Origin of the sequence: Sorangium sp. So ce836 (assembly GCF_028553905.1) — a bacterium.
In the GTDB taxonomy this organism is placed as follows: domain Bacteria; phylum Myxococcota_A; class Polyangia; order Polyangiales; family Polyangiaceae; genus Sorangium; species Sorangium cellulosum_D.
In genome coordinates this window covers 5771786-5829456 of record NZ_CP102233.1, presented here as the reverse complement: position 1 = coordinate 5829456, position 57671 = coordinate 5771786, and the positions used below count along the sequence as shown (strand labels likewise).

Here is a 57671-nt window from a genome sequence, read left to right as displayed (position 1 = left end):
CGCACGAGGACGGCCTTCCCGGCGAGGTCGAGCCCCTCGAAGGCGCCTTCGTCGATCGCGCGCCCGGACCGACCCCGCGCCTCGACGACCACGCTCTCCAGATCGGCCAGCGATTCGAGCGGCAGGGCGGCGAGGTCCTTGCCGTCCGCATAGCGATGGAACGGGCTGTCCACGTAGGTGCCCGTGTTCGCGACCATGTCGATGCGGCCAATGTGGAATTCGACACCTTCCGCGTAGACGGCGCGGGACTGCTCGCGCGAGAGGAAATCGCAGAGGACGGGCGCCGGCACGCCCTTGTACGTCACCATGCCGTGCTCGACGGCGTGGCTCAGATCGACGAGGATTCGTGAGGCGGGGGTGGTCACGGTCCGCTCCTTGGGAGGGTCTCCGCGGCGACGCCTCTCGCGAGCGCGGTCGGGTCGCCGAGCCGCCGCCAGTCTCGCGAAGACGCGCGAAGAGATCCAGAAATCGGGCAATCCGGGCGAGTTGACACCCGCCCACATGCGCCGATAGAGTGTGACCACGGGGATGTCGCGCTCGACCCGAGGGGCCTCGGGGCGAGCCTCGTGGACGGGTGCCGCAGCGGGCGCGGGGTCGGGTGCTGTCATTGAAATGGATCATCGCGGGGAGATCGAGCGTGCCCGCGTGGAGAGCTGGATGCCTGGGATGAGTCGAGCCGTGCCGCGCCGAGCCCTCCTCCTGTCGGCGCTGATGCTGTCGACCGGCGCGGGGTCGGGCTGTCGCTCCAAGGGCGGAGGCGCGGAGAGCAGCTCCGTCGCGCCGGAGCGGGCGGCGACGCCGGAGCCGGCGGCGTCCGCGTCGAAGCCTGCGCCGAAGGGCGCCGCGATGGTCACGATCGCGCGGGAGCAGCAGGCCACCTGGGTGCGCAATTTCAACCCGCTGCTCGCCGAGGGGAGCGTGCGCTTCCCGACGGTCGCCGGCATCTACGAGCCGATGCTCATCTACAACACGATGAGGAACGAGTACACGCCGTGGCTCGCGACGAGCTACGCGTGGAGCGACGGGAACCGGAAGCTCACGTTCACGATCCGCTCGGGCGTGAAGTGGTCGGACGGACAGCCGTTCTCGGCGAGGGACGTCTCGTTCACGTTCGCGCTGCTCAAGAAGCACCCGGCGCTCGATCTCTCGGGGGTGTGGAGGTTCCTCGGCGCCGTGACCGCGGAGAGCGAGACGACCGTCGAGTTCGTCCTGAGGCGGCCCTATGTCCCCGGGCTCAGCTACATCGGCCATCAGCCGATCGTGCCGGAGCACATCTGGAAGGACGTCGCCGATCCGGTCACGTTCGCGAACGAGAACCCGGTGGCGACAGGGCCCTTCACCGAGGTGAAGGTCTTTCAGAACCAGGTGTACGAGCTCGGCAAGAACCCGCATTACTGGCAGGAGGGCAAGCCCGCGGTCGACGGGCTGCGCTTCCCGGCGTACCCGAGCAACGATCAGGTGACGATGGCGCTCGTCAACGGCGAGATCGACTGGGCGGGCGCGTTCGTGCCGGACATCGAGCAAGTCTTCGTCGCCAAGGATCCGGCGCACCACCATTACTGGTTCCCGCTCGTCGGCGGCACGGCCACGCTGTACCCGAACGCGACGAGGAAGCCGTTCGACGACGTCCGCGTGCGCAAGGCCATCAGCATGGCCATCGACCGGGACCAGATCGTCAAGCTCGCGGCCGACAACTACACGCACGGCGCGGACGCGACCGGGCTGGACGACTCGTACGAGCGGTTTCGCAACGAGAAGGCGGTGGCGGCGGGCGACTGGGTGCATTTCGACCCGCAGCGGGCGAACCAGATCCTCGACGACGCGGGCTATCCGAGGGGCGCCGACGGGATCCGAACGAGGAACGGCAAGCCGATGCGCTTCGAGATCAACGTGGTCAGCGGCTGGTCGGACTGGGTCCGCGCGGTGCAGATCATCGCGCAGAACCTCGAGACCGTGGGCATCGACGCGAAGATGAGGACGTACGACTTCAGCGCGTTCTTCGCGGCGCTCCAGAAGGGCGCGTTCGACCTGTCGATGGGGTGGACCACGGTCGAGCCGACGCCGTACAACTTCTATCGAGATCTCATGAGCACGGAGCTCCTGAAGCCCGTGGGCGAGGTGAGCGCGCGCAACTGGCACCGCTTCGGGGCGAAGCACGCCGACCCGCTGTTCCAGCAGTTCGAGGCCGCGACGGATCCGGGCGACCAGAAGCGCATCCTCGACGCGATCCAGATGATCTTCGTGGAGGCGGCGCCGGTGATCCCGCTCTTCAAGAACCCGTCCTGGGGCGAGTACAGCACGAAGCGGTTCACCGGCTTCCCCACCACCGAGAACCCGTACGCCAAGCTGACGCCGAACAACCCGCCGGAGTACCTGCTCGTCCTGACCGAGCTCCGGCCGAGGTGAAGGCCCCGGGCGGGTGGCCAGCGGCGGCGTCCCGAACGGCGCGACGGGCCGCCGCCTGCGGTGAACCTCCGCTGGATGCGCCGCTGGCGCTACAGCCGCGTGACCACGAGCCCGTCGTTCTGCACCGAGATGCGGGCGGGCTTGCCGCGGTGCTCGTCGGGGATCTCGTCGGCCATGAGATAGCGGCCGGCGATCGAGACGAACTCCGCCTCTAGGCTCATGCAGAAGATGCTCGCGTCCGCGTTGTTGTGGGCGCCGGCCATGGCGCGACCGCGGAGCGGCGCGTAGACGTGGATGTTGTCGTTGGCGATGAGCTCCGCGCCCGAGCTGACCGGCGAGAGGACCACGAGGTCGCCGTGGGGGACGTAGATGACCTGCCCGCTGCGCACCGGCTGCCGCACGGTGAGGCCGGCGGGCGGCGGCTCGGCCGCGTCGGGCGTCGGCGCGGCGTCCCTCGGGCGCCGGGCGGGCCCAGCCGCGCCGCGGTCGGCGGCGACCCCCGCCGCCCCGCGGTCGGCCGTCGCAGGCCCCACCGCGACGGGCCCCGGCGTGGGGGTCGCCCCCTCGGCCGGCCCGTCCTTTCGCGGCGAGCGCGTGAGCGGCGTCCGCAGCACGCCGAGGCCGGCGGCGACGGCCCGCTCGCGCTGGGCGTCGGTCGGGTTGCGCACGGCGATGGGCACGAGGTTGTGCTTCCGCAGGAGGCCGGCGAGGGCGCCGAGGTCGACGGGCTCGTCGCCGAGGGCGTCGAGGTCGAGCAGGATCGGCAGGTGCAGGAAGAAGTGCGGCATCTGCGATATGTGGTCGGCGAGCTGACGCTCGATGGCCGAGACATCCGCCGTCCGCAGGCACAGCATCGTGATGGCGGGCATGGTGCCCTTGAGCGCAAACGCCTGCTGCTCCTGCCGCTTCTCCCCTCGCCTGCCCGACACCATCGCTGTCCTCGCTCGCCAAAAGGTGCTTCCGCCGCGGCACTGTAACCCGGATCCGGCGGCGCGCGCCGGAAAAACCGGCGGGCGCTCTCCGGCTGTCGCCGCCGTCGGGCCGGCGCGTCGCCGGTCGGCTGGTCGCCGCGGGCGATGCCAACGGTGGTTTGGCCATGCCCATCGCGCGCCGGGGCATGGGCGCCCTCGAGGCGGCGACCTACCTCGCGACCTCGATCTCGCCATCGCGCGCCTCAAGAGCGATGATGGCGCCGAGGGAGAAGAGGTGATCCTCGGGCGCCACACGTCCGACGACGTCTGGCGCGCTTCCCTGGCCGAGGCGCGCGAGGGCCGGTGGATCGCGCAGCGTTACTTCGCGGCCCTGGAGAACGAGCGGCGGGAGTCGGTCAATTACGGCATCTACCTCATCGCGGGCGAGGCGTGCGGCATCTACGCGCGCGTCCAGGCCGGGATGACGGACGCTGCCGCGCTGAGCGCGCCGGCGCTGGTGCGGTAGCCGGCGCCAGCGCCGCTCAGAAGATCGCGCTCTTCCGCGCGCCCGAATCGGTCGCGCGCTGTCGGGGGAGCGCCCCGCCCGTGCTCCGCGGCGCCTCGGACGCGCGGGCGGGGCGCGGTGCGGCGGGGCGCGGTGCGGCGGGGCGCGGTGCGGGCTCCGGCGCCGCCGCTGCGGCGGGGCGCGGCGCCGGCTCCAGCGCCACGGCGGCGGCGGGGCGCGGCGCTGCGTGGGGCCCCGCCGTCGCGAGCGGCGCTGCCACGAAGGCGGCCGTCGGGACGGTCGAGCACGTGCCCGCCTGGGGGGCCCTGGACGTCTGCACCGCGGGAGCGCGGCGGGCGACGGCGCGCACCTCGCCGCCGACCGCGCGCAGCGCGTCGGACGAGCCCTGCAGCTGCGCCCGAGGCAGCGCGGTGGCGAGCGCCATCCCCATCCCGAGCGCCGCGATCAGGCCAGCGGCCGCGAGATGCCCCCGGGCCCGCCGCTGCGGCGCAGCGCGCCCGACCGAGGCCGGCGCTACCGAGGCCGGCGCCACCGAAGCGGGCGCCGCCGAAGCGGGCGCCGCCGAGACCGGCCCCACCGAGATCGGCGCCGCGTCCAAGGCGCCGACCGCGGCCACGAAGGCGGAGACCATCGGCTTGATGGAAGGAAATCGCTCTTCAGGATTCAGGGTGAAAGCGCGCGCGAACCACCCCTCCAGCTCGGGCGGCGCCTCCGGGGCCAGCGTCGACAGCGAGGGTCGCTCGCCGGCGAGGATGGAGGCGAGCACATCGGCGATGGTGCCGCCGGCGAAGGGCTGATGGCCGGTGAGCGCCACGTGAGCGACCACCGCGAGGGCCCACATGTCGAGCTGCGGATCCGCGTGCCCGTCGCAGGTGTGCTCCGGGCTCAGGTAGGCCGGCGTGCCCAGCACCACGCCCTCCGCCGTCTGGCGGGGAAAGTCTGCCGGTAGATCCTGGCGTATCCACTTGGCAATCCCGAAGTCGGCGACCTTGGCCCGCAGGCGGCCGTCGCGTCCCTCGCGGAGCAGGATGTTCGACGGCTTGATGTCGCGATGCACGATCCCGAGGCCGTGCGCCACCGAGAGAGCCTCTCCTATCTGGGCGAGAAGCGCAGCGAGCTCGGCCGCCGGCACCGGCCCCCGCTCCTGAATCAGCTGCCGGAGGGACCGGCCGCGCACGTACTCCATGACGAGGTACGGGCCTACCTCGGGATCTTCACCGGCGTCGTGCACGGTGACGATGAGATCGGTCTTCCGCCCGAGCTGCGCCGCGACCTGCGCCTCGAAACGGAAGCGCTCCATGGCGTCGATGGGCAGGCTCTGCCGCGGGAGAACGAGGAACTTGAGCGCCACATCGAAGCGCCGGACGCCGTCGTGCGCGCGCCACACCTCGCCCATCGCGCCGTGGCCGAGCGGATGCACGAGCTTGTACCGTCCAGCGACGAGGCGGCCGGTCTGGAGCTTCGCTCGGGTCCCGTCCCGCCCGGCGTCGCGCGGCCCCGCAGGAGACGGCTGCGCTGGCCGAGGCTGCTGCGCGCTGAGCGTGGCGGCGTCGCGCGAAACGTCTCTCGCCGCGGGATCGGGCCGTCGATCCGGAGCGGGCGGCTGGAGCGTGCCCGTGACCTCCGTGCCGCCCCCGTGTCCCAGACCGGCAAGCGTGCCCATGCGCGAACGACCTGGGTTGAGAGGCCGGGACATGTCCGCAGCGTATCGCGAACGCGGGGACCTTTGAATCGCGAACGCCATGACCCCTCGCGCACGCAACCCCGCAAGCCCACACGACAGCGTCGCGATGCGCACCTCTACGGCATGTTTCGCTCGCCAGCGCTCACGACGCGGCGCGGGACCACGCGCCGCGAGCGCGCGCCCGGCCGGGCCGGGGGCTCCTGGCCGCCGCGCGGCGGCCTCGCGCCTCCCGCACGCGGCCGAGGCGTCCGCGCTCCGGTCCCCGGCGCCTCCGGTCCGCGACGCGAGAAGCGCGGAGATCCGACCCGAGTTGAGGTAGGACTGCCGAAGCGGCCGTCTCTTCGCGGGCGCACGGTATCGAGGAGGGATGATGGCAAAAATTGCACTCGTCACGGGCGCGAACCAGGGCCTCGGCTACGCGATGGTCGCCCGGCTGTGCCAGGAGCTGCCGGCAGGGAGCACCGTGTACCTGGCGGCGCGGGATCCTGCGCGCGGCGAGGCGGCCGTGGCTCGCCTGCGCGAGGAAGGTCTGCAGCCGTCGCTGGCCCTGCTGGACGTGACCGACGACGCCAGCGTCCAGGCCCTGGCGGAGACGGTGGCGCGCCGCCACGGCGGGATCGACATCGTGCTCTCGAACGCGGCCGCGCGCATCGTGAAGGTCCTGCCGCAGGCGGCCCAGGTCCGCTCCCTCATCGACACGAACAACCACGGGACCTACCGGATGATCCGCGCCTTCGTGCCGCTGTTGCGCGACGGCGGGCGGTTCCTCGTGGTGGCGAGCTCCTTCGGCTCGCTGCGCAAGCTGGACTCGCGGCTTCACCACCACTTCGACCCTGACACGCGATCTCTCGAAGACATCGAGCGCGTCATGGACGAGTACGTGGAGCTGGTCGAGCGCGGCGAGGCGGAGGCCCACCACTGGCCGGCGTGGATCAACATCCCGTCCAAGATCGCGCAGGTCGCCTCGATGAAGGTCGTTGCGCGCCAGCAAAAGGACGAGGCGGCGCGCCGCGGGCTCCTCATCGCCGCGGTCTGCCCTGGGTTGGTGGACACCGAGGCGTCGCGTCCGTGGTTCGACGACATGTCGTCGGCGCAGTCGCCGATGGATGCCGCGAACGACGTCCTCTGGCTCTGCATGCAATCCGCAGGATCGTCAGCTCCCTATGGCGAGCTCGTGCAGCACCGTCGGATGATCCCGTGGATATGATGTGCCGAGGCGCCCCGGCGCCTCGACCCAGGTCGAGGCAGTCTCAGCCCGACCCAGGTTGGGACAACCCCTGTCTGGGAGAGCAACCCGAACCTGGGTCGGCTCGCCGCGCTGAATCGTTCAGCCTGGGTCGGGTCGCTGAGCTCGGCGGTGCTGGGCGCGCCAGGCAGCGGGGGTGACGCCGTGATGGCGCCGGAACAACCGCACGAAATGGCTCGGATCGGCGTAGCCGACGCGCTCGGCGATCACGTCGACATACTCGTCGGTCGCGAGGAGCCTGCGCCGCGCCTCGGCCAGACGCCCCTCCACGATCCACGCGACCACCGTGCGCCCCGTGGCCTGCTTGACCGCGGTGGTCACGTGGGCAGGCGTCCGGCGCACCGCCTCCGCGACCTCCTTCAAGGACAGGGGCCCGAGGCACCGGGCCTCGATCACGGCCAGCGCCTCCGCCACCATCGAAGGACGCTGCGCGGGCGCGGCCCCGACGCTGCCGCTCGCGCGCACGACCTCCGCGAGCACCAGCGCGAGCAGGCTCTCGGAGACCACCGGCAGCGCGCTCGCGGCCTGCTGCTCGCGCTCGATCTCCCGGAGCAGATCGAGCACGTACGCCTGCCGCGCCGCAGGCAGATCGACCACGGGCGACGCCCCGCGCCGGACGCGATCGAGCGGGGCGAGCAGGTCGCCGTAGCGCGCCGGATCGAGGCACGTCCGGCAGAAGCCGATCCCCCACACCTCCGCGTGGCTCGCGGACAGGACGCGGTGCGCGTCGCCAGCCGGGATGAGGTGGAGGTGCCCGGCCCGCAGCTCGAACTCGCCGCGATGCTCGACCCGCATGCGGCCTCCGACATGCAAGGCCAGGGCGACATACGTGTGGACCGCCGGGCTCTGCATCGGTCGCGCCGGATGACCGTGGCACACGTGCCGCATGAACCGGATCGGCGCGGGGTCGAGATCGTCGTGGCTCACCCGCGAAGCGTACCACCTTCATCGCGGCGTGCTCGCGGGGAGAGAGCGGCAACCGAAACGACGCCAAGTCCACCGAAAAGACGGCCAGGCACGCGCCCCGCTGACGGCGGCGGGAAGACGCTGCGCATCCCGTGCTCCCGGAGCCGGCCGCAGGCTCGCGTCACGCGCCTTCCGGGAGGGGAATGAACTCGACGTCATCGCCGGGGATCGTGGGGAAGCGGCCCTCGCGCCAGTCGGCCTTCGCTCGCTCGATGCGCTCCTTGGAGCTCGCCACGAAGTTCCAGTAGATGTGGCGAGGCCCGTCGAGCGGCGCGCCGCCGATGAGCATGAGGTTCGTCGCGCCGATCGCCTCCGCGGCGACGGCCGCGCGCGGACGGAGCACGATCATCGCGCCCGCGCCGAAGCGCTTGCCGTCGCACGCGATCGCCCCGTCGACCACGTAGACGGCGCGCTCCTCGTGCTCGTCGTCGATCGGCAGCGTCGCCCCGGCCTCGAGCCGAGCATGCACGTAGAGCGTCGGCGACAGGACCCCTGTGGGCGCCTTCGCGCCGTAGGCGGTCCCGGCGATGACGTGAAGCTCCGCGCCGTGGCGGCGCACGACGGGCATCGTCTGGCGCGGGTGATGCTCGAAGCGCGGCTCGATCTCCTCGTCTTGCTGCGGGAGCGCGACCCACGTCTGGATCCCGTGCATCCTGGCGCCGCGCGCCCGCACCTCCGGCGCGGTTCGCTCCGAGTGGACCACGCCGCGCCCCGCGACCATCCAGTTCACATCGCCCGGCCGGATCGGCTGCTCCGAGCCGATGCTGTCGCGATGCACGAACTCCCCTTCGAGGAGATACGTGATGGTCGCGAGCGCGATGTGCGGATGCGGCCGGACGTCGAGCCCCTGGCCCGGCGCGAAGTCGACGGGGCCCATGTGATCGAAGAAGAGAAAGGGCCCGACGTGACGTCGCTGCGCCGCCGGGAGCGACCTGCGCACCGTGAAGCCGCCCAGATCCCGCGGGCGCGGCTCGATCACGAGGTCGATGTTCGCGCTGTCGGCGCCCAGGCACTCCGGTTCCTTGTCGGGATATCGGCTCATCGAAAGCTCCTTGGTTCTCACGGCTCGTTCGAGGCGACGATCGCCCAGAGGAGCCCTCGATCGGTACCGTCTCGATCACCCACCGCGTCGCCCGAGCTCGCCCGCTCGCGGCTCGGGCAGCCCGCGGCCGCGGCCCGGAGCCGCGAGCGCCCGGCCTCCGCCGGCGGGCGGTGAAACGCGAGGTGGACCTTGAGCACATTCCTTCCATGGCGCCTGTGATCGTAGCGCTCAAGCTAGCGCCCCGGCACGCGGGGCCGCAATCCCGTTCTTCCTCGCGCGCGAGGTCACGGCCGACCTCGCCGGGCGAAGGGCGACGACGACTGTCGATCGATTGTCAATAGATCGTCGCATTCGCACGAGGGCGGATCGCTGATCCTTTATCCTCAGCGCCGCGCGTGCAGCCTGGATGGACGACAGAGACCTTGCGCGCTCGCCGCATTGCGCCGTGATGGTCGCAGTGCGACGCAACCACTTTTCAGACCGTATCCCGCGCAAAGATCAGCATCATCGATTATACTCCCCATCGATCCCGGGGCTCCGGCGAGGCGTGATCTTGCAAAATTCCGCCTCCGGAGGCCTCTCGTTTTCATGTGCGTCGTGCCGGCGTATCGCGCCTGGCACGCGCTCGAAGAGGAGTGGATTTATGAGATTGCCTACGATGGCCATAGCTTTGTCGATGGTGAGTTTGGCCAGCGCCGCATGCAGCGGGGTCCAGGGCAGCGGCGAGGGTGACGGAGGCTCCCCGAACAGCACCGGCAACGGTAACGACACCGGAACCGGCACCGGCACCGGCACCGGCTACGACGACACCTTTGGCAGCGGGAACGATCTGGGATCGAGCGGAAATTCCGGTGCAAGCAGCGCCAGCAGCGGCGGCTCGACGGCTGCGGGACAGGCGTGCGCCACCGAGACCTCCCAGGCCGGGTTCCAGCAGGTGTACCTCGCGTTCGCGTTCGACGTGTCGGGCAGCATGGGCGCGAACGACGTGGCCTGGCGCGATCGGTCGCTCAAGTGGGATCCCGTCGTCGCCGCGACGAAGCAATTCTTCGTGGATCCCGCCTCGGCCGGGTTCCGGGCGTCGCTCACGTTCTTCCCTGGCGCGCGGCAGATGTGCGACGCGAATACGTACTTGGCGCCGGACGTCGCGATGACGCCGCTGCCGTCTCCGGCGTTCGGCGAGGCGATCGATGCCGTCACGCCTCAGGACAACCGGAGCTGGCGCATCGGCACGCCGACGGCGTTCGTGATCGAGGGCACGACCGCGTACATCGAGGAGCAACGCCAGCAGAACCCCGGGAAATACGCGATCGTCCTCGTGACCGACGGCTATCCGGAGCAATGCCGCCAGTCGAACTCGATCGAGGCCGTCGTCGAGCGCGTCGACGCTGCGCGCACCGCCGGCATCTCGACGTTCGTGATCGGGGTCAACAGTCCGCCGGTGGAAGGCGCCCCGCCGAGCCTCGATGAGAACCTGCGCGTGATCGCGGCGGCGGGCGATACGGGAGAGGAGTTCATCATCGACACCGGCAACGCGGCGGACACCACGGCCGCGTTCAAGGCGGCCGTCGAGGAGATCCGCGGCGCTGCGGTCTCGTGCACGATCCCGATCCCGCCGCCCCCCGACGGGAGGACATTCGACAAGCAGAAGGTGGACGTGAAATACACGAGCGCCGCGACCAGCACCCCGACGTCGCTCGTGTACGATCAGGCCTGCGCGGCCGCGGGCACATGGCGCTACGACGATCCCGCGAACCCGACCGCGATCGTGCTCTGCGACGACACGTGCGCCGTGGTGCAAGCCCAGGTCGAGGTGTCTCTGGGCGTCGACTTCACCTGCGAAGACGTGATCGAAGTACCGCTGTGATCGGCAGCGCTCCCCGGCCGGCGCGGCCCCTTCCCCGGGGATTTCGCCGGCCGGGCGAGCCGGTCAGGGTGGACGCGCGACGGGTGAATCGAACTTCGACGAGCTCCCTCCGCGGAGGGAGCTCGCGCGGATCATCGCGTCAGCGTGACGTCAGGTCCCACCGCGACCCAGGAACTCCATGAGCCAGGCCATGGCCGGCCGCATGGTGCCGTTCGAATGCTGAATGCCGGTGTTGTCGCGCCATGTGGTGCCGACGATGTAGCCCCACAGGGTGATGCCCGGGACGGCGGGGTGATTCCAGAACATCGTGAACTGCTCCTCCATCACCCTCTTCTGCTGGTTGTCGTCCGCGATGCCGATATCGTACTCGGTGATGTACACGGGCTTGCCCAGCGCGGCGAGCTTGTCGATGTAGCCCTTGACGGTGCTGGTGTTGATCTTGTAAGCGTCGTGGGCCTGAGCGCCCAGCGCGTCGACCGGGGCGCCCGCGTCGATGACCGCCCTCGCGATCCGCACGAAGTTGTTGTGGTCGTTCTCGTATTCGATGTTGTTGTAGTCGTTGAGGATCAAGACCGCGCGCGGGCAGAACTCGCGAGCCCACTTGAACGAGTTGACGATCCAGTCCCAGCCGCTGGCGCCGTCGCCGCCGATGCCGTTCTTGTACGAGGGCGTGGTGTGGGGCGGCGGCTCGTTGACGACGTCGATGTACTTCGTATCGGGGTAGCGCTCGCAGAACGACTTCATCCAGTCCCGCACCGCCGCCTGCTGCTCCGACCCGGAGAGGCCCCCGACCCAGTTCGGTTGCTGGCTGCCCCACACGAAGACGTGGTGCTTGAAGATGATGTTGTTGTCCTTCGCGTACTTGTAGATCGCGTCGAGCTTGCTCCAGTCGCGACGGCCGCGGGAGCTCTCGACGGAGCCCCACTTGCCCTCGTTCTCGGGCGTGATCTGGTTCCAGTAGGTCGCGAAGCCGTTGCGCACGGCGCCGCTCGTCGTGATGTTGCCGACGAACTTCGCGGCAGGGGCCCCGCCGCCTCCGCCGGCCCCGTTGTCCTCACCGCCCGCCCCACCGCCGCCCGCGCTCGAACCGCCGGTCGTCGAAGAGCTGGTCGTCCCCGCCCCCCCGGTGCCGCTGGCGGCCGAGCTGCTGCTGCTGCTGCTCGTCGTCGGGCCAGCGCTGGTGCTGGTGCTGGTCGTGGTGCCCGCTCCCCCCTCGCCGTCCGCGCCCCCCTCGCCGCCGTCGCCCCCGCCGGAGCATCCAGAGAGAGTCGCGAGCCCGAGCGCGACCCACGTCGCGCCGCACAGCCATCGAGAAGAACGGTTCTTGGTCATGTTGGACTTCCGAGAGTTGAGCGATTGGGTTGGAGATTCCAGGAGCGAGAGAGCCGACCGACAGCGACGCGAGCCGGAGCGCACACGCTCAGCGATGCCCACGCCAGGAGCCCGGCGCCTACAATTCCCGCTACCGATGAAAGTGATCTGCGACATTCGCCTGAAAACGCCTACGCTTGGCGTTTTTCTCGAGAAGAAACATGCAGTGCTATTGGCTCCTTGCGCCAACACAGCAACTTTGCACCTGAAGGCGAACGTGACGGCGAGCCGGAACCTGGTTGGGGTGCGCGGACGCAGCCGACTGGGCGGGGGGCGGCTGTCCTGACCCAGGTTGAGGTACCGGGAGGTCGTGGCGCAGGTTGAGGCCGCTGGCGCTGGAGGGCGCTGGTCGCTGGCCTCGACGGACCCTTCCGACTTGCGCCGCCGAGACGGTCCGTACAAGGTGGTCCGCGCCATGGCCGAGTTGAACCGTTCGCAGATCGAGCACTTCATCACCCAGGGCTTCGTCCGCATCGACGCGGCGTTCCCCCGGACCCTCGCCGATGAGGCCCGCGCCATCCTGTGGCGCGACACGGGCATGACCCCGGACGACCCCAAGACCTGGACGAAGCCGGTGGTTCGACTCGGGCACTACGGCCAGCGACCCTTCGCCGAGGCCGCGAACACCCCGGTGCTCCGCGCCGCGCTCGATCAACTGGTCGGCAGCGGGCGCTGGCAGCCGCCCGCCGTCCTCGGCACGTTCCCCATCCGCTTCCCGTCGCCCCTCGACCCGGGGGACGCGGGCTGGCACATCGACGTGAGCTTCGGCACCGAGGCCCCCGACTTCATGGAGTGGCGCGCGAACGTCAGGTCGCGCGGCCGCGCGCTGCTCATGCTTTTTCTCTTCTCGGATGTCGGGGACGACGACGCGCCCACGCGCATCCGAGCGGGGTCGCACCTCGACATCGCGCGGCAGCTGGCGCCGGCCGGCGAGCCGGGGTTGACCTTGCGTGAGCTGGCCGCGAACGGCTTCGCGGAGACGGCGCATCGGCCGCAGGTGCTCGCGACGGGCGACGCGGGGACGGTCTACCTGTGCCACCCGTTCCTCGTCCACACCGCGCAGCCCCACCGCGGCGCGCGCCCCCGCTTCATGGCTCAGCCCCCCTTGCTCCCGACCGAGCCGCTCCAGCTCGAACGCGAGCGCGGCGACTACTCACCCGTCGAGCAAGCCATCCGCCTGGCGCTGAGCGGCGCGGCGACCATCGATCCGACCCAGGTCAAGCCCGCCGGATAGGCTGGCTCGCCCTCTAACCGCGCGGCCTTCGTGCGTAGAGGAAGCGCGCGTAGCCGAGCTCCGCGGCGTTCTTCGTGAGCTCGACGTTGGCCCACGCGACGACGTCGCCGAACGGCCGGTCCTGGAAGGGCCACCGCGTCCGCCGCGTCGAGCGCAGGTCGTCGTCGGTGGCCCGCTCGATCGCCGCCCGCCACTGCTCCTGAAGCCCCCCGAGCCACGCGCGCACGCCGTCGGCATCGCCAGGCCAGGTCACGTCCTCGCGCGCGAGGGCTCCGCCGCCGAACGAGTGGTCGAGCACCATGGACCACCAGAACCCGAGATGCCACGTCACCCAGGCGATGCTCGGCGGGCCGAGGTCGTATCCCTCGTGCTCCGGCCAGTCGGCGCGCCACGTTCCATCGTCGGTCCGACGAACGTGCAATCCCTCGTCAGCCGGGCGCCACAAGCACTCTTCGGTCGTGAGCCCGTCGAGGTGGAAGCTGGTGAGCTGCCACGCTATCTCGAGCTGCCGGATCAAGTAGCCCCGAGCCTCGCCGGCCACGGGCGGAGGCGGGACCTCGGGGCTGTCGCGTCTCATGGCCCCAGCCTAGCACGGCCGCCCGCCGAGGACCGAGGGGGCTCACGGCCCGAGATAGGCCCTCCGCACTTCCTCCTTCTTTGCCAGCTCGCTCGGATGGTTCCGGCCCCCCCTGCCACAGCTCACGCGACGGTCCGCTCGGGAAAGTCGATCTGCTCCCACCGGTTTCCGGTCATGGTCGCGCGCTGCTCGGCGTGGCCATTGAGCTCGTGGGGATAACCGAGCGAGACCGCGCTGACCTGGTCCAGGCGACGGAGGCTCGCGTCGTCGAGCGCGAGCGCCGCGGCGCCGAGGTTCTCGTCGAGCTGAGCGCGGGTCCGCGGCCCAAGGACGGGGATCACGCCCCTCGCGGCCGCCCAGGCGATCGCGACCTGACCCGGGCTCGCGCCCAGGTCGTCCGCGACGGCGACGAGCGCGTCGAGCACGGGGCCGTGGCGCGCGGGCTCGTCGTGCAGCACGCTCGCCTTCAGATCGGTCGCGCGGCCGCGCTCTCCCTTCCGGTACTTGCCGGTCAGGAGGCCGCCGGCCATCGGTGACCACCCCATCACGCCGAGGCCCAGCGCGTCCGCCATCGGCAGGAGCTCGCGCTCCGTGGTGCGCTGGAGCAGGCTGTATTCGACCTGGATCGCGGCGAGCGGGGACGAGCCGCGGAGATCGCCGGCCTTCACGCCCATGGCGACGCGCCAGGCCGGGAAGTTCGAGAGCCCGCCGTAGACGATCTTGCCGGCCCGCACGAGGTCGTCGAGCCCGCGCACGATCTCGTCGATGGGGGTCACGCCGTCGTCCATGTGAACGAAATAGAGATCGATGCGGTCCGTCTTCAACCGTACGAGGCTCTCCTCGACGGCCTGCACCATGGCCTTGCGGTTGTTCCCGAGCCGGGCCAGCGCCGGCGCCGGACCGGCGCCGCGGCTGAACTTGGACGCGATGACGAGGTCGTTCCGATACGGGGCGACGATCTCGCCGATCAGCCGCTCGGCCTCGCCGTGCTGATAATTGTCGGCGGTATCGATGAAGTTGCCGCCCGCCTCGACATAGCCCTGCAGGATGGTCCGCACCTCTTCCGGCGCGGCGCCGTAGCCCCACGCCCTCCCGAACATCCCGGTGCCCAGACACAACGCGGAGACCTTGAGGCCGGTACGCCGGCCGAGAATCTTGTAGCGCATCGAGAGCTCCTCACCGCGGGAATGACGCCCTCCGCGGCCGACGTAGACCTGACGGTCACGGCCGCTTATGCTCACGCGGTGACCGCACCGTACGCCTCACGGCCTGGAGCATCCATGTCGAATGCGCCGGTTTTCTGGTCCAAAACGCCACGCGAGCGAGGTAGATGTGGATGTTCTCACCGAGATCATGGCGCTGCTCCGGACCCAGGGGCACCTCTACGGCAGGCTCGAGCTCACGGCCCCGTTCGGGCTCCAGTTTCCGGGCAGGAAGGGCATCTGTCTCATCGTGACCCGCGGCTCCTGCTTCCTCGGCGTCGACGAGCAGGCGCTCGTGCCGCTCGTCGGCGGCGATTTCGTCTTCCTGCCCGCGCCCGAGGCGTATTCGCTCCGGAGCAGCCCCAGGGCGCGCCTGCGCGCGGCAGAGGGCGTGACGCCGCCGGAGGCGTTCTACCGGTCGCGGCTGATCGCGCACGGCGGCGGCGGCGCGCCCGTCACCGTGATCGCCGGGTGCTTCACCTTCGCCTCGCCCGAGAGCGAGCTCCTGGTCAGGCATCTTCCGCCGATCATCCACCTCGCGGCGTCGGACGCGCACGCGGCGCCCTGGTTCCAGTCGACGCTCCAGTTCATCGCCGCCGAGATCGCGCAGGGCCTGCCCGGGTCGCCCGCGGTCGTGGACCGGCTCGCCGAGGTGCTCTTCGTCCAGGCGATGCGCACGCGCATCCAGGCGTCGCTTCCGGCCGGGAGCCAGAGCTGGCTCCGGGCGCTCGGCGACCCGCAGATCGGCGAGGCGCTGCGGCAGATGCACGCGGCGCCGGGCCGCGCGTGGACGGTGCCGGAGCTCGCGCGCGTCGCATCGATGTCCCGCTCGGCGTTCGCCGCGCGGTTTCGCGAGCTCGTCGGGGAGACGCCGCTCGATCACCTGACGCAGTGGCGGATGGTGCGGGCCGCGAGCATGATGCGCGAGAACCGGCCGATGAAGCTCGCGGCGATCGCGACGGCGGTCGGCTACGAGTCGGAGAGCTCGTTCGGCAAGGTGTTCCGGCGCGTCATGGGCATGTCGCCGGGGCGCTACCGTCGGAAGCATCGGTTTGACGAGGAGCGAGCGGATTGACAGGTCCGGCTGGCTCCTCGGGCGGCGGGAATTCGTCGAGGCGAACGCGCTCGGTCATCCTCGGCGCACGCTTCACGGCCCCCGCGCCGCGCGCGCTCCGGCCGGCCGGCTCTGGCCGCCAAAAGAAAACCGCCCGCAGGGCCAGGCCTGCGGGCGGTCGTCACGATCTGCGGCTCGGTCTACTTGAGACGAGCCAGCATATCGACCTTCTCCTTGTCGAGCTCGGTCCAGGTGCCCCAGCCCGTCTTGTCGGCGTCGGTGTACTTGTGGCCGTAGATGCCGCCCGTATCACCCGACTCGGGGTTGATGGACCAGTAGGTGAAGTCCGTCATCCCCTTCTTGATCAGGTAGTCCGTGTACATGTTCTGCCACTCCCAGTCGTAGCGCTTGCCGGCAGGCAAGTGCGCCCACAGCTGGGCCAGCCCCGGATCCATCTCGTTCTTCGGCCAGTCCTTCACGCCGCCGAACTCGCCGGTGATCACGCAGAACTTCTCGTCGTGGAGGAACCCGAAGTGCTCGTCCCACTGCTTTGCCAGCCTCTCGACGGCCGCCGGGTTGGAGCGTTCGATGTCCAGCCCGCACTTGGCCTTGGCGGCCTCTTCGTCCTCGAGCCCGGCGCACCCGGCCTGGGACTGATCGACGTGCTGCTTCTGAACGAACACCGCAGGCCCGTAGGTGTGGGGCGAGAAGCAGAGCCGATCCTTGGGGATCTGGATCGGGTAGGCGTGCTGCCCGAAGAAGTTCTCACCCCAGTTCGGGTTGAGGTTCTCATCGCCGTGGGGCTCCGGCTCCGACGTCAGGCCGCTGGTGCCCTCCGGCTGGTAGCTGCCGGACACGCCCTGGACAACGGCGATCATGTCGTCGTTCTCCTCTTTGATGACGTCGTAGCACGCCTTGGCCATATCTGCCCACTTGGCCCAGGAGTACTTCCACGGCTCGTTGAAGCAGTCGACACCGATGACGTTCTTGATGTTGAGCTCCTTGGGCAGCCGCGCGATCGTGCGGATGTCCGCGAGCCACTTCTCCATGCTGTAGGCGTCCTCGCCCATCGTGCAGTTGTAGGCGTCCGCCTTGTAATCGTAGTTCTCGCGATTGCTGTCGACGTAGGGCGGGGCATCGTCGAGCCTGCCCGCGCGCCACCCGAGGTGGTTCGAGCAGGAGTGGATGCCGATGATGACGTTCAGGTTGTTCTTGTTGGCCTGGACGAGGAAGTCCTCGAGCGCCTTGCGGGCGTTCGCGTACGGGTAGACCTTCTCGTTGTTGTTCCTGATCCGGGGCGAGGTCCTGCTGTAGTCGCCGTCCGGGTGATTGGCGACCAGGGTCTGCGGCGCGATCGGAAGCCGGATCGTGTTGAACTTGAGAGCAGAGCTCGTGAGCTCCTTCATCGTCTGCTCGATCGTGCGCGGGCTGGCGTTCTCCACCCACCACATCGCCCCGATGAAGAGCTCCATGGCGCCGGGACGCTCGAGATCGTCTTGTCCCTCGAGCCCGAACCAGTTGCCGCCGCGAACCTGGATCGCCGTGCCGTCCTGCGTCAGGCGGCCCTCGGCGTTGACCCGGAATCGGCCGGGCGGCGAGCCATCCGTCGCCGGCGTGGGATCCCCGTTCGGGTTGGTGGAGCCGCCGCCGCCGCCGCCGGCGCCCGTCCCCGTGGGCATGCCAGCGCCAACGCCGCTGCTGGTGGGGGTGCCAGCGCCAACGCCGCTGCTGGTGGGGGTGCCAGCGCCAACGCCGCTGCTGGTGGGGCTGCCTGCGCCCACGCCCGCGCTCGCGCCCGCGCCACCCGAGCCCGCGGTGTCACCGCTGGCACCGCTCGAGCTGTCACCGCCGCAGCCGATGGCCAGCAGGCCGGCGATGGAAAAGGAACACAAGAAGATATGGCTTCCTCGGATTCTCATAGCTCCGCTCTTTCGTTAAGCTCGAACTCAGCGCACGGCACACGGCTCCGAGCGTCCACGCCCCCGTGATTCAACCGCAAGCCAATCCAATCTAAAGGCTTGGTCGCGCTCGAAGTCGACCCTGTGCAGAATTCGCAGACAGGCAACACCGACGGGTTGCCAACCGGGGCTGTACACTACCCGCCATAAAACAAGGGGTCAAGATGGGATGTGCCCCGCCATGCGGGCATGGCTGGATAATTATCGACAGAGTGTCGCTTTCCCACGAGGGTGGATCTCTTCATGCCCTCATCGATCCGACGAGCGCACGCAGCAGGGCACTCCCTACGGCCTGGCCTCGCGGAGCTTGACTTTCGGATCGGTCACGAATTTCCCGGGCGTCGGCGCGCCGACATAATGCCCTGTGTCAAGATTTCGCGCCATCATGATGCTCCGTGTCAAACCCTGGGAAACGGCGTGTCAATGCGACGGTCGCGGCGGCGGTTGCCCTCTGTCGAGGGCCTTGTCGGCGCCGGGGGGACCGCCATCGTGCGCTTCGCCGTCATGCGGGGCGCTGGTAGCGGTGCTCCTGCGTGAGCCCGCCGTAGCCGTAGGCGCTGGCGCGCAGGTCCGCGATATGGATGTAGGAGTGCTCCGCCACCTCGCCCAGGAGCTCGCGCATCGCCCCGTGGACCGCCTTCAGGTAGGCCGCCTTCTCGGCCTTCGTGTTGGTCTCGTCGGTGATGCTGACCATCCAGTGATACGAGCGCGCGCCCTGCTGCGACAGCGCGCGCCCGGCGACGAACCAGCGCGATGGCTCGATGAAGTCGATCACCACCGCCGGCGCGCTCGCGGCGTGGGCCAAGGCGGCCTGACGCCTCGTCGGCCGACGCTCCTCGAGGGCGCGGCGCCCCGGCCGGCGTGACACGGCACCCCTCTTCTTGACTTGACGCGGCGCTCGGGAGGAGAACCATGGGGCTCGTCCTGTATCGGCTCGAACTCGCCGCGAGCCGGCCGATCGCCGTTGACATCAGCCATGTTAACGTTCACATTTTGGCCTCGAAGGGGGTCCTCTGGCGCGTCGCTCCCGATGAATGGATGCGCACTTGGACCTTGTCATCGACGACGGCGCGATGGGTATCACCGGCGAGGGGTCGTGAGGCGAAAGCGATGAAATCGAGCTGGAGGCTGCGCGTTTCATGCCTGGTGGCGCTCTGCGCTTGCGGCGAGGCACCGGGCAGCGGCACGACGACGGACAGCGGCAGTGCGTCCGAGGGCGGCCACCTCGCGGCCGGCGGCTCAGCAGGCGACGGAGCCGGAGGCACCGGCAGTCCAGGCTCGGGCGGCGCGGGCCAGGGCGGCTCTGCCGGCGCGGGCGCCGGGGGTGCTTTCGTGCCCGGCGGCGCTGGAGGAGGCGGCCCCGCGTACGTCCTCGATTGCGGCACGAACGGCGTGGCCATCGAGAGCGCGGGCCCGCCTGAGAACCGCGTCAACTACGTCATCATCGGCGACGGCTACGACGCCACGGCCGTGAACACCACGTACATCGAGCACATCGAGGCGGCGATGGCCCTGCGCTTCAGCAGCCCGATCGGCGAGCCGTACAGCAGGTATCGAAAGTTCGTCAACATCTGCGCCATCAAGCTGGTCAGCCCCTCGAACGGCGTCCCAGGCGTGCTCGGTTGCACCGGCGACGACGAGAGCCGCCTCGCAGACTGCAATACCCGCGCGGCGGACGACGCGCTCGCGGCGAATCTCCCCGACGACTTCGAGGTCGACTGGCACGCCATCGTGCTGAACAACGATCGCTGGTGGAACACGGGCTCGTCCTGGATGCTCTGGTCGGGCGCGCATCCGGAGGCTCCCGGCGCGGCCCTGCACGAAGGCGGCCACGGCTTTCATCAGCTCGCCGACGAGTATTGCGCCAAGGCGACCGGCTCGGGCTGCGGCGCGAACACGTGCGGCGGCAGCGGCACCGAGTACGTCGAGGTGAACTCGACGGCCGACTGCACGACGACGGCGGGCAAATGGGACAAGTGGCTGGGCTACGACGCCGCCGACTCCACGGGCCTCCAGGGCACCTTCGTCGGCAGCCGCTACGTCGACGGCGGGCAGTATCGCCCGTCGTCGAACTCGATGATGAACAGCCTGTTCGGAGGCCACAAGAACACGAGCTTCAACCCGGTCTCGCGCGAGAAGATGATCATGGATATCTGGATGCGCGTCAGGCCGATCGACTCGACCGATCCGCCCGCTGGCGCCGTCACCGCCCCGGCGACGCTCGCGGTCAACGTGATCGATCCCGAGGTCATCAGCGTCGATTGGACGCTCGACGGCGAGGTGATCGCGACCGACGGCGGCCCCGTCTACAACGTCGCCGCGGCGGGCCTCGCTCGGGGCACGCACACGATCGTCGCCAGGGCCTACGACAATGTCGGCGAAGAGTGGGTGCGCTACCGCAGCGGCGAGTGCCTCGACCCGCCGCCGTCGACGAACCCCAGGTACTACGATCCCTGCTGGGGCCGCGACAACTGGCCCCGCTCGCAGGAGACGGTGACGTGGACGGTGACGATTCCATGAGGTCGACGCGCAGGCGATGGGCCGTGGCCGCGCTGGCGCTCCTCGGCGGGGCGCTGTGGCTCGTCGATCGCTCGCGAGAGCCCGATGGACGACGGCCGCCCTCGTCCCGGCAGGAAGCGTCGCAGGAGGAGACGCCGCGCGAGGCGGCGTCGCGCCGCACGACGAGCGAGCCGCCCGCGCTGGCCGGCAGCGCCCAGCTCGCCGCGGCGGCCCTCGACCTGGCCGTCATCGGGCCGAGCCCCGACGACCGGCACGACGGCCCCGCTCACCCTCACCCCATCACGCCGCGTCACCTCGAGATGCAGCACGAAAACGGTCTGATCGCGCTGCTGAACGACGCGATGAGCGCGCGGAACGGCGCGCGCATGCGCGAGCTCGTGCACGAGTATCGTCGCACGCACCCCGGGGACCCGAGCCGGCTCCAGGACGGCTACGAGATCATCGCCGGGTGCCTCGAGGCGCCCGGCGAGGCGTCGAGAGCGGCGGCGGAGGGCTACTACGCCGAGCACCGCGCCTCGACCGTGAGGCGCTTCGTGCGCGCGATCTGCCTCGAAGGCGGTTGAAGGACGCCCGCCCTCCCCGGCGCAGCTGCCGGCGGCCTCAGGACGATTTTCCGAAGGAGCGGCGTCGGTGGCGGCATGCAGAAAGGGCCACCGGGAGCGCCCTCGATCGATTGCGCACTTTTCCACCGCCCCGGTAGCGAAACGCATCCGTCAGGGCCGGCCTCGCGTGCGACTGGACGATTCCACTCGATCGCCTCGGAGCCGGCGGACATCGCCAGAAAGAGGTGCAGTGGATGGAATCGCAATCGAGAGCTTCACGGAGCGATCGTCAGCAGGCGCGTCCGGCCGAGCGCAGGCGCCCTGTGCCCCTCGGCGGGAGGGCCGGCGTCGTCCTGCGGGCTCGCGGCCTCCGCCTCGCGTGGCTGGGCGTCGTCCTCGTCATGTCCGTCGTGTGCCCCGGGAGCGAGGGCTTCGCCGCGACGACCGACTTCACCGTTTAATACGCCAACTACGATGCAGCCGCCCCGAACGACACGATCGCCGAGGCTGGCATCCGGCTGCGCAACAACACCACGGCGACGGTGCCGCTGAGCAGCATCGTCGTGCGGTACTGGCTCAAGAAGAACGGCGCCGCGACCGTGACCCCCGCGTGCTGGTGGTGGAGCCCGTCCTGCAGCAACATCACGCTGGCGACCGGGAGCGTCTCCTCGAGCGGCGCCGACAGCTACGTGGAGATCCGCTTCTCGAGCAGCGCCGGGAGCCTCGCCCCGGGGGCCACCACCCAGCCGATCGACCTCGGGATCCAGTTCGGCGTCAACGTCGATGAGACCGACGACTACTCGTACAGCAGCCAGACCAACTTCGCCAGCTGGAGCCGGATCACCGTGCACGACGCCGGCTCGGCGCCCACGGGCGGCCTGCGCGGCGGGACTCCGCCGAGCGGCAGCGTGTCGACGCCGGCGGCGCCGGCGGCGCTGACGGCGACGGCGGTGAGCTCGAGCGCGATCGCCCTGAGCTGGTCGGCGAGCAGCGGGGCGACGAGCTACAGCGTGTACCGGTCGACCACGCCGGGATTCGCGCCGGCGGCGGGCAACCGGATCGCCTCCGGGGTGACGTCGACCAGCTACAACAGCACCGGCCTGTCGGCGTCCACCGCCTACCATTACAAGGTCACGGCCTCGAGCGCGGGGGGCGAGTCGGGGGCGTCCCCTCAGGCGAGCGCGACGACGCCCGCCGGAAGCGCTGTCGTGGCGGAGCTCTTCGACGACTTCAGCTACACGGGCACGGGCGACAGCAGCTTTCGCTCCTGGTGGTCGCTGCGGAGCTGGTCGGGCGGGCCCGGCGTGAGCGGCGCGCAGTGGCTGCCGTCCAACGTCTCGCTGGTCGCCGATCCGGCGAACGGGGCGAACAAGCTGATGCGGCTCAAGGCGACCACGAACGGCGCGGCGGCGGGGAGCTCGCATGCGGAGGTCATGTCCACGTCGAGGAAGTTCCGGCTGGGCACGTACGCCGCCCGGGTGAAGTTCTACGATACGCCGCTGTCGGGCGCGCGCCTCTTCGGCGACAAGCCGATCGAGACGTTCTTCACGATCACCGAGTATGTCGACGGCGACCCGGACTACTCGGAGCAGGATTTCGAGTACATGCCGAACGGCGGCTGGGGGCAGGGCAACACCAGCACGATGTGGCTGACCTCGTGGGAGACGACGACCGACAAGACGTCGAGCCTCGTGTCCGGGAGCCACGACGGCTGGCATACGCTTGTAATTCAGATCACCAGCACATCGATCACGTACTACATCGACGGGGTGGCGAGGGTGACGCACGCGTCCAGGTTCGTCCCGGAGGAGGGTCAGTACCTGAGCTTCCAGGTCTGGTTCGACCAGCTCGACGCGGCCCAGGGCAGCTCGCGCACGTACCACGAGGACGCGGACTGGGTGTACTTCGCCAAGGACGCGATCCTGTCGCCCGCCGAGGTCGACGCGAAGATCGCCGGCTTCCGAAGCTCGTCGGTCACCCGCAAGGACACGGTGCCGTGAGCGGGTGACCCCAACCTGGGTCGGGCCGCCCTCGGGCGCCCGCAGCGCCTCCACATCGCCACACTGAGACACTCCGCGACACCGGCGCGAGCCGCCCGTCGGCATACGGCCTCAGGCATACGCCGCGAACATCGCGTCCCGTATCTGGCACATGGCCTGCTGTCCTGGCACATGGCTTGCTACCAGCGAGCGGAAACCGAGCATGGTCGAGACGCATCCACCCTCCATGTCCACTCGCTTCGACAGCCTGATCACGCGCCTGCGCAGCGCATGGAAACCCATCAAGCAACCCACCGCCCCGCGCGCGTACCGGTGCCAGTGCGCGAGGCCGGTGTTCTTCCGCAACAGCGAATGCCTGGCCTGCAAGACGCCGCTCGGCTACGAGCCCGAGCGCGCCCAGGTGCTGCCGCTGAAGCCCGGGCCGACCGAGGGCACCTGGCAGCTCTGGAACGACACGGCGGCCCCGCCGCGCCTCTATCGACGCTGCGGCAACTTCGACCTGGCGTCGGGCTGCAACTGGCTCGTCCCGGCGGCGGCCGAGGCCCCCGCGCTCTGCGCCGCGTGCCGGCTCAACCGCACCATTCCCGATCTCAACGTCGCCGAGCACCAGGCGCTGTGGCGCCGCATCGAGACGGCCAAGCGACGGCTCGTGTCACAGCTCCTCGCGCTGAACCTGCCGGTGAAGTCCAAGGTCGGCGAGGACCCGGAGCACGGCCTCTGCTTCGACTTCCTCGCCTCGCCGCCGGATGGGCCCAGGGTGATGACCGGCCACGCCGACGGCGTCATCACCCTGAACATCGAGGAGGCGGACGACGCCACGCGCGAGCGCATCCGCGCCGCGATGCGCGAGCCCTACCGCACGCTGCTCGGGCACTTCCGGCACGAGATCGGCCATTACTACTGGGACCGCCTGGTGCGCGACACCGGATGGCTCGCGCCGTTCCGGGAGCTGTTCGGCGACGAGCAGCAGGACTACGCCGCCGCGCTGAAGGCCAACTACGAGCAGGGCCCGCCCGCCGACTGGCCGCAGCGCTTCGTCAGCGCCTACGCCAGCATGCACCCGTGGGAAGACTGGGCCGAGACCTGGGCCCACTACCTCCACATGGTCGACACCGTGGACACGGCCCTCAGCTTCGGCATCGACGCCGACGAGGTGGAGCTCGACGCCGAGCCCTGGGGCGCCGACGCGCTGTGGCGGCCGGACGATCCAGGGGCCGCGAGCTTCCTCGGCTTCCTGAACGCCTGGGTGGAGCTGACGGCCGTGCTCAACGAGATGTCGCGCAGCATGGGCCAGCACGACTTCTACCCGTTCGTGATGCCGCGCCCCGCCGTGGCCAAGCTTCAGTTCATCCACCTCGTCGTGAACGGAGCCCTCGCCGCGACCCAGACCGCCGCCGCGACCCAGACCGCCGCGATCCACGCAGCCGCCGCGACGCCGCCCGCCGCTATACCAGCGCCTTGGGCCAGGTGAACGAGAAGGCCGCGCCGCGCCCGAGGTCCGAGTCGAGGGCGACGGCGCCGCCGCTGCTCTCGACGATCTTCTTCACGAGCGCGAGCCCGACCCCCGTGCCCTCCGACCGGTCCCGCGCCTCCAGCGTCTGGAAGATGATGAACACCTTGTCGTGGAAGCGCGGCGCGATGCCAGGGCCGTTGTCCTCCACCGTGAAGCGCCAGTGCGAGCCGGCGTCCGCGCACGAGACCACCGCGCGGCCGTTCCCCTTGTCGCGGTGGTGCTTGATGGCGTTGCCGATGAGGTTCATGAAGACCTGCTGGAGCAGCGCGCGCTCCGCGACGACGCTGGGCAGCGGGCCGGCGATCTCGACGCGGAAGCCCCCCGGCGGCGACAGGAGATCCACCACCTCCTCGACGAGCGGGCCCACGGCGACCACCTCGGTGGGCACGCGGATGCGACCGACGCGCGAGTACGCGAGGATGGCGTCGATGAGCGCGTCCATGCGCTGCACGCGGATGCGCAGGAGCTCCAGGTTCCGCTTGGACAAGTCGCTGAGGCGCTCGCCCTCGTCGTCCTCGATCCACTGCGAGAGGTTCGCGATGCCCCGCAGCGGCGCCTTGAGATCGTGCGACGTGATGTAGGCGAACTGGTCGAGCTCGCGGTTCATGCGCTGCAGCGCCTCCGTGAGCCTGGCCAGCTCGTCCGCGCGCTGGCGCAGCGCGAGCTCCGCGTTCATGCGCTCCGTCACGTCGGTGCACGCGCCCGTCATCGTGAGCGGCCTGCCCTCGGCGTCGCGGAGCATGCGGCCGCGATCGAGCAGCCAGTGGACGCTGCCGTCGGGCCACACCACGCGGAACTCCAGGTCGAAGTCGGCGCCGTCGTGCACGCAGCGATCGAGCGCCTCGAAGACGCGCTCCCGGTCGTCGGGGTGGACGAGGCTCGTGAACTGGTCGATGTGGCGCGCGGTGGTGCCCACCGGAAGGCCGAAGAGCCGATCGAGGTTCTCGTCCCAGTCGAGCTCGTTCGTGGCCGGGATCCAGCGGAACGTGCCCGTCGCCGAGGCGTCGAGCGCCGCGCGGAGGCGCTCCTCCTTCTCCTGGAGCGCCCGCTGCGCCTGCCGCTGCTCGGTGATGTCGTGGCACGTGCCGAGCAGCCGCGCCGGCGCGCCGTCGGGCGCGCGCTCGACCTCCGTGCGCGCGTGGATCCAGCGCGTCGCGCCGTCGGGCCGCACGATGCGGTACGTCATCTCGCCCGAGCCGGCCTGCCAGAGCAGCGCCTCGAGGTCGGCGGCGACGCGCGCCCTGTCCTCCGGGTGGACGCAGGCGATGGCGGCGTCGGGCCGGACGCCGCTGCTCTCGCGCGGCAGGCCGTGGATGCGGAGCTGCTCCTCGGACCAGTCGAGCTTGCCCGCGGCGACGTCCCACGACCAGCTCCCGAGGTGCGCGACCTCCTGCGCCTTCGCGAGCTGCTCGCGACTCTCGCGCAGCGCGCGCTCCGCGCGGGCGCGCTCGATGGCGATGGCGGCGAGGCGCGTCGCGACGCGGACGACCTCGTCGTCGGCGGGGGTCGGCGCGCCGGGCGCGGACCGGTACACGGCCCAGGTGCCGAGCACCTCGCCCCTCGAGGAGACGATGGGGGTGGACCAGCAGGCGCGCAGCCCGAGCGGCAGGGCGAGCTGGCGGAAGTCGGCCCAGAGCGGATCTGTCGCGATGTCCTCCACGATGACCGGCGCGCGGCGGTGGGCGGCGGTGCCGCACGAGCCCGCGCACGGGCCGACGAGGATCCCGTGCACCGCCTTGTTGTACGACGCCGGCAGGCTCGGCGCCGCGCCGTGGAGGAGGCGGCGGCCGTCCTCGCTCGCGAGCAGCACGGTGAAGCGGCGGCCCGCCGAGAGCTCCTCGGCGTCGCGGCACAGCACCTCGAGCGTCTCCTCGATGCCATGGTGGAGGGCGATCATCTCGAGCACCTTGCGCTGCCACCCGAGGAGGATCTGCTGCCGGCGCTGCAGGGTGGCGTCCATCATCGAGCCGATCATGCGGACGGCCTTGCCGGTCGCGTCGCGCAGCACGACGCCGCGGTCGTAGATGTACGCGTACTCGCCGTCGGCGCGGCGGAAGCGGTACTCGCCGCTCCACGCCGTCGCGGTGCCGTCGATGGCGTCGTGGATGCTGCGCGAGACGCGCTCGATATCGTCGGGGTGGATGCGGCCCGTCCAGCTCTCGGGCCCCGGCTCGAGGTCGTCGAGCCGGTAGCCGAAGGTGCGCTCGAAGTTCTCGTTCCACCAGACCGTGCCGGCGGTGAAGTCCCAGTCCCAGATGGTGTCGTTCGTGGCCTTGGCGAGGAGGTGGAAGCGCTGATCGCTGAGGCGCAGCATGTCCTGCGCCAACCGGCGCGGCGTCACGTCCTCGAGCGCGCCCTCGTAGCGCGCGACGCGCCCGGTCGCGTCGCGGATGGCGCGCGCGGTGATGCTGACCCACAGGCGCGTCCCGTCGAGGCGCACGAACTCGACCTCGTATCCGTGGACGGCGCCCTCCTGGTCGAGGGTGCGCATGATCTCCTGCCGCTGCCGCTGGTCGGCGTAGAAGCCCGGGACGGGCAGGTCGAGGAACCGCGTGTGGTCCGCGTAGCCGAGGAGGCGCGCGAACGCGCGGTTCGCGTCGATGAAGCGCCCCTCGGGCGTGGTCGTGAACAGCGCGACCGGGCACCCGGCGTAGAACGACGAGAGACGATCCTCGGGGGAGAGCGGGGCGAGCTCTACCTCGGCGCTCGCCTTCTCGGTGCGGGTCGCGGCGTTGGGTGGGCTGATGCGGAGGTCGTCGTTCATCCGGGGGTCCTCGCGGCGGGACACCTACCTTTGAGGGCACGCTCGCACGGGCGCAAGCGCCATGCGCTCCGCCGCGTCATTCGGCGCACGTCCCGGCGCACTGCCGCGCCCGCCGCGCCGCGCCCGCCCACCCCGCGCGATCGCGGGCGCACACCCGGCCACGGCATGCTCGCTGCTCATCGCTCATCCGCAGACGGCGCCGAGCGACTTCGCGCGACGGCCCGATGTGCCGAATGGCCCCGGCGCGAACACCCCATGTCCCGCCGAAGGACGCCGGCGTGAGGCCCCCTACGGGACATCCATCAGCGACAGGTTGACCGCATCGCTGACCTCCTCCGCGCGGATGTCTTCGATCATCGCGTCGAAATCGTCCCAGTACCACAGCTGGTCCTCGTCGACCCCGAGGTGGTCGTAGCCCGGGAGCCCGTGGTTCGTGAGCAGGATGATCATCAGGTCTCGCGCCGGATCGGGGTCGATGATCATGAGCGTCCCGGCGCCGCCGGTCTTGCTGTACGCCACGGCCGAGGTGTGATCGCCGCCGGGCCACGCGCCGGGATCGTACATCTCCCATCCGAGCCCCTTGCCCGAATAGAACAGGTTCTGGGCGAACGTGGTCGCCGGCGTCGGGAGGCCCATGTCGCCCGTCTGCAGCGTCGTCATGCGCTCCACCGAGGACCGCGACAGGATCCGCTGGCCCGGACAGGACAGGAGCATCGGGTTGCAGAGCGCGTCCGGGCCCCAGACGTGGACGCCCCGGTTCAGGAGCACCTGCCCGAACTTCGCGAGATCGAGCGCCGTCGAGAACAGGCCGTCGCACCCGGTCAGGTGGCCGTACCGAGGGGTCCCCGTGTTCTCCTCCACGTCGTAGTCGGTCTCGTCCTGCACCTCGCCCCGCAGGTAACGCCCGCGCTCGCTCGACCACGCCGTCCCCACGAAGCGATCGCTCATCGCGGGCATGTGGAGCTTCGGCCGGTAGGACGTGCTCGACATCTCGAGCGGATCGAAGATGGTGGTCTTCATGAGGCCCTGCAGCGAGTCGCCGCCCGCCTTCTCCAGCACGTGGCCGAGGATGCGAAACCCGAGGTCGCTGTAGAGGACCTTCTGGCTCGGCGTGTAGAGCAAGGGCGCCGTGAGCATCGTGTGCCAGCGATCGCTGGCGCCGAGGACGCCGCTCGCGTCCATGTCCTCGCCCGACACGTAGCGCATCAGGTCCCTGATCGTCACGCGCTCCTTGTCCGGGCTCGTGGCGAACTCGGGGTAGTACGACGCGACCGTGTTGTCGATCTTGAAGCCGGGGAACCGGCCGGACTCCTGCATCCTCATCGCGAGGAAGACGGTGAACGGCTTCGTCATCGACTCCAGATCGAAGATCCCGTCGCGCGGCATCGGCGGCGACGGCATGTCCGGCCAGCTCGCGTTGAACCCGTCGCGCTCGCCCAGCGCCTCGTGGAGCACGATCCGCCCGTGGCGGGCGACCAGGAGGACAGCGCCCCGGATCTCCCCGCCCGCGATGGCGTCCTCCAGGGCCAGCGTCGCCTCGCGCAGCGCGGCGCTGCTCATGTACACGGACTCCGGCTCCGCAGGCTGAAGCCGGCGCGGCCACGCGCCGCTCGAGGGCTGAGAGACGAGCCCTCGAGCGACGTCCGGCGCGCCGAGACATGCCAGGACCGCCGCGGAAGACACGAGAAAAGACGTCGTTCCCATGGATGATGCCTCCTCGCCAGAGCTGCCCGGCGACAAAAGGTCGAGACCACCATGATAACGCGCTCTCCAGCGCGCCAGCTAGCCGGGTTCATCCCGACAACCATGCTGATTTGACCTACGCAGACGCCGCGCGGACACGGGGTGTCAAGACGAAACGAGCTCCCTTGTGCGAAGGCGCCGCCGCTCTGCACACGTGTCCGATGAGCGCTCGCAAACAATCACGCCATCAGATGTTGCACAGGCCACATGCGATGAGCGCGTCGCGCCCGACCGCTCCGTCCACGATGACGCGGCGCCCTCTCCGGCGCGCGGAGGACGGTCAGTCGGTCGGTCCGCAGCCGAGCGCCCTCGATCTCTCGCGCGCCCGCGCCGCGGTCGAGGAGGGTGGGCTCGCGCCTCCCCAGCGCTCGATCACGCTCGCGTAGGCCCGGCACGCGCCGGGAGTGTCCCCCGTCCGCTCGAGGGCCTGACCGAGGAACCAGAACGAGCGGACGTACCTCACCGGCCAGTCCAGCATATCGCACGTCGCGACCGCCTTGCGGAGCGCGGGGATGGCATGGTGAGGCATGCCCGCGAGGTGGTAGACCGCACCGATGTCCGCGTGGAGCTCCGGACCGATCTGATCGCTCGTCAGCGCCGCGATCGGCAGCGCGGGGGCCTCCTCCGCGGCCTCCTCGAAGCCCTGGATCCAGCGCGCGTGCGCCTTCGTCAGGAGGGAGAGCACGTGCTCCGGGGCGCCCGGAGCGCTCGACAGCGACAGGTGCGCGGCCTGCTTCGCCTCGAACGTGGCGCGGGAGATGCCGCCGGCGTGCAGCAGGACCCGCAGCAGGTCCGGCGCGCCGCCGGCGCACGCGCTGTAGTTGTCGAGGCACGTCCGGGCCATGCTCGCCGCCTCGAGCTCGCGATCGGTCTCGAGGTAGATGTCGATGAGCGCTCGGGCGGCGTCGCGGTGAGCCGTGGACTCCGCTTCCATCCACAGGCGCGCGCTCCGCAGCAGCACCTCGGCCTTCGCGAAGTCGCCCGCGAGCGCGTGCACGTTCGACTCGTCGAGCATCGAGAGATAGCGCCGCTCCCGCTCCGGCAGCGAGACCCAGCTCTGCCGCAGCGGCACCATCACGGCGTCGGGAGGCCGCCTCTGCGCGTGGCTCGACGACGCGAGCCTGCGATGGATCATCGGGCCCCTGGCGCTCGTCCTCGACAGCATGCGCAGGAGGTCCCGCTCGACCTCCGCGCAGTCGTGGCGCGCGCTGTGGACCTCGCTCAGGACCTCGTAGCAGTCCGCCGCGCGGGGAGAGATCTCGAGGCAGCGGTCGGCGGCGGAGACGGCGTCGTTGTACGCCCCGAGATGTCGCGACGACCGCGCCCGCGCGGCCCATCCCTGGGCGCGCTGGGGGTCGCTCGCGATGGCCCCCTTCGCCGCGTCGGCGCTGGCGTGAATGTTCCAGCGCAGCGTGTACCGCGCGAGGATGGCATACGGCTCCGCCTCGTGCGGGTGCTCCTTGATGACCGCGCGCAGTTTCTTGGCGCAGAGCGCCGTATCCTCGGGATCGCGGCCGAGCGCCGGCTCCATCGCGTCCAGGAGCGCTCGATCGATGGCGCCGAGCGCGGCGCCCCGCTCCCGGGCGCGCGCGTAGTGCCGCCGCGCTTCGGCGCGCTCCGGGGAGTAGATCGCGAGGCGGAGATGCGCCTCGGCAAAGGCGTAGTGGTGGAAGATCGCCTGCCGGAGGTGCTCCACCGCCTGGCCCTCGTTGGCGTCGCCGAGGGCCTGGAGCGCGGCGCTGTACCAGAATCGCGCTCGCTCGTTGATCGTGGTGGGCGGCAGCTCCTGGACTGGATCAGGCTCTCCCCGCGGCGCGAGCACCGCGGCGAGGCCCCCCGCAATCGCCACGACGAGGCCGAGCCGGAACGCCGCCACCCGGAAGCCGGCGCGTCTCCCGGTCGAGCGGCGCTCCGCCGGACGCACCGCATCGCCGAGGCGCTCGGTCGGGGCCAAGGGATCCACCTCGTCCACGTTCGCCGCGTGGCCGCCCGGCCGCTCGACCGGCGCTGCCGGAATAGCCGCCGGCGGCCCCGACCGGGCAGCCGCCGCCGCCTGCGGCGCGCCGAGCCTCGGCGCCGCCGCCGGCGCGAGCGCTGCGAGCGCCTCTTGGACCTCCCTCAGGTCCGAGACCCGGGTGTCGGGCGACACCGACAGCATGCGGCTCACGAGGCAGGCCAGCTCCGCGGGCACGTCGGGCGCGAGCTCGCGCAGCGGGCGAATGTGGCCCGTCACGATGATCTTCAACACCTGCGGGGCATTGTCGGCGCGCGTGGGGAGCGCGCCCGACAGGCACTCGTAGAGGAGGAGGCCGAGCGACCAGATGTCCGTCCGGTGATCGATCGGGTCTCCGACCGCCTGCTCCGGTGACATGTAGCAGGGCGTGCCCAGCCTCGTCCCGCTGTCGGTGAGCTTCGGTGTTCGAGCGTCCCGTCCGTTCGTGGGCATCTGCTTCGCGATGCCGAAGTCGAGGACCTTGACCTGCCAGCTCGGTACGTCGACGAGAAAAATGTTCTCCGGCTTCAGATCGCGGTGGATCACGCCGTTCGCGTGCGCCGCGCGGACGGCCGAGACGACCGGCAGGAAGATCGAGGCGACCTCCGCGACGGACAACCTCGGCTCGCGAGAGAGCCTGCTGGCGAGCGACTCGCCGGACAGGAGCTCCATGACCATCACGGGCGCTCCGCCCTCGAGCACGACGTCGTGCACCGCGACCACGCTCGGGTGGTCGAGCGCGTGCGCCATCCTCGCCTCGCGCAGCAGGCGCAGGTGCGCCGCGCCGGACACGCCCTTCACGAACTTGAGCGCGACCCGCGCGCCGGTCAGCGCGTGGACCGCGGCCCAGACCACGCCCATGCCCCCTTCGCCGAGCAGCCGATCCAGCCGGTACTGGCCTGCGACGATGTCGCCGGGGCGAAAGCTCCGCCTCGCGCCCTCGGCTCGCTCGTCGCCCTCGCCAGGCGGAGCCCCCCTTCCCAGAGCGTCTGAAGTCGCCTGGAGGTCCTGCGTGTGGCTCACCTCCGGTGCGCTGCGCACGACAGACTACACTACGCGTCCGGCCTCACCTGTCCAGACCGAAAGCGGCGCGCGCCTACCGCCGGTAGAGCCGCTTCACGGACGCCGGCTCGAACACGCCGTCCACACGGATCGAGCAGCGGAAGAACGGGTCCGGTTCGACCCCGCTTCCTACGGCGCCGCCCCCGCGCGCTGCTGCGCGTGACTCAACCGACGGGGAAACCCACGGAGCACCTACGGACCGACGTAGCGGTAGACGCGGAGCCAGTCGTACTCGGCGCGCGTGGGGGCGGTGCTGCTGTCGACGGGGCCTGCCCAACCTGGCGATCCAGAAGCCCAGATCGTCAAGAGGATGTTCTGAGGGAGGACCATGCGTTCCATTTCCTCGGTGGCAGTGTGCATGAGCGCTCCGTCGACGTAGAAGCGCGCCTCACCGGGCACCCACTCGATGGCATAGGTGTGAAAGCCCGCTGTGGGGTTGAAGCCCAGCGTGACGAGCTCGGGGAACTGGAGGTGGCCGGTGGCTGGATCGGCCGGCGGGACGTTCACCATGTGGTTGAACTGAACACGATCGGTGTTCTTGCCCAAGAACTCGATGTCGAGCTCGTTCCAGTCGTCGGGGGGCCATGGTGTATAAATGAGCACCAGAGAAGAGACGACTGCGGAGCCCCGCGCAAACCGAGCCGACGCTTCTATTTTTCCGTAGGTCAGCGTCTCGCGAGAGCGCATTTCCACGCCGCGGAAGGGCTTGCTTGTATCGTTGGCTGCCGTCAGCGAGAGATGCAGGATGCCGTCGCTGACCGCGGCGTTTTCGCCGGCAAACTGCGCGAGATTGCCGTCCCAGCTGTGGGTCATCAGCTGCCAGCGAGTGAGATCGACGGTGTCGAACGGATCTTCCCAGGCGAGCTCGAAGCTGCCGTCGCCAGCGCCACCTCCAGCGGCGCCACCCGTGCCGCCTGCAGCTGCGCTGCTCGTCTCACCGGAGCTCGCGCCGCCCGTACCTGCGCCGCCCGTGCCACCTGCGCCACCGGTCATGGGCGTCTCTGGCGGCATGCCGCCACCGCCGCCGGTCATGGGGTCGGCAGCACCCCCACCCGTCGCCGTGTTGGGGGGAGCTCCACCAGCGGCGGGGGAGGAGCTCGGATCCGGCGAGTCGTCGGAGCATCCCGAAAAAGCCAGGAGCGCGAGCAAGGCAAGGGCTGGTCGGCTTCGCATGCCGATCGGATACTCAGCCGCCGTACGGCGAGCATCAAGGTTTGTGCGTTTGTGCAGACCGAGCGCCGGTCCGCGGAGCAGCGGCGTCGAAAGCGAGGCGTCCGGGTGCGCGAGCTACCCGGGATCTCGGCGATCGTGCTGTGCGCTCAACGGTTCCAACCTGTCAGCGAGTCGTCTTCGGGTGCCTGGGTCGAGGAGCGCGCTGGGCGCCATGCCCAGCAACTCTCTGATCACCTGGTGACAGCGCGAGTAGCTACCGAACCCGGCCTCGAGCGCCGCGTGAGTCAAGTGGCTGGAGCCCTGTTCGAGCAGCTCGAGGAGCTTCAGCGTTTGCAGCCGGTTCTTGTACTCCGTCAACGACAGCCCCTGGTCGCGGCGAAAGTTGCGGCTCACATCGCCGCGGTTGCTGGCCAGGCGTCGGGTCAGCTCGTCGCGGCGGAGGCTCGGCGCCTCGACCAGCAGGGCCGCAGCACGGTGCCCGAGGCTCATCTGCGGAGGAGGTGACATTTGTGCCAGCACCGCGAGCAACTCGAGCAGCCGTCCTTCGACAGCCGGGTCGTCGCGGCTGTTGGGCGCCTGGGCCACAGCGTCTGTACAAGCCGACAAGGTGGCCTCGTCGAGGCGCTGGTGTGGCCGTGAAAAGCTCGGTGCGCAGCCGTGCTCGCGCGCGAACGCGTCGATCAGCTCGGGCCGGAACCCTGCCACATAGAGCTCGAGGTCCGGGCTGGCGTCTTCGAGGTAGTGATCCAGCCCGGGCGGGTACCACGACAGCGATCCGCGGCCCATCGGAACGCGACGATGCCCCACGCGAAAGGTGGCCGTTCCCCGGACGACGAGGTTGAACTCCGGCTCGTCGTGGAAATGGGCTGGTCGCCGGTAGACGGGGTGATATCGCCAAGCCTGGGCGCGGCGACCTTTGGGCATGGGGAACGACTGCCACAGCAGGTTCACGGTAAGTCCGAGGATAGTGCAGCCTGGGCAGGAAAGCACTGCGCTGAAGGTGCGCAGCGGCCCTCTTCGGCGGCCGGGGACCCTCGAACGCACATTCTTGGATGTGCTTCGCACCAGAACGGGCGCGAGGCGCGCGCCGCCGGAGCGCGGCTCAGCGGGTCGGCCGCGCGTCGACCCCGAAGGTCAGATCCGCCTCGTCGATCTCGACGCCGCGGAACCGCTGCACGTCGACGCACGGCTGGTCCACGTGGGGCGGACACAGGTCGCCCTCGCACGTCTCCTCGGTCGTCCGCGTCACGACGCCCCGGACCGTCGACCCGTCGACCGTCATGGAGACGCTCACCCGGAGGCTGGCGATCACCCTCGTGTCGCCGACGATCTCCCGGAAGCGGTCGTCGTCCCCGTCGTCGTCGGCGTCGACGAACCTGTCCTCCAGCGGATCGCGGTCGTCCAGCTTGTCGCCGTCGGTGTCGACCACGCGGTCGCGCGAAGGATCCGTGTCGTCGTCGCCGTCCTTGTCGGCGTCGACGAAGGGATCGACGTCGTCCGAGATGCCGTCCTGGTCGGCGTCGGTGACCCTGGCGCGGAAGGGAAACTCGACGTCTTGGGAGCTGCCCTCGAAGGTATAGGGATCGTCCTCCGTGGAGCCCTTCAGCGCGAGACCGCCGATGTCGAGCACCGCCTCGTCGTCGGTCGGGAGGTAGAGGAGCAACGTCTGGCCGTCCCGGAACGTGGTGGCGTCGTACTTCTCCGCGAGGATCGGCCGGTCGTCGGGGAAGCAGCCGGGCGCCTGCTCGGACGCCTCGAGGGCGACGCGGTACACCGCGTAATCGCCCGCGGAGAGGCCCCCGCAGGAGGCGACGCCGGCCAGGGTGGCCAGGAGGGCGGCGCGGGCCGAAAGCGCACGAACGTCTCGTCGATCAAGCATGTTCATCTCCTCCGCAGCGCTCAGGGATGAGCCACGGTTCAGCACTCGAATACGCCGCTCGCGCCGCACGAGTAGTAGCACTGTTCGCAGTTCAAGCATGTGTCGTAATTGTAAAACGTATCCACCCCGTCCGGATACGAGTCCAGGCATTCATTGACGCAGACGTCGTCCGTGTCCGCGCAGGTCACGAGGCACTGGACGAGGAAGTAGCAGTCGTCGCTGATGAGGCACGCCTGGAGCTCGTCGGCGCAGCTCCCCTCGTTCGCGCACGCGATGCACCCGCTCGAGTCGCTGCCGCAGGTGTCGAGGTCGTCGCAGGCGACGGGGGCGGGGGCGCAGTCGGCGGCGTCCGTGCCCTCCTCGCAGTAGTCGGTGCCCTCGGGCTCGTCGCACTCGCCGTTGTTCACGTAGGGGCACGGCTCGCCCGCGCAGTCGGCCGCGTCGGTGCCCTCGTCGCAGATCCCGGTGCCCTCCGGCTCGTCGCAGACGCCGTTGTTCGCCTCGGGGCAGGTCGCCTCCATGCAGTCGTCGACGTCCGTGCCCTCGTCGCACCGGCCGGTCCCCTCGGGCTCGTCGCAGGTCCCGTCCTGCACCGACCGGCACGGCACGAGCTTGCAGTCGTCGACGTCCGTGCCCGCCGGGCACCGGCCGGACCCCTCGGGCTCGTCGCAGATGCCGTTGCCGGTGTACGGACAGAAAGAGAGGCAGTCGGCGGGGTCGGTCCCGGCCGCACACGTGTCGGTCCCCTGGGGCTCGTCGCAGACGCCGTCGCCGGCGGTGGGGCAGTGATCGCGATCCTTGGGCTCGAGACAGCCCAGGAGGGCCGCCGCGTGGGCGTTGCAGACCTCGGCCAGGTGATGACCATCCACGCACCGGCCCTCCAGGCGGACACAGTCCACGTACGCCGCGTGCTGCGCCTGACAGCGCTCCTCGGCCCGCTCCTCGATGTCCTCCTGCTCGGCCTCGCACAGGCCCTCGTTGTCCCCGGAGCAGTCCTCGCAGGCGCAGCGGGCCTCGCAGACCGTCGCGTAGACCGGCGGCCCGCCGTCGCCGCCGTCCGAGGTGGCGCAGGCGGCGAAGAGGCTGACGAGAGCTGCTGTGATCATCACGTGTCTGACACGCATGGGATTTCTCCTCATCATCTTCCGAAGCGAGGGCTCGTCCCGCCGAAGCGCAGCGCGCCGCCGCGAAGCCGGCGAGGGCAATACGACACGGCTGGCGCTGGGAGCTCCAGGTACCCTTCACCTGCGCACACCGCGCTCGTCCGAATCCTCGCTTCGAATGTGACTGTAAAATTCTTCCAAAAGAAAACGGCTACGTATACCAGCTCAGGAGGCGGCCGGTCAATCGTCGAGGCGGCGCTCGGGGCCGGGCAGCAGCGGAGTGCGTGCGTCCGAGCTGCGCTCGAGTCGGGAGATCACAGGGGGACACGCAGCGCGGCGACCGCGCTGCGACGTGTGGCAGGTGATGCGCGCGGGTCAGGAGGAGGGCTCACGCGGCGGGCGGAGAAAACGCCCCTGCTGCCCGCAATGCGTGGTGCGTGCGCCGTGGAGCGGACCCGACAATGCCGCGTGGGTCGCGCCGTCGTAAAGCTGCTCTGAACGTGGCCGGCGGGGGCGGGGTGAGCGCGGCGGCGATGGAACGCGGCGTTTCCGGGTGCTCTCCGCGCGGAAGAGTGGAGACGGAGTGAAAAGAGCCGTTGGCATCCGTTCCGTTTCGACAGAAGATGCGCGTGCGCCCATCGCGCTGCGGCGCCTCGCCTCCGACGGCCGGCACCGCGTCAGTGGACCCCTACCGGCTGGAGAGCAGCGGATGAAGATGCGATCTTTGGTGTGCCTCTTTGCGTTGAGCTTGGTGACCGCAGCGTGCGGCGATGACGACCCGACGACCCCCGGGACCGGGGGCAGCGGCAGCACGACGACCAGCGGCAGCACGACGGCGGGAACGGGCGGCGCCGGCGGCGGCGGCGACGGCGGCGACGGCGGCGGCGACGGCGGCGACGGCGGCGGCACGGCGGCAGGGGCGGCACGGCGGCGACGGCGGCGGCACCGGCGGCCAGGGTGGCGGCACCGGCGGCGACGGCGGCGGCACCGGCGGCCAGGGTGGCGGCACCGGCGGCGACGGCGGCGGCACCGGCGGCCAGGGTGGCGGCACCGGCGGCCAGGGTGGCGGCACCGGCGGCGACGGCGGCGGCACCGGCGGCCAGGGTGGCGGCACCGGCGGCGACGGCGGCGGCAGCGTCACCTCCACGGCCTCCGCCACCACCGGCGCCGGCGCCGGCGGCGACGGCGGCGGCAGCGTCACCTCCACGACCTCTACCGGCACCGGCGGCGACGGCGGCGGCGGCGGCAGCGTCACCTCCACGACCTCCACCGGCGCCGGCGGCGACGGCGGCGGCAGCGTCACCTCCACGACCTCCGTCACCACCGGCGCCGGCGGCGACGGCGGCGCCGGCGGCGACGGCGGCGGCAGCGTCACCTCCACGACCTCCGTCACCACCGGAGGCGGCGGCGAGCCCCTTGCCGACGGCGCTGCTTGCGTCAGCGATGACGAGTGCGCCAGCGGCGTCTGCTTGGATGAGGTGGGGTACGGCTTCCCGTCCGGGCACTGTACCGGCGGCTGCGAGACGGACAGCGACTGTGCCGGCGGCGGCACCTGCGTCCCCGTGATCGGAGGCGGCGCCTGCGTCGCCCCGTGCGAGTCAGCGGCCGACTGCCGCGACGGCTACAAGTGCGACACCGACAACACCTGCTGGCCGGGCTGCACCAGCGACGCGCAGTGCCCGGCGGTGGGGACGTGCAGCGCGGGCTACTGCGAGGCGCCGCCGAGCCCGGATGCCGGCCCGTGCGCCGCCGACGACGACTGCGCCAGCGGCTTCTGCATCACCGAAGCCGAGTACGGCTTTCCTGGCGGCTACTGCTCGGGCTACTGCGAGCCGGATGGCGAAGCGTGCGCCGGCGGCGGCGCCTGCATCCCGACGGAGGACGGCGGGGGCTTCTGCGACGTCCCGTGCGCGATCTCGGCGGACTGCCGCGCGGGCTATACGTGCCAGGAGGGCCTCTGCGAGGCGGCCTGCACCAGCGACGCTCAGTGCGCGATCGCAGGCGCCACGTGCGATGTAGGCTCGGGGTTCTGCATCCCGCCGGCGGGTGAGGGCGCCGACGGCGAAACTTGCACCGCCGACACCGACTGCATGGGCCTCTACTGCCTCAGCGAGGCCGAATACCCGCAGTGGGTTGGCGGCTACTGCATCAGCCTGTGCGACCCGGCGACCGGCGAGGGCTGCGTCGGCGGCGGCGTCTGCGCCGACAACGGAGGCTGCTACGCCGCATGCGCGTCGGACGCCGACTGCCGCGACGGCTACGAGTGCTGGAAGGGCGGGTGCTGGCCGCAGGAGTGAGCCAGCGAGGGTGAGCGCCCGCAGACGGCCCGTCCGGTGTGACGGCGGGCCCCTGCGGCTCCCCTGAAACGATGCACCTCTGCGTCGCGCCGCGAGGGCGATGCGGAGGCTCTCCCCCGAAGCGCGCCGCGCCTGCTCCACCCATCCCGGAGCAGACGGCGCGCTCCCCCGCGTTCCCGCCCTTTGACGCGCGACGCTCAGCCGGGCTCGCGCCCGCTCCCGCGGCGCCGCCGCAATGCCGCCAGCGCGATCAGCGCGAGCGCCGCCGCCCCCGGCCCCTGGCCCGGGATCCCGGCCGTCCGGCAGCCGCAGCCGCTGCTGCCGCCAGTGCCCCCGGGCGCCGCCCCGCTCGATCCGGCCGCGCTCCCGGCGCTGCCCGCGGCCGCCGCGCCCGCGCTCGCGGCGCTGCTCGCCGACGACACGGAGCTCCCGCTCGCGCCCGCCGCGCCGCCCCCTCCGCCCGCGCTCGCGGCGCTGCTCGCCGACGACACGGAGCTCCCGCTCGCGCCAGCCGCGCCGCCCCCTCCCCCCCCTCCCACCGTGCTCCCGCTCGCGCCCGCCGCGCCGCCCCCTCCCCCCGCGCCCGCGCTCGCGGCGCTGTTCGCCGACGAGGCGCCCGGCGAGCCGGCCTCGGCGACCAGCGCGAGGTACGCCTCGGCGAAGCGGTCGCCGAGGAGCTGGTACGCGGCGGAGTCGAAATGCCACGTATCGTCGGACCGCCGCGGGGCGAAGTCGTCCGTGTCGACCCACGCGACCCGCGGGTCTTCCTCGGCCACGGCCACCTGCGCCGCGCGCACGGCGTCGATGTTCGCCTCTTTGCCGGCGGCGATGGGCCCGCCGTTCGCGGGGTAGAGGTTGTCGCTGATCCGGCCGAGCACGACCGGGAGCCCGGGCACGCCGAGATCCTCGCGGATCGCCGCGATGAAGCCGCGCAGCGTGTCGCCGTAGGTGAACGCGGCCGACCACCCCGCCTCGTTCTCGCCCTGCATCCAGAGGAGCCCGGCGATCTCGACGTCGTGCCCCTCCGACTCGAGCCGCGCCAGGGCGTTGTCGAGCCGCGTCGGCTCATCGGGGTAGCGGAGGGCGCGATCGCCGGCGTACGTCGCGGAGTCCAGCTTGCCGAGGAGCGCGTGGTAGAGCTGCGATTTGTAGAGCACCTCCGGATCCGGCCCCAGCCCGCGCCCCCAGTGGTCGACCAGGTTCGTGCCCCCCTGCGCCAGCTTCACGATCGCGATCCGGTGCTCGGGGTACGCCGCCGCCATCGCGTGGCCGAACGTGATCTCGGGCCCGTAGCGGCGCGCCTCGCCCTTCGGCTCGAGCGGCCCCCAGTCGGTGCTCGTCGCCTCGGCGTACGGCCCTCCCTCGCGCGCGTCGGGGTTGTGGTGGTCGTACCAGACGTCGGGCTGGCTCTGGAGCTCGGCCGGGAGCGCGGTGCCCACGCCGAAGCCGACCATGTTGGACTGGCCCGCGAGCACGAACAGCTTCACCGGCTGCGCCGCGGCGGACGCCGAGAGGGAGATCGCGAAAGCCGCCACGGCGATGCAGGTTCGCTTCATGACACGGTATATTCTCCGCTGGCAGCGCAGCGTCAATACGCCGGCGCGCGGCCGGGGCCGCCGTCCGATGAGGTCGGACGCGACGGAGCTGCGGCGCGATCAAGCGCGAGCACGATTGAATGCGCCGTTCGTCCTGCGTTCACAGGACAGGATGTCGGGGGCTCACCTCGCAGGTGCGCAATCGCAGGTGCGCAATCCCGTCGGGCTCGCCTCGCGTTCAATTCCCTTCGGGCGTCGCGTGGTAGGCGGCGCTCGACGTCGCGTAGACCCCGTGGGTCGCGTACGAGTAGCGGTGGGGCCGGACGTGATGCTCCGAGTGGCGCGCGCACCAGAGATCGGCGCCGCCGGTCTCCTGCCGGCGCTTGACGCACTCGGGGCAAGGCGGCTCGATCTCTGGCACCCGGCCGGCGCTCGCGTGATCCTTCGGCCGCACGATCCACACCGGGCAGCGCGCGAGCCGGGCGACGCGCTCGGCGACCGAGCCGAGGAGCAGCCGCTCGAGCCCGCGGTGGCCGTGCGAGCCGACGACCACGAGGTCGGCGTCGAGATCGGCGGCGAGCTGAGCGATGTTCCCGGCCGCATCGCCGCGGCGGAAGTGGACCACGACGCGCTTGAGCCGCCTGCCGTCGAGCTTGCCGCCGAGGGCGCGGACGCGCTCGCTCGCGCGCGCCTGGAGCTGCTGGAGCGCCACCTCGGGCTTGGTGGCCGCCGCCGGCGCCCGCGAGAGCCCGACGCCGACCCAGCTCTCGGGCTCGACGTAGACCCCGTGCACCTCCGCGTCGTCGCGGCAGCAGGCGGACTCGAGCGCCTGATCGAGCGCGCGGTTGCTCAGATCCGAGAAGTCGATCCCGACCACGACGATGAACCGACCCGTTGCGCCCACGCTCGACATGACATCCTCCTCAGCCTCGTTGCCAGCTCATCCGGGCGGGCTGCCCTGCGCTGCCCGCGCTCTGCGCGGCGCGCCGCTCGGCACGCCGCGCGCTGCTCGCAGGGGTCGCACGGGCCGTGCCATCCGCTCCGGACGCCGGAGAGCGGGCGCCTCGCGCGCCGGGCGCGTTGCCGCTCGCGCGGCGGACCTCCGCGCGGGGCCCGCGAGGCGTGCATCCCGTTCGTCGCAGCGCAAACGGCGCGCGGCGGCGCGGAGGCGGCGTTTCGGGCCTGCGGCGCCTGGCGCGGCGTTCCGGGGCGCTCGGGCGTGGCACGGCCGGTGCTCGGCGCAGGGTGCGCCTCGAGCGAAGGTCGCGGAGGCGAGCGGAGAGATGACGATGACGACCCTTGGACCGAGCAACGGAGAGCACCCCATCCCGCACCACGCGATCCGCAGCGCGCGCATCGTTGGAGACGACGGCGAGGCGTCGGTCGTCGCGACCGTGTATTGCCCGCTCAAGGAGCGGTCGGCCACGGTGCCCGAGTGCGAGTCGTGCCAGCGGTTCCGCGCGCTGCATTTCGACGCGGCGTCGCGCACGACATCGGTCGTCTGCGGTACCGAACGCGCGATGTCGGCGATGGCGAGCGCGGACCCGCTGGCCGGGGTGAGCGAGCACGTGAATCCGGCGGCGCCGCTCGCCGGGATCATGAGCCGGGACGTCATCTGCGTGCGGCCGGAGGTCGCGGTCGACGAGATCGCGGCCCTGCTCATCCGCCACGGGATCAGCGGGATGCCGGTCGTGGATGCCGACGGCAAGCCGGTCGGCATGGTGTCGCGGGCCGACGTGCTCCGGGCGGCCGAGGAGCGCCGCGACACCGAGGAGTCCGAGCGGGTGACCTTGCACCCGGACGACGTGGCGCCGCTCGACATGGAGCAGGGCTTCCACGTGTACGAGCCCGTCAAGGTCACCGCGCGCGACGTGATGACGCCGGTGGTGGTGCAGCTGCACGAGAGCGCGAGCATCCGGCAGGCCGCGTCGCTGATGGCCTACGAGGGCGTGCACCGGCTGCCGATCGTCTCGGACGACGGCAAGGTGGTGGGCATCCTGTCGTCGCTCGACGTGCTGCGGTGGTTCGGGCGGAGCTGCGGGTACCTGATCCCGCCGGGGCGCAGGAGAGCCTGAGGGGCGAGCGTTCCTCGTAAAAGATCGACCAGCTGTGTCTGCGGAGCTGGGGTTCGACATAGGAAATCATACAGATCTGCCTGCGGAATTGGACCTGAGAGTAGCTCATCATACAGATCTGTATGCGGGGACAGGCTTCTGGTGTAGCTCAGCATACAGATCTGTATGCGGGGACAGGCTTCTGGTGTAGCTCAGCATACAGATCTGTATGCGGCGGCGGTCTCGAGCCTTCCCGCGCAGGCAAGGCTGCCTGATCACGGCGCGCGGCGGAGCGCGCCGCGCTGCCAGACGTACCGGCCGCGGACGCTGCAGATGCGCCGGTAGGCGGCGCGCACGCGCTGCCCGGAGGCGCTGCTCCCGCCGGAGGCGCCTGGGAGGGGGCCATTCGCGGCGATCCAGGGGTGGTCGCACGAGGGGGTCGTCCCCGCCGTATCGTCGAATCGGATCGAGCTTCCCTCGACGCGAAGATCGAGCGCCACCGAGCAGGGGATTTGGGCGCCCGGCGCGCACTCGTCGAGCGTCGCGCCGGTGGGGACGTCGAGCACAGCCTGGAGCACGCCGCCCCGCGCTGCGTAGAGGACCGTGTGCGTCACGACGGGCGCCGCTCCGGATTCCGGCTCGCGCGCACGAGAGCACACCATCAGCTCGACCTCCGGCAGGCTGAGCGCCTGGTGGCACGAGCACATGTTGAGGCGCTGAGGCGGGCTCGTGGCGAGGGTCGACCAGCACGAGGCATCGGGACGCCACGCGGCGCCGCGGGCGGCCAGCCAGGCATCCTGGTCGAACGGCGTGCCAGCCGGCGCGCTCGGGCCGGCGGCGGTCGCAGGAGCGGGCGAGACCGACCCTGCATCGCCGAGCGACGACGGCGGCGATCCCGATCGAGGAGCCCCGGTGGTGCCCGGCCGTGCAGCATCCAGGTCGTTCACCCCACCGCCGCCCGCCGAAGCCGCTCCGGAGGGCGAGGCCGGCGACGCCGGCGCGCTCGCCGACGATGGGAGCCCCCCCGTCGAAACGTCGCCTTGGGGAAGGCGCTCTCGATGACAACCCGACTGACCTGCTGCCAGGGCTGCTGCGAGCGCTGCGACGACGCGCAGGACGAGGGCCCGCTTCAAAACAGGGAGGCCTGCAAGAACTGTTGTAGAGATCCCAGGGCGAAGAGACCGGGGACGGCGACGCAGCCGCCAAAGAGCGCGAGCTGATGCCAGCAGTCCGCCCTGTCGCGCAAGTGTCGTGCAGTGTCTTTCATCGAGGCCCGGGAGGCCGAGGAGCGTAGAGCGAACGCGGTGACCTGTCGATCTTCCCGACCGCGCGCGCTCGCAGCTTGCCGCGCCGACCTCCTGCTGATAGCTCGCTGAGCGCAATCAGGAAGGGAGGCGGCGGATGAGCGAATACCGGACGACGGCGGCGGCGCCGGTGCTGGTGGCGGCGTTCCTGGGTCAGATCTTCGGCGTCGACCCGGTCACCGGGCGCGTGCTCTGGGAGCACAAGCAGGGGGCCGGGTACCTGTCCACGGCGCTCCTGATCACGCCCGCGGCGATCTACGCGGCGAGCATGACCAACGTCGCCTGCCTGCGCTACCCGACGGGCGAGCTGCTCTGGGAGGCGAAGACCGCCACGCACGGCCGCGCCACGCTGCTGCTGGAGGGGGACCGGCTCTTCGTCGCCAAGCAGGGCGAGATCGAGTGTTTCTCGGTCACCGGCCAGAGCCTCTGGCACAACCGCTTCAAGGGCAAGGGGATGGGCCCGGTCGCCCTGGGCGTGCCGGGCAACGTCGCCCAGTCCGACGACAAGGACTGACGCGCCCCGAGGCGCCCAGGTCTGGCGAGAGCGCGCCGCCCATCGGCCCGGTGGCCACGCGCGCGCCACCGCAGACAGACGCCCGCCGCTGGCGGGGTTCGGCCGATGCCCCGCGCCTCGCCGCCTCGTCCGCGGCGGCGCCCGCCGGGCCGGCGGAGCAACTCGTCCCCGAGCGCCATTGCATGCTAGTCTCAGGCCGGTCGCCGCCCTCGTACCCGCTAGGTTCATCCAGGAGTTCGCCCATGGCTACACCGGCAACGGTCCACATCGATGTGGAGCTCCCTTCCGATCTTGCCCAGCTCCGCCTCCCGGAGGGGGTGGACCGCCGGCTCCAGGCGCTCCTGGACAAACAGGATCGCGGAGAGCAGCTGTCGGCGGATGAGGCCATCGAAGCCGAGGGGCTCGTCGATCTCGCCGAGTTGCTCAGCCTGCTCCGGCTCCGCGCGTCGCGGCAGGAGCCAGCGCCAGCGCGATGAGCCGCGACAGCATGCCTGCCGCGCTAGAGCGCCGCGTCCGCGAGAGGGCGGCCGATCGATGCGAGTATTGCAGGCTCTCCCAGATCGGCCAGGAAGCCACGTTTCACATCGATCACATCCAGCCGCGGCATGAGGGTGGCCTGACCACGCTGGAGAACCTGGCGCTCGCCTGTGTATCCTGCTCGCTGCGCAAGGGAGCGCGGACGCACGGGGCCGATCCCACGACGGGCGCCCCTGCGTACCTCTTTCACCCGCGCTGGGCCCGCTGGGAAGATCACTTCGAAGTCACGGACGAGCTTCTGATCGTCGGCAAAACCCCCACAGGCCGCGCCACGGTCGCGCTGCTCCGGATGAACCGGCCTCTCGTCGTCGAGATTCGACGTGAAGAGGCGTTGCGCGGTCGTTTTCCGTAGAGCGCATCGCCGCCCAGCGCTGATGTCGATGCGCACGCGCACCCCACGTCGATGGGAGAACGTTGCCCACACCGCGTTCACGCCCCGACCCCTCATCCAGTCGAGCTCCCCTGGCGCGTCGCTCGGCCAGCTGGACGCGGTGTCGGCCGGCGAACCCCCTGCGCCCACGCGCAATCGCTGCAGGCGCGCCCTCGCCGGCCGCCGGAGGTCGGATCTCGCCGGCGCGGCGCAGGCGGCGCATCGGGCCAGCTCAGCTCGCCGGCCGCGCTGACCACCTCAGCGGGGAGCCGGCTCCGCCCGGTGGTCCGCATCTTGCCAACAGCGTGAACAGCCCTGCAGACACCTGAACGGCTCGGCTCGTCACGACGCCGAGCGCCCGGGGAGGCCTCATGAGCTCTTCGACCCTTCGCATCCAGGATTGCATGACCAAGAGCCCGCACTCGATCGGCGCCGATCAGAAGGTCGGCCTCGCCCGCAAGCTCATGCGAGGACATCGCATCCGACACCTGCCGGTGCTGCGCGGCGGCCGGCTGGTCGGCATGATCTCCGAGCGAGACATCTACTGGATCGAGACGCTCAAGGACCAAGAGGGCGATGAGCTCCTCGTCAGCGAGGCGATGTCGCCGAGCCCCTACGCCGTCGCGCCGGACGCGCCGCTCTCCAAGGTGGTCCGCGAGATGGCCGAGCACAAGTACGGCTCGGCCGTGGTGCTGAACGGCGCGCACGTCGTCGGCGTCTTCACGACGACCGACGCCCTCGCCGTCCTGGCCGCCTTGCTCGCCGAGAAAGAGACCGCCTGACGGCGGCCGCCGTACGCCAGGTGTCATCGACGCCGCGCGCCGCCCGCCGCATGCGGTGAAGACGCGCCGCGGCGCAGCCGCGGACTCGGTCGAGCAGCCTCCGACGCAGGGCTCCGTGCCGCGCCCCACACGCCGAGACGGGCCCGCGCCTCGCCGGGCTCGCGAGGTGCGCCGCGAGATCCCGCCATGGTAGAGTGGCTCGCCTGTCCATGAGCCCCCTTGATCGCAACGAACTCGTGACGAAGCCCGCCGCCGTCGTGCCCTCGCTCGACGATCCGCTCGACGAGGCGCCCGGCGGAGCGGCCGCGCCGGCCTCGGCGTACGACGCCGCGCTCCTGGAGGCGGAGGAGCTCCGCCGGCGGCCCTATGTCTCCGCGGGCCCGGAGAACATCATCCGGCAGCACGGCAAAGGCCGGATGACGATCTGGGAGCGCATCCGCGTGCTGACCCCCGAGCCGCCGCGCGTGCTCTTCGAGAACTGGGGGCCGAACCTGGACGGCGCGTCGCTGGTCACCGCGGTCCTGCGCATCGGCAGCCGCGACGTCGCGCTCTACGGCCACGATTTCACGGTCCGCGCCGGGTCGATGGACGCGACGAACGGCCGCAAGCTCGCGCGGCTGTTCCACCTCGCGGGAGAGCGGGGGATCCCGCTCATCGGCCTCAACGACAGCGCCGGCGCCTACGTCCCCGCGGGCGTCGGCGGGCTCGACGGCTACGCCGAGGCGTTCGCGGCGCTGCGCAAGATCAGCGGCGTGGTGCCGAGCATCATGTGCATGTTCGGGTTCAACGCCGGCGGCGGCTCCTACCTGCCGCGGCAGGGCAGCTTCGTCATCCAGCCGGGCGGGACGTTCTTCGGCCTCACCGGGGCGGCGGTCGTCAAATCGGTCCTCGGCGAGGTAGTCTCGCCCGACGACCTCGGCGGCCCGCGGGTCCACGGCGCCTCGGGCGTGGCCGATCTCACGGTGCCGGACGAGGTCGGCGCGCTGCGCACCACCGTCCGCCTGCTCGGCTACCTGCCGAGCAACAACCGCGAGAGCCCGCCGTTCCAGCGGACGAGCGACCCGCTCGACCGGGAGACGACCGAGATCGACACGCTGCTCCGCAGGGCGCTCTCGTCGCCCACGGGCTTCAATACGCCGCTCGATATAAGCATCATCATCCAGCGCATCTGCGATCACGGCGACTACTTCGAGGTGCAGCCGCAGCGCGCGCGCAACACGATCACGGCGTTCGGGCGGATCGGCGGGCGCGTCGTCGGCTTCGTGGCCAACAACAGCGCGGTCGCCTCGGGGCAGATCGACGTGGCGGCCGCGTACAAGAACGCCCGCTTCATCCGCTTCTGCAACCTCTACAACATCCCGCTCCTCTTCATGGAGGACACCACCGGCTTCCTCCCGGGCCGGGAGCAGGAGGCGATGGGCATCGTGCAGGCCGGCCGGGCGATGCTCGACGCGATCATCGACGTGCGCACCCCGCGCATCCTGCTGCTCGTGCGCAACGCGTTCGGCGGCGCCTACGCCTCGTTCAACAACTACGCGACCGGCGCGGACGTCGTCCTCGCGCTCCCCACGACGCGCGTCGCCGTGATGGGGCCCGCCGGCAAGGAGTTCGTCTACAAGGACGAGCTCCGCAAGGTGCGCGCGCAGGCGAGCGCCAGGGAGAAGGCGGGCGTCAAGGAGCGGCTCGGCCGCGGCCTGGACGAGGCGAAGGCGAAGGCCGAGGCCCGCGAGGAGGCCGCGGCGTGGCTGAAGGCCAGAGAGGCCGAGTTCGGCGCGCGGTACGAGCGGGAGCTCATGAACCCGCGCGAGGGGCTCAGCCTGGGCTCCATCTCGCGGCTCGTGATGCCGCGCGAGCTCCGCTCGGTGATCGGCGAGAACCTGGAGTTCTTGCTCCGCCATTACCAGCCAGGGCCGTTCACCGGGGTTCAGCGGGAGTTTCATTGAGCATGGATGGATTCGGGAGCAAGCGCGGTTACGACCGCAATCCGATGGTGGTGCGCGACCGCCGGCTCGGCCGATCGAGCTCGGCGTGGGCGCGGTCCTTCGCCGCCGACGACGTGCGGCCGCTGATCGTCGGCCGGGGGCCGATCCGCAAGGAGGCGATGGACGTCTTCGCCCAGATGGGGATCGAGCATTACGGCATCCTCCTCTCGGAGAAGGACTCGATCGTCTACACGCACGCGCTGGCGCCCGAGCTGCGCTGCATCCACCCGGCGCGCGTGCACCGGGTCAAGGACTATACCGGCGCGACCAAGGACGAGCGCGTCAAGCTGATGCACGAGATCGTCACGATCGCCCGGGCCGGCGGCTACACGCACGTGTTCGCGGGGTACGGCTTCATGGCCGAAGACGAGGAGTTCGTGCGCACGCTCGAGGAGGCGGGGCTCGTCTTCATCGGCCCCCGCTCGTCGGTCCAGCGCGCGGCCGGGCTCAAGGACGAGGCGAAGCGCACGGCGCTCGCGACCGCGGTCAGCGTGACGCCCGGCATCGACGACGCGACCCGGCGGATCGTGCTCCGCAAATGGCCCGATCACGCGGGCCTGCGCGCGGCCGCGGAGGGGCGCGGGCTGCTGCGCGACCCGGGGGCCGCGGCGCGGCTCGCCGAGGGCGTCCCGCTCGCCGAGGCGGCGGACGCGCTGCTCGCGGCGGCCTACGCGGCGCGCGTGGACCTCTACACGACCGACGAGCTCTGCGCGGAGCTCGAGCGGGGCGCGGCCGAGCTCCTCGCCCGCCACCCGGGGCGGCGGATCCGGCTCAAAGCCATCGGCGGCGGCGGCGGCAAGGGGCAGCGGCTCCTCGCCGGCGTCGCGCAGGGCGCGGCGGAGCCCGAGGCCGCGGCGCGCGCGCGGGCGGCCGAGGTCCCCGCGCTGGCGCGGGAGGTCCTCGCGGAGGTGAAGGCCGCGGGCGTCGGCGACAACAAGAACATCCTGCTCGAGCTCAACGTCGAGGAGACGCGGCACAACGAGATCCAGCTGATCGGCAACGGCGCGTGGTGCGTCGCGCTGGGCGGGCGCGACTGCTCGCTCCAGATGCACGAGCAGAAGCTGCTCGAGGTGGCGATCACGCAGGAGGGGCTCCGCGAGGCGATCGAGCGGGCGCGCGCCGCCGGCGACGACCGGCGCGCGGCGTCGCTCGAGCGCGAGCTCGCCTCGCTCGCCCGGATGGAGGCCGAGGCGGAGCGGTTCGGGCTCGCGGTGGGGCTGAACTCGGCCTCGACGTTCGAGTGCATCGTCGAGGGCGATCACCATTACTTCATGGAGGTCAACACCCGGATCCAGGTCGAGCACCGGGTGTCGGAGCTCTGTTATGCCCTCCGCTTCGAGAACCCGGCCGATCCGGCCGACGCGTTCGAGGTGACGTCGCTCATCGAGTGCATGGTCCTGCTCGCGCGCCACGGCGAGCGGCTGCCCCGGCCGGTCCGCGTCCGGCGCGAGGGGTCCGCGGTGGAGGCGCGCCTCAACGCCACGAACGGCGCGCTGGAGCCGCACGCGGGCGGCGTCATCGTCTCCTGGAGCGATCCGCACCCGCACGAGATCCGCGACGATCAGGGCATCTGCGCGAAGAACCCCGACACCGGGGTGTTCATGCATTACCGGCTCGCGGGCGCGTACGACAGCAACATCGCGCTCCTCGTGACCTACGGCGGCTCCCGCGAGGAGGCGTACCTGCGGCTCTGCGAGATCCTGCGCACGACGACGCTGCGGGGCAGCGATCTCCACACGAACCTCCTGTTTCATTACGGGCTCGTGCACTGGTTCCTGGCGCGGGACGTGTGGGCGAAGCCGACGACGCGCTTCGTGGTCCCGTACCTCACGCTGGTCGGCCAGCTCTCGGTGGAGCTCGGAGGCCTCGATTTCGACGCGATGTGGGCCGAGCTCGGCGCCCGCCACGAGCGCCGGCTGGCGTCGCGGGCCGGGGACGGCGCGGAGGCGGGGCTCAAGAAGGTGTTTGCGCTCAAGGACACGCTCGTGCGCCGCCCCGTGGAGCGGATCTGCGCGGAGCCGCACCTCCTGTCGGCGTGGCTCAGCCGGAACCTGGGGTCGTTCGAGGTCCGGCCCGGGCGGGTGCGCTGGCTCAAGAACCCGGTCGAGGTGCTGGCGGACACGTACTGGCTGCTCAACATGACGCCGCAGCCGCACGCCCCCGCGGCCCACGTGATCTGGGATCACGACGAGGCGCTCCTCTCGCGCGCGCTCGGCTTTTACCGGCGCCTCGGCGAGCGGATCGGCCAGGCGGGCGGCGCGCCGTCGTGGCCTGCGCTGCGAGAGGCCCTGTCGCAGCCCGCCGCGCCCCCCGGCTGGGACGGCGAGCTCTGGCGTCGGGTCCGCGGCGCGCACCTCGGCTTCCAGGCGGGGCTGGAGCTCCTCGACGCGCTGGTCCTCGCGGGCGACGCCGCGCGCTTCTTCGAGCTCCGGGTGCGCGAGGACGGCGAGGTCGTCATCCCCGAGCGCCTGCTCGACCGGGAGCTCGCGGCCCGGATGCGCAAGGTCCTCGCGCCGCCGCCCGCCACGCGGGCGAACGAGATCGTCGCGGTCACCGGCGGCATGTTCTACGCGCAGGAGGCGCCGGATCGGCCGCCGTTCGTGACGAAGGGCAGCCATTTCGAGGCCGGTGATCCGCTGTACGTCCTCGAGGTGATGAAGATGTTCAACAAGGTGCTCGCGCCGTTCTCGGGCACGATCGAGGAGGTGCTCATCGACGGCGGCGAGGGGACGATCGTGCAGAAGGGGCAGCCGCTCTTCCGCGTGAGGCCGGACGAGGCGCACGTCGAGGAGGACGCGGCCGAGCGCAAGCGCCGCCGGCGCGAGCAGACGATGCGATATGTCGACGCCATCTTCGATCCGGAGGGGCCCTGAGGGAGAGAGCGCCGCGGCGCCCTCCCCGGCGCGGGGCGCCCTCTCCGTGGCTCGCCTTGACGGGCGCGCCGGGACCAGGGATCCTCGCAGGCATGCGATTCGCCGCGCTCGGGTCGATCGTGCTCTTCGCGGGCAACGCGCTCCTCGCGGGCGACGCGCGGGCCGAGCAAGCCGCGCCCCTTCCCCCGGTCGACACCACCCGGCGCGACGTGGGCGTCGGCCTCTCCGTCGGCGGATTGGTCCTCGGCTCCGTCGGAGCGGGGATGTACTTCCTCACCCGGCCGCGCGGCGAGGATCTCTGCGGCTGCGCGTCGAAGGCGTGGGTCTTTCCCACCGTGCTCATGAGCCTCGGAGGCGCGATGGCCGTCACCGGCATACCGCTCTGGATCACGGGGCAGATCCAGAGCGATCGCGCGAAGACCCGGGCCGAGCTGCACATCGGCCCGCTCGGCGGAGGCGTTCGGCTGCTGTTCTGAAGGGCAGGTCCTCCGCCTTCCCCGCAGGCTGACTGCGGCGCGAAGGCGGTCCCTTGGATCCGTGAATATCGGCGGCCAAGGAGCGCCGCTCGCCGCCTCGCGCGCCGGCGGCCCCCCCTCCGCCGGCAGCGCGCCTCGTCGTGCACAGCAGCTCGGGCGCCTCAGGCCGCCGGCGCGCGGCTCGCGGCGGGCGCGGCCATCGCCGCCGCCTCGCCGGGCGCCGCGGGCTTCGCCGAGGCGGCGCCCGCCGGCCGCCGCGTCCAGAGCCCCGCGACGAACGCCACGAAGGCCACGACGCCGGCGATGAACACGCTGTCCCCGACGAGGCGCATCCACCGCAGCGCCTCGAGCAGCGGCTGCTGCAGGAACTCCGCGCTCCGCGCGTACCACAGCCCGCGGTCGACGCTGGCCCACGCCTGCGCGAGGCCGATCGGCAGCAGGCTCAGGAGGATCATCAGCCCGAGCCCAACGTTCATCCCCCAGAACGCCACCTGGAGCCGCGCCTCGTTCCAGACCGCGTCGGGGCGCAGCCGGCGGAGCATCACGAGCACGAGGCCGAGCGAGAGCAGCCCGTAGACGCCGAAGAGGGCGGCGTGCGCGTGCACGGGCGTCGTGTTCAGGCCCTGCATGTAATAGAGGGCGATCGGCGGGTTGATGAGGAACCCGAACACCCCCGCGCCCACGAAGTTCCAGAACGCGACCGCGACGAAGAACTGGATGGGCCAGCGATAGGCCTGCATCCACGCGCTCCGGTGCTGCATCCGCCACGTCTCGTGCGCCTCCATCCCGACGAGGACGAGCGGCACCACCTCCAGGGCGCTGAAGCTCGCGCCGACGGCCATCACCGAGACCGGCGTGCCGCTGAAGTACAGGTGGTGGAACGTGCCGGGGATGCCCGAGACGAGGAAGATGCAGGTCGACAGGATCGCGGCCCGCGCCGCGCTGTCGGGCCGCACGAGCCCGAGCCGCGTGAACAGGAACGCGATCGCCGCCGTGGCGAAGACCTCCATGAACCCCTCGACCCAGAGGTGCACGACCCACCAGCGCCAGTATTCCATGACCGACAGGTGCGTCTTCGCGCCGTAGAACAGGCCCACGCCGTAGAACATGCCGATCGCCACCGTCGCGCCGGTGAAGAGCAGCACGATGTGCCGGCTCACGTCGCGCCGCGCGAGGGCGGGCCAGAGGGCGCGCAGCATCAGGAAGAGCCAGAGCGCGAGGCCGCCGAAGAGCGCGATCTGGAAGGCGCGGCCGAGGTCGACGTACTCGTACCCCTGGTGCCCGAACCAGAAGGACGCCTCGAGCGCGAAGCGCTGCTTGATCGACAGCCACTCTCCGGCGAGCGAGCCGAAGACGACGAGGACGAGCGCCCCGAAGAGGACGTTCACGCCGAGCCGCTGCCCCCTCGGCTCTCGCCCGCCCACCGCCGGCGCGAGGAAGAGCCCCGCCGCGAGGAACGCGGTCGCGATCCAGAAGACGCCGAGCTGGACGTGCCAGGTGCGCGTCACCGCGTAAGGCAAGTAGTCGGCGACCGGCAATCCGAAGACCTCGTGTCCCTCGACCGTGTAATGCGCGGTCAGCGCGCCGAGCGCGACCTGGAGCGCGAGCAGCGCGACCACGACGACACAGTACTTGCCGACGGCCCGCATCGACGGGGTGAGCACCCAGCCGGCCAGCGGATCGCGCGCCGGCGCGGGGGCGGCCGCGTCCTCGCCGCGGCGGAAGGCGTTGTACCACACGAGGGCGCCGATCCCCGCGAGCAAGAGCACGATGCTCGCGACCGACCAGACGACGTTGGGGGCCGTGGGGACGTTGCCGATGAGCGGCTCGTGAGGCCAGTTGTTCGTGTAGCTCGCGCCGGTGCCGGGGCGCTCCGCGGCGCAGGCCCACGAGGTCCAGAAGAAGAACGCCGTCAGCTTGTCGCGCCGCCCCGCGTCGGGGACCGCGCCCGTGTGCAGCGCGTAGCTCTCGCGCAGGCCGGTGAGGCCCGGCTCGTCGCCGAAGAGCGCGCGGTAGTGCGCCGCGGTCTCCTCGATCGCCAGCGCGCGATCCTCGGAGATCGTGAGCGCCCCGGTCGCCGGGTCGACGGCGCTGTCGCGCATCGTCCGCTGGAGCCGCGCCTTGAGCGCGGCCTGCGCCTCGTCGGGCAGCGCCGCGAACGGGGCGCCGTGCTCTCGCCGGCTCCAGATCGAGAGGAGCGCCTCGGCCTCGCGATGGAGCCAGTCGGCCGACCAGTCCGGCGCCTGGTAAGCGCCGTGCCCCCAGACGCTGCCGACCTGCTGTCCGCCGATGCTCTGATAGACCAGCTGCCCGTCGAGGATATCGTCCTTCGTGAGCAGCACCCGGCCGGACGGGGTCCGCACGGCCTCGGGGATCGGCGGGGCCTTGCGGTACACCTCCCGGCCCATGAAGCCGAGGATCAAGAATCCAAGGGTGATGACGGCGGCGAGCGCCAGCCAGAGTCGTCGTAGGCTATGCATATCGACCTCGTTGTTCGCGCCAGCCCGAGGCGCGCCCGCGCCTCCGCGGCGCGGCTCCGGGCTCCGGTCGTGACACCGGGCCCTCAAGCAGGCGGCGTGCCTCTCCCCTTCCCCCTTTCATTTCGTGGGTCCAGGCGGCCCATGTTGCGCTTTCCGCAACGGGCCGGCGTTGTCGAAACCGCAACGACGTTGTACATGGGACAACATGCCGAGCCTGGAGGCGCTGCTGTCGGTGGCGCTGGATCTCACGACGTCGCTGGGGGCCGAGGATCGCTACCGGCGCCTGCTCGAGGCGGTGCGGCAGGTGGTGCCGTGCGACGCGGCGTGCCTGATGCGGTACGACGACGGCGCGCTGGTGCCGCTCGCGGCGCACGGGCTCGCGCCGGAGGCGCTGGGGCGCACGTTTTGCGCCCAGGCGCACCCGCGGCTCGACATCCTCTGCCGCGCGGAGGGGCCGGTGCGCTTCCCGCCGGACTCCGATCTTCCGGATCCGTTCGACGGGCTGCTCGCCTCGGACGCCACGTCGCTCGCGCACGTGCACGCGTGCCTCGGCTGCCCGCTGCGGGTCGAGGGCGCGCTCGTCGGGCTCTTGACGGCCGACGCGCTGGATCCGCGCGCCTTCGAGGGCGTCGACGCGGCGACGCTCTCGTGGCTTGGCGCGCTCGCGGGCGCGGCGATGCGCACGAGCCAGCTCATCGACGCGCTGGAGCACAGCGCGGAGCGGCTCGGCCTCGTCGCGGAGGATCTCCGGCGGGCGGCGGAGCGGGAGCGGGGCGCCGGCCTGCTCGGGACGAGCCCGGCGATGCAGCGGCTGCGGGACGAGATCGCGCTCGTGGGGCCGTCGGATCTCACGGTGCTGATCACCGGCGAGACGGGCGCGGGCAAGGAGCTCGCGGCGCGGGCGGTGCACGCGGCGTCGCGGCGGCGGGGCGAGCCGCTGCTCTACGTGAACTGCGCGGCGCTGCCCGCGTCGGTGGCCGAGAGCGAGCTGTTCGGGCACGTGCGCGGCGCGTTCACCGGGGCGGAGCGGCACCGGCCCGGCAAGCTGGAGGTGGCCGATGGGGGCACGCTGTTCCTCGACGAGATCGGCGAGCTGCCGCTGTCGATCCAGCCGAAGCTGCTGCGCGCGCTGCAGGAGGGCGAGGTGCAGCGGGTCGGCGCGGACCGGTCGCTGCGCGTCGACGTCCGGATCGTGGCGGCCACGAACCGCGATATCGAGAAGGAGGTGGCCGAGGGGCGCTTCCGGGCCGACCTGTTCCACCGGCTCAACGTGGTTCGCCTGGCGGTGCCGCCGCTGCGCGAGCGGAGGAGCGATATCCCGCTGCTCGCCGGCCATTTCTGCGAGGCGGCGCGCGCGCGGCTCGGCGTGGGCCCGGTGCGGATCTCGCGCGCGGCGCGCGAGCTGCTCGTCCAGGGCGCCTGGCCGGGCAACGTGCGAGAGCTGGAGAACACGGTGTTTCGCATGGTGCTGCAGGCGTCGCGCGGCGCGCCCCGCGGGGCGCCGGTCGTGCTGCAGCCGGCGCACCTCGGCGGGAGCCTCGCGGCGGCGGCGGCGGCGCCCCCGGTCGAGGGGGAGAAGGACGCCGAGGGCGACGGCGGCGAGGCGCCGCCCTCGGCGGGGGCGACGCTGCACGAGCGGGTCGACGCCTACCAGCGCGACCTCATCGAGAAGGCCGTGGCGCAGCACGACGGCAACTGGGCCGCCGCGGCGCGGGCCCTCGGGATGCACCGCAGCAACCTGCACCACCTCGCGAAGCGGCTCGGGCTGCGGTGAGGCGCGCCTGCGGCGGGGCCGCCGCGCTGGAAGGGGCCGAGTCCCGGGGGGAGCCCCGGTGAGGCGCGCGAGGGACGGCGTCCCCTGCGGCGCGAGGAGATTGGCGGGCTCATCGGTCGTTGATCGATGGTTGAACGGAGCCGTGGACAGAGGAGGATCCGAATGGCAATCACAGGCCATGGACGACCGAAGATCAGACCGCCGGCGGGCCCGGCGCGGGTTGGCTCAGGTGCTGTTGGCTCTCGCCGGCGCGGGCGCGCTGGCCGCGTGCTCGCCCAAGCGCGCCGAGGTCACGCCGCAGCCGGCGCCCACCGACAGGGTCCTCACCGGCGCCGACGCGCTGGGCGACTGGACCACGGACGCGCCGGGCGTCAAACGCAAGATCACCGTCGCTGACCTCCCGCCGCCCAACGAGGACGAGTCGGTGGTCAACCGGCCGAGCAAGGCAGATCGTCCAGCCGGTGCATTCCCCAAAGTGCCATCAGGATTCGCCGTCACCGAGCTCGCCACGGGCCTGGACGAGCCGCGCGTCCTGCAGGTGGCGCCGAACGGCGACGTGTTCGTGGCCGAGAGCGGGGCGGACCGGGTGACGGTGCTCCGGGACGCGGACGGCGACGGCAAGGCCGAAGCCCGCAGCGCGTTCGCCGAGGATCTCGACCGCCCCTTCGGCATCGCCTTCTATCCGTCGGGCACCGACGCGCCGACGCACGTCTACATCGCGAACACCGACAGCGTGGTGAGGTTCCCTTACAAGGCGGGCGACACGAAGGCCAGCGGGCCGGCCGAGCCGCTTGTCACCAACATCCCTTCGGGCAAGGAGATGGTCGGCGGCGGCGGCCACTGGACCCGCGATATCGCCTTCAGCAAGGATGACCAGCGAATGTTCGTGTCCGTGGGCTCGCGCTCCAACGTCGACGACGACGAGGACGAGCACCGCCGCGCCTGCATCCTGGCGTTCACGCCCGACGGCAAGAACGAGACGCTCTATGCGTCCGGCATCCGCAACCCGGTCGGGCTGGCCATCGAGCCGTCGACGGGCGCGCTCTGGACCAGCGTGAACGAGCGCGACGAGCTGGGCGACAACCTGGTCCCCGATTACGTGACGCGCGTGCAAGAGGGCGGCTTCTACGGCTGGCCCTGGTACTACCTCGGCCCGAACCAGGATCCGCGCCATCAGGGCAAGCGCCCCGAGCTGAGGGACAAGGTCCTCGTGCCGGACGTGCTGATCCAGTCGCACTCGGCGTCGCTCGATCTCTGCTTCTACACGGGCCAGCAGTTCCCGGCCGACTACCGGGGCCACATCTTCGCCGCGGAGCACGGCTCGTGGAACCGCTCGCGGCGCACCGGCTACAAGGTGATCCGCATCCCGGTCAAGGACGGCAAGGCGGAGGGGTACTACGAGGACTTCATGACCGGCTTCGTCACGAGGACCGGCGACGTGTGGGGCCGCCCGGTCGGCCTCGCGGTGGCCAAGGACGGCGCGCTGCTGGTCAGCGACGACCAGAGCAACACCGTGTGGCGGGTGGCTTACGGCAAGTGAGGCGGCCTCAGAACCGCCCCCGCACGGCCGCCGACAGGAGCCCCGCCGTGAGCTAGCGAGGTCGCGTCCCTCCCGTCCCGCAAGTCGACCGCCTCGGCCTGGCGCGCGAGGGCGAGGCCCGCGAGCACGCCGGTGGCGGCCGCGCGCCGGCGCCGGCAAGAGCCGCGTCCCGCGCGAAGCAGGGGGCTCTGCGACGCAAACGGCGTCCGAAACGTCGAGCCCTCGCCGCTGCTCGCGCCTCGTACAGCCATGCTGTAGCTGGCGGAACTCTCTCATGCGGTCCACCACCTCCCGGAAAAGCGACGCGAGTTCAACCACTTATCCACGCATCAAAGGCGGTCTGGTGGGCCCGTACCACAATCCTCTGGTCAGTTCGTAAAGTCTGTTGTTGAATGACGGAACCTCGGCGTGCCCGGGGCGGGCGAGGCGCGACGACGAACTCTGGTCCTCGAGTCACGAGCCTGCGGCTCCTCGTCGAGCTCACCCGGACGGACGGTTTCCTCTACATGGCTGCCTGACAGGAGCGAGGCGTATGTCGAAATTCCGCTTGAGCCGACGTGCCGTGCTGCGAGGCGCCGGCGCCATCGCCGTCGCGCTCCCGTGGCTGGAGATCATGGGAGCCGAGCGCCCGGCGCGCGCGCAACCCGCCCCCGCCCGGCGCTTCCTCGCCGTCTACACGCCCGGCGGGACCGTGATCGACCGCTGGCGTCCGACCGGCACCGAGACGAGCTTCACCCTGGGCCCCATCCTGGCGCCGCTCGCGCCGGTGCAGGACCGGCTGCTCGTCGTCGACGGCCTCGACATGAAGAGCGCGCGCGGG

At 71.2% G+C, this 57671-nt stretch carries 45 protein-coding genes and 1 pseudogene (2 of these 46 running past the window's edge); 24 read left to right on the top strand and 22 right to left on the bottom strand.

Annotated features, from left to right (window positions below; translation table 11 throughout):
• Positions 1-365, bottom strand: partial view of a cyclase family protein gene (locus NQZ70_RS21030; protein ID WP_129575804.1) — the 5' portion only. 307 nt of this gene lie to the left of the window's left edge; 365 of the gene's 672 nt are visible here — the first part of the coding sequence; its start codon is at positions 363-365; its stop codon lies off the left edge, out of view.
• A 313-nt stretch (positions 366-678) separates the two neighbouring features.
• On the opposite strand from NQZ70_RS21030, the gene NQZ70_RS21025 reads away from it, so the two are divergent.
• A complete protein-coding gene (locus NQZ70_RS21025) occupies positions 679-2406 on the top strand; it encodes an ABC transporter substrate-binding protein (RefSeq protein WP_129575803.1) in 1728 nt (575 codons plus the stop codon).
• Between the two features lie 89 nt (positions 2407-2495).
• On the opposite strand, the gene minC is transcribed toward NQZ70_RS21025, so the two are convergent.
• Complete coding sequence (gene minC, locus NQZ70_RS21020; RefSeq protein WP_129575802.1) at positions 2496-3338, bottom strand: septum site-determining protein MinC; 843 nt, start codon at positions 3336-3338, stop codon at positions 2496-2498.
• Positions 3339-3612: 274 nt separating this feature from the next.
• On the opposite strand from minC, the gene NQZ70_RS21015 reads away from it, so the two are divergent.
• Positions 3613-3843, top strand: coding sequence for a hypothetical protein (locus NQZ70_RS21015; protein ID WP_237245475.1), 231 nt, complete (start codon positions 3613-3615; stop codon positions 3841-3843).
• A 16-nt stretch (positions 3844-3859) separates the two neighbouring features.
• On the opposite strand, the gene NQZ70_RS21010 is transcribed toward NQZ70_RS21015, so the two are convergent.
• Positions 3860-5506: a serine/threonine-protein kinase gene (locus NQZ70_RS21010; protein WP_129575801.1), complete on the bottom strand. Its 1647-nt coding sequence runs from the start codon at positions 5504-5506 to the stop codon at positions 3860-3862.
• A 391-nt stretch (positions 5507-5897) separates the two neighbouring features.
• Here NQZ70_RS21010 and NQZ70_RS21005 point away from each other — a divergent pair, with 391 nt between their 5' ends.
• A complete protein-coding gene (locus NQZ70_RS21005) occupies positions 5898-6734 on the top strand; it encodes an SDR family NAD(P)-dependent oxidoreductase (RefSeq protein WP_129575800.1) in 837 nt (278 codons plus the stop codon).
• Between the two features lie 120 nt (positions 6735-6854).
• Here NQZ70_RS21005 and NQZ70_RS21000 read toward each other — a convergent pair whose 3' ends face one another.
• The 3 genes from NQZ70_RS21000 to NQZ70_RS20990 form a co-directional block, all read right to left on the bottom strand.
• Positions 6855-7700, bottom strand: coding sequence for an AraC family transcriptional regulator (locus tag NQZ70_RS21000; protein WP_129575799.1), 846 nt, complete (start codon positions 7698-7700; stop codon positions 6855-6857).
• 160 nt (positions 7701-7860) lie between these two features.
• Entirely contained in the window at positions 7861-8781 is a 921-nt protein-coding gene (locus tag NQZ70_RS20995; protein WP_129575798.1) for a pirin family protein, read from the bottom strand.
• Positions 8782-8798: 17 nt separating this feature from the next.
• Positions 8799-8978, bottom strand: a complete 180-nt coding sequence (locus tag NQZ70_RS20990; RefSeq protein ID WP_129575797.1) for a hypothetical protein — start codon at positions 8976-8978, stop codon at positions 8799-8801.
• A gap of 479 nt (positions 8979-9457) precedes the next feature.
• Between NQZ70_RS20990 and NQZ70_RS20985 the strand changes: the two genes are divergently transcribed.
• Positions 9458-10645, top strand: coding sequence for a vWA domain-containing protein (locus NQZ70_RS20985; protein WP_129575796.1), 1188 nt, complete (start codon positions 9458-9460; stop codon positions 10643-10645).
• Positions 10646-10795: 150 nt separating this feature from the next.
• On the opposite strand, the gene NQZ70_RS20980 is transcribed toward NQZ70_RS20985, so the two are convergent.
• Positions 10796-11977, bottom strand: a complete 1182-nt coding sequence (locus tag NQZ70_RS20980) for an endo-1,4-beta-xylanase (protein ID WP_129575795.1) — start codon at positions 11975-11977, stop codon at positions 10796-10798.
• Between the two features lie 454 nt (positions 11978-12431).
• Between NQZ70_RS20980 and NQZ70_RS20975 the strand changes: the two genes are divergently transcribed.
• Entirely contained in the window at positions 12432-13250 is an 819-nt protein-coding gene (locus NQZ70_RS20975; protein WP_129575794.1) for a phytanoyl-CoA dioxygenase family protein, read from the top strand.
• 13 nt (positions 13251-13263) lie between these two features.
• On the opposite strand, the gene NQZ70_RS20970 is transcribed toward NQZ70_RS20975, so the two are convergent.
• Together NQZ70_RS20970 and NQZ70_RS20965 are read right to left on the bottom strand one after the other, a co-directional pair.
• Positions 13264-13827, bottom strand: coding sequence for a DinB family protein (locus NQZ70_RS20970; RefSeq protein WP_129575793.1), 564 nt, complete (start codon positions 13825-13827; stop codon positions 13264-13266).
• Between the two features lie 122 nt (positions 13828-13949).
• Positions 13950-14993: an aldo/keto reductase gene (locus NQZ70_RS20965; protein WP_129575792.1), complete on the bottom strand. Its 1044-nt coding sequence runs from the start codon at positions 14991-14993 to the stop codon at positions 13950-13952.
• A 166-nt stretch (positions 14994-15159) separates the two neighbouring features.
• Between NQZ70_RS20965 and NQZ70_RS20960 the strand changes: the two genes are divergently transcribed.
• Complete coding sequence (locus NQZ70_RS20960) at positions 15160-16104, top strand: AraC family transcriptional regulator (RefSeq protein ID WP_129575791.1); 945 nt, start codon at positions 15160-15162, stop codon at positions 16102-16104.
• 179 nt (positions 16105-16283) lie between these two features.
• Here the strand turns inward: NQZ70_RS20960 and NQZ70_RS20955 are convergent, their stop codons facing one another.
• Together NQZ70_RS20955 and NQZ70_RS20950 are read right to left on the bottom strand one after the other, a co-directional pair.
• Positions 16284-17762 (bottom strand): glycoside hydrolase family 5 protein, encoded by a 1479-nt coding sequence (locus NQZ70_RS20955; RefSeq protein ID WP_129575790.1) that lies wholly within the window; start codon positions 17760-17762, stop codon positions 16284-16286.
• 781 nt (positions 17763-18543) lie between these two features.
• Positions 18544-18846: a 4-oxalocrotonate tautomerase gene (locus tag NQZ70_RS20950; protein ID WP_207217907.1), complete on the bottom strand. Its 303-nt coding sequence runs from the start codon at positions 18844-18846 to the stop codon at positions 18544-18546.
• Between the two features lie 305 nt (positions 18847-19151).
• Here NQZ70_RS20950 and NQZ70_RS20945 point away from each other — a divergent pair, with 305 nt between their 5' ends.
• From NQZ70_RS20945 to NQZ70_RS20920, 6 genes and pseudogenes are all read left to right on the top strand, one after another.
• Positions 19152-20561 (top strand): M64 family metallopeptidase, encoded by a 1410-nt coding sequence (locus tag NQZ70_RS20945; RefSeq protein ID WP_165374077.1) that lies wholly within the window; start codon positions 19152-19154, stop codon positions 20559-20561.
• On the top strand, positions 20558-21124 hold the full coding sequence (locus tag NQZ70_RS20940) for a hypothetical protein (protein WP_129575787.1): 567 nt from the start codon (positions 20558-20560) through the stop codon (positions 21122-21124). Before NQZ70_RS20945 ends, NQZ70_RS20940 begins: the two co-directional genes overlap by 4 nt.
• A 233-nt stretch (positions 21125-21357) precedes the next feature.
• On the top strand, positions 21358-21564 hold the full coding sequence (locus NQZ70_RS20935) for a hypothetical protein (protein ID WP_129575786.1): 207 nt from the start codon (positions 21358-21360) through the stop codon (positions 21562-21564).
• Positions 21565-21582: 18 nt separating this feature from the next.
• Positions 21583-21789 (top strand): annotated as a pseudogene (locus NQZ70_RS20930) (cellulose binding domain-containing protein); the annotation flags it as partial.
• A gap of 3 nt (positions 21790-21792) precedes the next feature.
• On the top strand, positions 21793-23103 hold the full coding sequence (locus tag NQZ70_RS20925) for a fibronectin type III domain-containing protein (RefSeq protein ID WP_324293061.1): 1311 nt from the start codon (positions 21793-21795) through the stop codon (positions 23101-23103).
• Between the two features lie 226 nt (positions 23104-23329).
• Positions 23330-24574 carry a putative zinc-binding metallopeptidase gene (locus NQZ70_RS20920; RefSeq protein WP_237245473.1) on the top strand — a complete coding sequence of 415 codons (1245 nt, stop codon included), beginning with the start codon at positions 23330-23332 and terminating at the stop codon, positions 24572-24574.
• On the opposite strand, the gene NQZ70_RS20915 is transcribed toward NQZ70_RS20920, so the two are convergent.
• From NQZ70_RS20915 to NQZ70_RS20885, 7 genes are all read right to left on the bottom strand, one after another.
• The gene (locus NQZ70_RS20915; RefSeq protein WP_129575784.1) at positions 24549-27380 is read right to left on the bottom strand and encodes a PAS domain-containing protein; all 2832 of its coding nucleotides are present in this window, start codon (positions 27378-27380) and stop codon (positions 24549-24551) included. The two genes, NQZ70_RS20920 and NQZ70_RS20915, sit on opposite strands and share 26 nt — an antisense overlap.
• A gap of 288 nt (positions 27381-27668) precedes the next feature.
• Positions 27669-29084, bottom strand: coding sequence for a serine hydrolase (locus NQZ70_RS20910; protein WP_129575783.1), 1416 nt, complete (start codon positions 29082-29084; stop codon positions 27669-27671).
• Positions 29085-29403: 319 nt separating this feature from the next.
• Positions 29404-32157, bottom strand: coding sequence for a serine/threonine-protein kinase (locus tag NQZ70_RS20905; protein WP_129575782.1), 2754 nt, complete (start codon positions 32155-32157; stop codon positions 29404-29406).
• 213 nt (positions 32158-32370) lie between these two features.
• The gene (locus tag NQZ70_RS20900) at positions 32371-33210 is read right to left on the bottom strand and encodes a family 16 glycosylhydrolase (protein ID WP_129575780.1); all 840 of its coding nucleotides are present in this window, start codon (positions 33208-33210) and stop codon (positions 32371-32373) included.
• Between the two features lie 255 nt (positions 33211-33465).
• Positions 33466-34302 carry an AraC family ligand binding domain-containing protein gene (locus NQZ70_RS20895; protein WP_129575779.1) on the bottom strand — a complete coding sequence of 279 codons (837 nt, stop codon included), beginning with the start codon at positions 34300-34302 and terminating at the stop codon, positions 33466-33468.
• Between the two features lie 151 nt (positions 34303-34453).
• Entirely contained in the window at positions 34454-35230 is a 777-nt protein-coding gene (locus tag NQZ70_RS20890; protein WP_129575778.1) for a hypothetical protein, read from the bottom strand.
• Positions 35231-35268: 38 nt separating this feature from the next.
• Positions 35269-36354 (bottom strand): latent transforming growth factor beta-binding protein, encoded by a 1086-nt coding sequence (locus NQZ70_RS20885; protein ID WP_237245472.1) that lies wholly within the window; start codon positions 36352-36354, stop codon positions 35269-35271.
• A gap of 749 nt (positions 36355-37103) precedes the next feature.
• Here NQZ70_RS20885 and NQZ70_RS20880 point away from each other — a divergent pair.
• Positions 37104-38630: a hypothetical protein gene (locus tag NQZ70_RS20880; RefSeq protein ID WP_272828934.1), complete on the top strand. Its 1527-nt coding sequence runs from the start codon at positions 37104-37106 to the stop codon at positions 38628-38630.
• Between the two features lie 197 nt (positions 38631-38827).
• On the opposite strand, the gene NQZ70_RS20875 is transcribed toward NQZ70_RS20880, so the two are convergent.
• Together NQZ70_RS20875 and NQZ70_RS20870 are read right to left on the bottom strand one after the other, a co-directional pair.
• The gene (locus NQZ70_RS20875) at positions 38828-40186 is read right to left on the bottom strand and encodes a sialate O-acetylesterase (RefSeq protein ID WP_129575776.1); all 1359 of its coding nucleotides are present in this window, start codon (positions 40184-40186) and stop codon (positions 38828-38830) included.
• Between the two features lie 217 nt (positions 40187-40403).
• On the bottom strand, positions 40404-41078 hold the full coding sequence (locus NQZ70_RS20870; protein ID WP_129575775.1) for a universal stress protein: 675 nt from the start codon (positions 41076-41078) through the stop codon (positions 40404-40406).
• A gap of 376 nt (positions 41079-41454) precedes the next feature.
• Here NQZ70_RS20870 and NQZ70_RS20865 point away from each other — a divergent pair, with 376 nt between their 5' ends.
• Complete coding sequence (locus tag NQZ70_RS20865; protein ID WP_237245471.1) at positions 41455-42240, top strand: CBS domain-containing protein; 786 nt, start codon at positions 41455-41457, stop codon at positions 42238-42240.
• 254 nt (positions 42241-42494) lie between these two features.
• On the opposite strand, the gene NQZ70_RS20860 is transcribed toward NQZ70_RS20865, so the two are convergent.
• Entirely contained in the window at positions 42495-43166 is a 672-nt protein-coding gene (locus NQZ70_RS20860; protein WP_237245470.1) for a hypothetical protein, read from the bottom strand.
• Between the two features lie 454 nt (positions 43167-43620).
• Here NQZ70_RS20860 and NQZ70_RS20855 point away from each other — a divergent pair, with 454 nt between their 5' ends.
• The 7 genes from NQZ70_RS20855 (at position 43621) to NQZ70_RS20825 (ending at position 51057) form a co-directional block, all read left to right on the top strand.
• On the top strand, positions 43621-44037 hold the full coding sequence (locus NQZ70_RS20855; protein WP_129575773.1) for a PQQ-binding-like beta-propeller repeat protein: 417 nt from the start codon (positions 43621-43623) through the stop codon (positions 44035-44037).
• A gap of 242 nt (positions 44038-44279) precedes the next feature.
• Complete coding sequence (locus NQZ70_RS20850; protein WP_129575772.1) at positions 44280-44513, top strand: hypothetical protein; 234 nt, start codon at positions 44280-44282, stop codon at positions 44511-44513.
• Positions 44510-44926: an HNH endonuclease gene (locus NQZ70_RS20845; protein WP_129575771.1), complete on the top strand. Its 417-nt coding sequence runs from the start codon at positions 44510-44512 to the stop codon at positions 44924-44926. The genes NQZ70_RS20850 and NQZ70_RS20845 overlap by 4 nt, the downstream gene beginning before the upstream one ends.
• Positions 44927-45315: 389 nt before the next feature.
• Complete coding sequence (locus NQZ70_RS20840; RefSeq protein WP_237245469.1) at positions 45316-45726, top strand: CBS domain-containing protein; 411 nt, start codon at positions 45316-45318, stop codon at positions 45724-45726.
• A gap of 209 nt (positions 45727-45935) precedes the next feature.
• Positions 45936-47669 carry an acyl-CoA carboxylase subunit beta gene (locus NQZ70_RS20835; RefSeq protein ID WP_129575770.1) on the top strand — a complete coding sequence of 578 codons (1734 nt, stop codon included), beginning with the start codon at positions 45936-45938 and terminating at the stop codon, positions 47667-47669.
• Between the two features lie 2 nt (positions 47670-47671).
• On the top strand, positions 47672-50581 hold the full coding sequence (locus NQZ70_RS20830) for a biotin/lipoyl-containing protein (RefSeq protein ID WP_129575769.1): 2910 nt from the start codon (positions 47672-47674) through the stop codon (positions 50579-50581).
• Between the two features lie 92 nt (positions 50582-50673).
• Complete coding sequence (locus NQZ70_RS20825; protein WP_129575768.1) at positions 50674-51057, top strand: hypothetical protein; 384 nt, start codon at positions 50674-50676, stop codon at positions 51055-51057.
• A 161-nt stretch (positions 51058-51218) separates the two neighbouring features.
• Here NQZ70_RS20825 and NQZ70_RS20820 read toward each other — a convergent pair whose 3' ends face one another.
• Positions 51219-53537 carry a nitric-oxide reductase large subunit gene (locus NQZ70_RS20820; protein ID WP_129575767.1) on the bottom strand — a complete coding sequence of 773 codons (2319 nt, stop codon included), beginning with the start codon at positions 53535-53537 and terminating at the stop codon, positions 51219-51221.
• A 205-nt stretch (positions 53538-53742) separates the two neighbouring features.
• On the opposite strand from NQZ70_RS20820, the gene norR reads away from it, so the two are divergent.
• From norR to NQZ70_RS20805, 3 genes are all read left to right on the top strand, one after another.
• The gene (norR, locus tag NQZ70_RS20815; RefSeq protein WP_129575766.1) at positions 53743-55311 is read left to right on the top strand and encodes a nitric oxide reductase transcriptional regulator NorR; all 1569 of its coding nucleotides are present in this window, start codon (positions 53743-53745) and stop codon (positions 55309-55311) included.
• Between the two features lie 229 nt (positions 55312-55540).
• The gene (locus tag NQZ70_RS20810; RefSeq protein WP_237245468.1) at positions 55541-56851 is read left to right on the top strand and encodes a sorbosone dehydrogenase family protein; all 1311 of its coding nucleotides are present in this window, start codon (positions 55541-55543) and stop codon (positions 56849-56851) included.
• A gap of 562 nt (positions 56852-57413) precedes the next feature.
• Positions 57414-57671 carry the 5' end (the start) of a DUF1552 domain-containing protein gene (locus NQZ70_RS20805; RefSeq protein ID WP_129581469.1) on the top strand. It continues 1089 nt past the right edge of the window, so only the first 258 of its 1347 coding nucleotides appear in the window; its start codon is at positions 57414-57416; its stop codon lies off the right edge, out of view.

Coding starts and splice junctions, on each gene's coding strand:
- minC (WP_129575802.1), bottom strand. CDS start 3,338: ATGGTGTCGGGCAGGCGAGGGGAGAAGCGGCAGGAGCAGCAGGCGTTT.
- NQZ70_RS21010 (WP_129575801.1), bottom strand. CDS start 5,506: ATGGGCACGCTTGCCGGTCTGGGACACGGGGGCGGCACGGAGGTCACG.
- NQZ70_RS21005 (WP_129575800.1), top strand. CDS start 5,898: ATGGCAAAAATTGCACTCGTCACGGGCGCGAACCAGGGCCTCGGCTAC.
- NQZ70_RS20995 (WP_129575798.1), bottom strand. CDS start 8,781: ATGAGCCGATATCCCGACAAGGAACCGGAGTGCCTGGGCGCCGACAGC.
- NQZ70_RS20985 (WP_129575796.1), top strand. CDS start 9,458: ATGGTGAGTTTGGCCAGCGCCGCATGCAGCGGGGTCCAGGGCAGCGGC.
- NQZ70_RS20980 (WP_129575795.1), bottom strand. CDS start 11,977: ATGACCAAGAACCGTTCTTCTCGATGGCTGTGCGGCGCGACGTGGGTC.
- NQZ70_RS20975 (WP_129575794.1), top strand. CDS start 12,432: ATGGCCGAGTTGAACCGTTCGCAGATCGAGCACTTCATCACCCAGGGC.
- NQZ70_RS20970 (WP_129575793.1), bottom strand. CDS start 13,827: ATGAGACGCGACAGCCCCGAGGTCCCGCCTCCGCCCGTGGCCGGCGAG.
- NQZ70_RS20965 (WP_129575792.1), bottom strand. CDS start 14,993: ATGCGCTACAAGATTCTCGGCCGGCGTACCGGCCTCAAGGTCTCCGCG.
- NQZ70_RS20955 (WP_129575790.1), bottom strand. CDS start 17,762: ATGCCCACGGGGACGGGCGCCGGCGGCGGCGGCGGCGGCTCCACCAAC.
- NQZ70_RS20945 (WP_165374077.1), top strand. CDS start 19,152: ATGAAATCGAGCTGGAGGCTGCGCGTTTCATGCCTGGTGGCGCTCTGC.
- NQZ70_RS20940 (WP_129575787.1), top strand. CDS start 20,558: ATGAGGTCGACGCGCAGGCGATGGGCCGTGGCCGCGCTGGCGCTCCTC.
- NQZ70_RS20935 (WP_129575786.1), top strand. CDS start 21,358: ATGGAATCGCAATCGAGAGCTTCACGGAGCGATCGTCAGCAGGCGCGT.
- NQZ70_RS20920 (WP_237245473.1), top strand. CDS start 23,330: ATGTCCACTCGCTTCGACAGCCTGATCACGCGCCTGCGCAGCGCATGG.
- NQZ70_RS20915 (WP_129575784.1), bottom strand. CDS start 27,380: ATGAACGACGACCTCCGCATCAGCCCACCCAACGCCGCGACCCGCACC.
- NQZ70_RS20910 (WP_129575783.1), bottom strand. CDS start 29,084: ATGGGAACGACGTCTTTTCTCGTGTCTTCCGCGGCGGTCCTGGCATGT.
- NQZ70_RS20900 (WP_129575780.1), bottom strand. CDS start 33,210: ATGACCGGCGGCGGTGGCGGCATGCCGCCAGAGACGCCCATGACCGGT.
- NQZ70_RS20890 (WP_129575778.1), bottom strand. CDS start 35,230: ATGCTTGATCGACGAGACGTTCGTGCGCTTTCGGCCCGCGCCGCCCTC.
- NQZ70_RS20885 (WP_237245472.1), bottom strand. CDS start 36,354: ATGCGTGTCAGACACGTGATGATCACAGCAGCTCTCGTCAGCCTCTTC.
- NQZ70_RS20880 (WP_272828934.1), top strand. CDS start 37,104: ATGACGACCCGACGACCCCCGGGACCGGGGGCAGCGGCAGCACGACGA.
- NQZ70_RS20875 (WP_129575776.1), bottom strand. CDS start 40,186: ATGAAGCGAACCTGCATCGCCGTGGCGGCTTTCGCGATCTCCCTCTCG.
- NQZ70_RS20870 (WP_129575775.1), bottom strand. CDS start 41,078: ATGTCGAGCGTGGGCGCAACGGGTCGGTTCATCGTCGTGGTCGGGATC.
- NQZ70_RS20865 (WP_237245471.1), top strand. CDS start 41,455: ATGACGACCCTTGGACCGAGCAACGGAGAGCACCCCATCCCGCACCAC.
- NQZ70_RS20855 (WP_129575773.1), top strand. CDS start 43,621: ATGAGCGAATACCGGACGACGGCGGCGGCGCCGGTGCTGGTGGCGGCG.
- NQZ70_RS20850 (WP_129575772.1), top strand. CDS start 44,280: ATGGCTACACCGGCAACGGTCCACATCGATGTGGAGCTCCCTTCCGAT.
- NQZ70_RS20845 (WP_129575771.1), top strand. CDS start 44,510: ATGAGCCGCGACAGCATGCCTGCCGCGCTAGAGCGCCGCGTCCGCGAG.
- NQZ70_RS20840 (WP_237245469.1), top strand. CDS start 45,316: ATGAGCTCTTCGACCCTTCGCATCCAGGATTGCATGACCAAGAGCCCG.
- NQZ70_RS20835 (WP_129575770.1), top strand. CDS start 45,936: ATGAGCCCCCTTGATCGCAACGAACTCGTGACGAAGCCCGCCGCCGTC.
- NQZ70_RS20830 (WP_129575769.1), top strand. CDS start 47,672: ATGGATGGATTCGGGAGCAAGCGCGGTTACGACCGCAATCCGATGGTG.
- NQZ70_RS20825 (WP_129575768.1), top strand. CDS start 50,674: ATGCGATTCGCCGCGCTCGGGTCGATCGTGCTCTTCGCGGGCAACGCG.
- NQZ70_RS20820 (WP_129575767.1), bottom strand. CDS start 53,537: ATGCATAGCCTACGACGACTCTGGCTGGCGCTCGCCGCCGTCATCACC.
- norR (WP_129575766.1), top strand. CDS start 53,743: ATGCCGAGCCTGGAGGCGCTGCTGTCGGTGGCGCTGGATCTCACGACG.